The following is a 52970-nucleotide window of genomic DNA, read 5'->3' as shown; positions in this document are numbered from 1 at the left end:
ACTCAGGACGCTCCCCACGACCACCCCCGCCAGGATCAGGCGGGTGGTGGGAAAGCGCCGCCCCTCCCGCGCGAGGGCGAGCGTCAGCCCGACCGCCGCGAGGGACGCCGCAAGGGAGACGAGGGGAAGGACGGGACGCGACCACCCCGCCACGATCCCGACCGTCGCCCCCAGCGCCGCCCCGCTCGCCGCGCCGAGAAGGTAGGGGTCGGCGAGCGGGTTGCGGAAGACCCCCTGAAAGGCCCCGCCGCACACCGCCAGGCACGCGCCCACGATCACCGCCATCACCACGCGCGGCAATCGGAGCTGCCACACGATCACGTCGCTCCCGGCGAGTTCGGCGCCGCTCAGCCCGCGCCACAGGGCCCCAATCACCTCGCCGGGTGGGATATAGACGCTCCCCAGCCCCACCGCGAGCACGACGACCGCGAGGAGACCGGCCACGAGCGCGAAGGTGCCCCCGAAGACCCGGGGCCGGGCGGCGGGAAGGGCGGGCGCGCGGCCCTCTCGTTCAAGGCTCATCGCGCCCCGGTGGGCCAGAGAGGGGGTGGAGGGTCGGGGGTGGGAGCATGGGTCTCGTTCCTCCTCCCCGCGCGGCCAAAGCAGCACCGCCCCCGGTGAAGGGAGGCGGCGGAGGGGGCACGTCCAGGGCTCGACTGCAAGGATGCAAGGAACCCGGCGCTTTCCTCCAGTCCGCGAGAGGTCGGGGCACGGGCCGCTCCGGTCGGGGAGCTTCGGCCCGGACGGGGCGGGTGTTCGGACTCGGGACCCCCACAAGAGCACCCTTACCGTTGCGCGACAGTGCCGGAATTCCACCGGCTTCCCCCACGCCCGTCGCGGGCCACTATAGCCCCGGCCCGGCCTCCCTCACCGTGACCGGACGCCCCCCTCCACCGGCTCGGCGAGGGCGGCGATGCGCTCGCCGATCAGGGCGGTCAGGGCCTTGATGCCCCCGGTGGGCTCGATGGGTTCACCGAAGCGGACGATCCAGCGCCGGCCTACCCGGCTCAGACCCACGGGGAGCACGGGAGATTTGCCCTTGAGCGCGAGGAGGGCCACGCCGCCCTGCAACTCGCCCCCGCCGCGCGTGCCCTCGGGGAAGATGCCCAGGGTCCCGCCCCCCTGGAGGACGCGCAGGCTGGTCCGCACCGCCCCCAGGTCGTTCGCGCTGCGGTCCACCGGGAAGGACCCGCCCGCGCGGATGATTGGGCCGATGACCGGGACGAAGAGTTCTTTTTTCGCCATGAATTGCAGGTAACGGCCCGGCGGCAGGCTGCGCGCGATCAGGAAGGGGTCGAAGCCCGTGCGGTGGTTCCCGGCGACGATCAGCGGCGTGCCGGGCGGCGGGACGTTCTCGCGCCCGTGGACTTCGATGCTCTGACCCCGCAGGAAGATCGGCAGCGTCGTGACGGTCACCACGAGGCGGTACACGAGCGGATTGACCCTGGGGGCCCGGAGCGTTTCGGCGGGAGGCGCGGCGGAGGGGCGGGCGTCGCTCATGGGGCGAGCATACGCCGAGCGCCCGTCAGTAGGGATCGGCGTCCGGGTCGTCCCCGGGGGGATCGTCCGCCTCGTCGTCCTCGTCCACGTCCGGCTCGGTGGTCGCCCACTCCCCGGCCAGCACCGCCCGCACCGCCTCGATGCGTTCCCGGCAGGCGGCGTAGGCGGTCTTCGCCTCCTCCAGCAGCGGCAGCACCCGGTCGAGGTCGGCGTCCCCGCTCTCCAGCTCGGCGGCGATGCGGGAAAGCCGCGCGTAGGCCTCGCGGTAGGTGAGCGGCTGAGCGTCCGGCACCCCCCGAGCATAGCGTTCCGCCACCGAGCCGCTACCCTGGGCCATGACCGCTTCCGGAGCCCCCCACCTCCACTTCGACTTCTCGGCCCTCGCTCCTGCCGAGGTCTACAAGCTCGTCGCCGGGGTGGTCGTGCCGCGCCCCATCGCCTGGGTGAGCACCCTGGGAGGGGGCGGGCACGTCAACCTCGCCCCCTATTCCTTTTTCGGCCTGATGGGCTCGGACCCGGCGGTCGTGGCCTTCGGACCCGGCGACCGGGCGGACGGCACGCCGAAGGACACTGCCCTGAACATCGGGCGGGGCGGCGAGTTCACGGTCAACCTCGTGAGCGAGGGGCTCGCCCACGTGATGAACGCGACCGCCACCGACTTCCCGTATGAGCAGGGCGAGCCCGAGACGCTGGGGGTGGCCCTCGCCCCCGGGGTGCGCGTGCGGGTGCCGCGCGTGGCGCAGAGCCCGGCGAGCCTGGAGTGCCGGGAGGTACAGACGGTCCTGATCGGGCGCACCCGCGTCATCCTCGGCGAGGTGCTGGGGCTGCACCTGCGCGCGGACGCGGTGCAGAACCTGGAACGTCACCACGTCGAGACCGCCGCGCTCGATCTGGTGGGGCGGATGGGGGGGCGGGGGACGTACACCCGAACGCGCGACACCTTTTCCCTCGACCGCCTGACCTACGCCGCGTGGCGGGAGCGGCAGAAAGAGGCCGAGGTGCAGGCCGACGACTGACCCCGTACCCTGGGCCATGACCCTGCCCTTCCTCGTCCGCCCCGCCGTCCCCGCCGACGCGCCGGGCATCGCCCACGTCCACGTCACGAGCTGGCGGGAGACGTACACGGGCCTGATGCCGGAGGACTTCCTGACCCGGGCGACGGGCGAGGTGGCCCGCGAGCGCCGCGAAGGCTTCTGGACCCGCCACCTGGCCGCCGGGACGGGCGAGGTCGTCCTCGTCGCCGAGCGGGAGGGGGAGGTCGTCGCCTTCACCTCGGGGGGCCCCGCACGCGAGCACCCCGGCTTCGACGCGGAGCTGTACACGCTCTACGCGCTGAAGCTGGCGCAGGGGCGTGGCGTGGGCCGCGCGCTCGTCTCGGCCCTGGCGCGCGAGTTGCGGGAACGGGGCTTCCGGTCGCTGGCCCTGTGGGTGCTGGACCAAAACCCCACCCGGGCCTACTACGCCCACCTGGGCGGACGTGAGGCGGGCGAGAGGACCGAGACGCTGCCGAGCGGCGGCGAACTGCGCGAGGTGTGGATGGTGTGGGACGACCTCGCGCGGCTTACGATGGGGCCATGAGCGACCCCGCCCCCCGAGCGATGAGCGTGGAGGAGTACCTGCGAACGGAGGAGAAAAGCCCCTACAAGCGCGAGTACGTGGGGGGCTTCGTGTATCCGCTGCACGGGCAGGCGGGGGCAAGCCGCCCGCACGCGCTGATCAGCGGCAACGTCTTTGGCGTGCTGTACCTGGATGCCGTTCGCGCCGGATGCCGCCTCTATCAGAACGACATGAAACTGAGGACGGAAGGCAGCACGTCTTTTTTCTACCCCGACGTGATGCTCGTCTGTGACCAGGACAGCGGCGACAACGACGCCGAGACCTCCCCCTGCCTGCTTGTGGAAGTGCTCTCGCAAAGCACCGCCGCCCACGACCGCTTCGGGAAATATGGCGTCTACACCGCCATCCCCTCCCTCCAGACCTACCTGATCGTGGAGCAGAGGGAGCGGCGCGTGTACGCCTACAGTCGGCAGGACGGCGGGTGGGAGTTGCAGGACCTGAGCGGCAGCGGCAGCATCGACATTCCCTGCCTGGGCCGCCGCCTCACGCTGGACGAGATTTACCTGGGCGTGCTGTGAGGGACGCGGGAGGCAGTGCACGGGACGCGGTGAGGGCTTCTTCCTGCGTCCCCCTCACCGCCGCAGCTTCCTGGCCGCCTCGTCCGGGGTGATCTCGCCGCGTTCCAGGCTCGCCAGCACCTCGGCCTGGGGGTCGGCGGCTTCCGGCTCGTAGCCGATGGCGCGCAGCAGGGTATCGAAGCGGGCGCGCACGGTGGGGTAGCTCAGGCCCAGCACCCGCTCGACCTCCTTGAGGTTGCCGCGCACCCGGATGTACAGGCGCAGGAAATCGAGGTTCTCGGGCGTCAGGGTGGCGAACTCGTTGAGCTCGAACACGCCGCGCACGGTGACGCCGCTCGTGGGAAAACGCAGCTCCATGACGAGCGGGGCTTCCGTCTCGTCGGGAAAGGGCAGGGGCAGGGGGCGGGGCATGGGGTCACTCTACGCAGATGGCGGAAGGCCGAAGGTCTAAGGCGAACCCAAAAAGCCTTTTGCCATCTGCCTTCGGCCTTCCGCCTCACTTCAGGCTGAGCCTGACGCTGTTGCCCTCGCCGTCCTCGGCATTGATCAGGTCGCCGGGCGGGGGGTCGGCCTCAATCAGGAGTTGCAGCGCCTCGACGCTCAGGCCCGCGCGTTCCAGCGCCCGCAGGCCGTGGGCGGGGATCAGCTTGCCCAGGTGCGGCGCGAGGCTGACGGGGAGGTTGGCGGTGTACTCGTCGCCCTCCGAGGACTCGACCTGTACGCGCAGGATGCGGGCGGAGGGAGGGGTTGAGGCGCCGCGCCCGGCGCGGGGAGCGCCACCCCAGACAGTGCGGTCCAGGCCGTCTTCGACTCGTTCCATGATGGTGTCGATCCCTCCTGTCAGGCGGTCCACGAAGCCGTCCACGCCGCGCGGCAGCGGACCCGTTCGTACCCACTCTGCCGAACCCAGCGTGCCCGGGGCCCGGGGGGGCGGCGGCGGTTGAGGAACGTCGCGCACCCCGCGTAAAAGCAGCAGATGCTCGGCGACCTGACCCGTCTCCATCTCCTCGCGGGCGAGCAACGAGGCGACGAGTTCGCGGTCGGCCTCCGTCAGCGCGAGGCGGGGGCTTAGGGCGGCGAGCAGAGGCGCGGCGTCCTCCAGACTCAGGCGCCCCGCGCGCACGAGGTCGAGCAGACGTTTGACCTTCTCTTTCATCTCGCTTCCCCCCTCACGCCGTGTTGACCATAAGCTGCCCGGCGGTGACCCGGCAGGAGAGCGAGGCCGCCCCGTCGCCGACCTGCCCGGTGTGGCGCGCGTTCATGAAGCCGCCGCTCTTCGTGGTGGGGAAGCTCGCCATGAAGCCCCCGACCGTCACCTCGGCGTCCACGCGGACGCTGCTGCCGGGCAGGAGGGTGAGGCTGACGTTGCCCGCGTTCACCTCGACCCGGTGGTCCCCGCCCGTCAGGCAACCGGCCCAGCGCAGATTCCCGCCGTGCACGCTGGCATTCAGGGTGCGCGCGCCTTCCAGGCTCAGCCCGCCGCCGTGGATGTTCAGGTGGGTCGGGCCGCCCATCTCGGCGGCCTTGAGGTTGCCGCCGTGAACGTTCGCCGTCAGGCTCGCCGCGCGGCCCATGTGGACGTTTCCACCGTGCACGTCGGCGCGGGCCTCACCTGCCAGGTCGGGGAGTTGGAGGTTCCCCCCGTGGATTCGGGCCTGAACGTGTCGGGGCGTGAAGGGCAGGCTGAGGATGACCTTGACGGGGAGGCCGCCCGGCCAGCCCCCTTGAGGTCGGTGGGCGCGGGCCACCCGCCAGCCGCTCGGTGTGGCCGTGAGGATGACCTCGCCGCCCTCACGGTTGGCGCTGAGTTGTGGCCGAGGCACCGACCCATCGTGCAGCACGGTCAGGCTGTAGCCGTTCACCTCCAGGTCGAGGTCGGGCGGCGTCTCGCCTGGGGCCGCGTCCACGCCCGCGACCTCCTGAGCGGGAGCCACCCCCCGCTCCTCCCCCTCCAGCAGCCCCGCCGCCTCCTCGGGGGTGAGTTTGCCCTCGGCCACCAGACGCTCCACCTGCGCGCGGAAACTCTCGTTCGCGTGCTCATTCATGCGCCCCTCCTTTGAGAGAATAGAAACACCTGAGGCATAGAATGTCAAGTACCGCTTTCCATACTTAGAGCAGCAGGCCCTGATAGAGGCGAAATCAGAAGGGTCAATGGTCTCCTTTGCCGGAGGCGTGGTAAGCTAGGCTTTACATTCTCGAAAACCCGCCCGGTCTGAAGCGACGGGCCCGCTATCCTGCCTCCCATGACCCAACCCCTCCCCGACCTGACGCCCGCGCAACGCACCGAGGTGGAACTGGTGGCGCGCGGCAAGCAGGAGAAGTCCCGCGCGCTGCGTGAGCTGGGGCAACCCGAGACGCCCGAGGCCGCCCACGCGCTGCTGCTGCGCCTGGGGCTGTGGCCGGAGGCGCGGACGCCTTACGCCGACCGACTGGGGGCCGCGCTGACGCCCGTGACGCTGGAGGTGCCCGACTTCCCCGACGAGGAGCGGCTGGACCTCACCCACCTCGCCACCTTCGCCATCGACGACGAGGGCAACCGCGACCCGGACGACGCGGTGGGCATCGAGCCGCTGGAGGGGGGCCTGACCCGGCTGTGGGTCCACGTGGCGGACGTGGCGGCCCTCGTCCCGCCCGACAGCCCGCTCGACCTGGAGGCGCGGGCGCGGGGGGCGACCCTCTACCTCCCCGACCGGACGATTGGGATGCTGCCCGACGCCCTGGTCGAGAAGGCGGGCCTGGGCCTCTCGGAGACGAGCCCGGCCTTCTCGATCAGCCTCGACCTCGACGCGGACGGGAACGCGGACGCGGTGGACGTGCAACTGACTCGGGTGCGGGTCACCCGGCTGACGTACACCGAGGCGCAGGCGCGGCTGGAGGCGGGCGAGGAACCCTTCGCCACCCTCGCCCGGCTGGCCCGCGCGAGCCGGGAGCTGCGCGAGTCGGAAGGCGCCCTGAGCATCGACCTCCCCGAGGTGCGGGTGCGGGCGGACGAGGCGGGTGCCGCCGTGACGCCCCTCCCCAAGCCCGAGATGCGCGCCGTCGTGCAGGAGTGCATGACGCTGGCGGGGTGGGGGGCGGCGATCTACGCGGACGACCACGCCCTCCCCCTCCCCTTCGCCACCCAGGACGCGCCGACGCGGGACGTGCGGGGCGACTCCCTGAACGCCCACTGGGCGCGGCGCAAGACGCTGGCCCGCACCCGCTTCCAGCCCGCGCCGGGGCCCCATCACGGAATGGGCCTCGACCTCTATGCCCAGGCGACAAGCCCGATGCGGCGATATCTCGACCTCGTGGTTCACCAGCAACTCAGGGCGGCGCTGACGGGCGGCGAGCCCCTGGGCGGCAAGGAGGTCGCCGCCCGCGTCGCGCAGGCGAGCCTGAACGCGGACGCCACCCGGCAGGCCGAACGCCTCAGCCGCCGCCACCACACCCTGCGCTTCATCGCCGCGCAGCCGGGGCGCGAGTGGGAGGCGGTGGTGGTGGACCGCCGCGGCCCGCAGGCGACCCTGCTGATCCCGGACCTCGCCCTCGACCTGCCGCTGAGCACGCCCGCGCCCGTGGGTACGGCGCTCAAGGTGCGGCTGGGCGACGTGAATCTGCCCGCGCTGACGGTCCGGGTGCGCCCCGTCTGAGCCCCGGGGAGAGCGTGAGGTGGCTCCGAGGACGGCGGGAAATCGGATTCACCTTTCATTCATGTCGTCGGAGGCATGTTTAGACTTGGGATCATGAAAGCGTTGGCAACCGACATCGTGTCCCTCAGGATGAGCCATTGCCGGGCCGAACACGCAGCAGGGGGAGCGCAGTACCACCTCGCCGTGATGCACTACCGCGTGTGCCTGGAGGCCGCCGAGCGCCGCGAGGACTGCCGCGCCGTGGAGTTTTTCGCCCTCAAGCTCGCCGCCTGCTACGACGAGATGGGCCTGGGCGAGAAGGCGGCGGGGTTCCGCGCGCTCGCCTGCCCCGGCGACTCGTCGTTGCTGGGCTGAGCCTCGACCCCAGGGCCACCCGCGTCACCTTCCCCCCACCCGTGGGTGCGACAATGCGCGCCGTGAGCACGTCCCGCCCTGCCTCTCCCACCGCCGCGCACCTGACGCCCGCAGACCCCACGCCGCGCGAGTCGGGCTTGACCATGCCGCCCGAGTGGGCCCCCCACGCCGCCACCTGGATGAGCTGGCCGGGGGACGACGAGCTGTGGTTCGGCCACCTGGAGGGCGTGCGCGCCGAGTTCGCGGAACTGGTGCGCACGATTGCCCGCTTCGAGCCCGTCCACCTCCTCGTGCGCGACGAGGAGAGCGAAGGGGACGCGAGGCGGCGGCTGGGTGAGGACGTGGACGTGACCTTCCACCGCGTCCCCCTCGACGACGTGTGGATTCGGGACAACGGGCCGATCTTTGTGACGCGTGAGGACCGGGTGACGGGGGACGGGTCGGCGCAAGCTCCCTCACCCGCCGCTCAGCCACCTTCACTCTCCCTCATCAACTGGAAATTCAACGCCTGGGGCGGCAAGTTCCGCTGGGAGCAGGACGACGAGGTGCCGGAGCACGTCGCCGCCTTCCTCGGCCTGAGGCACTGGGACCGCCCCGAGGTGCTGGAGGGCGGCGGCCTGGAGGTCAACGGCGCGGGCGTGGGCCTGACCACCCGCTCGTGCCTCCTGACGCCCACGCGCAACCCGGGGCTGACCGAGCAGGGGTACGCGGCCCTGCTGCGGGGCACCCTCGGGGTGGAGAAGCTGCTGTGGCTCGACGCCGGGCTGGAGAACGACCACACCGACGGGCACATCGACACCATCACCCGCTTCACCGACGAGCGCACCATCGTGACGAGCGTGGCGGAGGACCCCTCGGACGCCAACCACCCCGTCATGGCGAAGAACCTCGCGGACCTGCGGGCGATGACGGACGCCCAGGGGCGGCCCTTCCGCATCGTGGAGCTGCCCCTCCCGGTGAGGCGGCTGGAGGGCGCGGAGGGTCGCCTGCCGCCCACCTACGCGAACTTCTACGTCGGGAACGGCTTCGTCGTCGTGCCTCAGTACGGGGACCCCAACGACGAGCGGGCGCTGGAGGTGCTGCGTCCCCTCTTCCCCGGGCGCGAGGTCATCGGGCTGAGCAGCCGCTCCATCATTGAGGGCGGCGGAAGCTTCCACTGCATGACCCAGCAGCAGCCGGTGGGGGAGCCGTGGACGGGCGGGTAATCGGGCTCGGGGACGGATACGAGGCGCGCAGGATCAGCCTGGAGGCGTACCGCGACGCCTGCAAGCGGCTGGAGGATCGCATCTTCGGCGGGAACTCGCTGTACGCTTTCGACCCGCCGAGGAAGGCGCCGCCCCCCCTGGGTGAGAGCTTCCAGTGGGGCGTCTACCACGGCGACGAGCTGATCGGCTGGCACCACGCCCACCAGAAAGACGAGCGGACGGTGGAGATGGCGGACACCGGGATTCTGCCGGAATATCAGGGGAAAGGGCTCTATACCCGGCTGCTGCCGCACCTCCTCGACGCCTTCCGCGAGGCGGGCTATCCCCTCGTGACCAGTCGCCACCGCGCGACCAACAACCGGGTGATCGTTCCCAAGCTGCGCGCCGGGTTCTTCCTCCAGGGGCTGAGCCTGTACGAGGGCGGGGTGAACGTGGCGCTGACGCTGAGCCTGGACGGTGGCTACCGGGAGGCGATGCACGTCCGCAGCGGCTTCCGGCAGGCGTCGGGCGAGGTGGCGCGGCGGCTGGGCCTCGGCGACGTGGCCGGGGGGGCGGCGGAGGGGCAGCCGGTGAGCGTGCCTCTTCCTGCCGGAACCGAGCCCGCCTTCGACCTTGGGGACGGATATACGGTCCACCCCGTCTCCAACGAGATTTACCGGGAAGTGTACGCGCAGTTGGAGCACGCGGCCTACGACACGGCGACCTTCGACTGGGGCGAGGTGCCGAGGCTGCCCCGGCCTGGTGTGCCGACCTTCGCGTGGCTGATCGCGCATGGCGGCGAGGTGGTGGGCTGGCACTCCGCCCGGGGGTGGGACGAGCGCACCCTCTATATGAGCAACACGGCCCTATTGCCGGGGCACCGGGGGCGCGGGCTGTACACCCGCCTGCTGCCGCCCCTACTCGGAACCTTCCGCGCCGAGGGCTACACCGTGGTCCGCAGCCACCACCACACCACCAACAGCGCCGTCCTCGTGCCCAAGCTGCGGACGGGCTTCGTGATCGCCGGGCTGGAGGTCAACCACCACGGGGTGATGGCCGTTCTGACCCACACTTTCGATCCCGTCTACCGCGAGTATCTCGACGTTCGCAGCGGCCTGCGCCGTCCCGCCGGGGAGGTGGCCCGCCGCCTCGGCCTGAGTCCACAGGAGCCGCAGCTCAAGGAGAAGAGCCATGTCTGACCCCGTGACCCTCGCCGTGATCCAGATGCACATGACCGACCGGCTGGAGGACAACGTGAGCCGCGCCGAGGCCCACGTCCGCGACGCCGCGCGGCAGGGAGCCCAGGTCGTGCTGCTGCCCGAACTCTTCGAGAACCTGTATTTCTGCCAGGTGGAGCGCGAGGACTACTTCGGGCTGGCGCACCCGCTGGAGGGCCACCCTTTCGTGGGACGCTTCCAGAACCTCGCCCGCGAACTCGGGGTGGTGCTGCCCCTCTCGTACTTCGAGCGGGCGGGGCAGGCGCACTACAACTCGCTCGTGTGCATCGACGCGGACGGCAGCGTGCTCGGCAACTACCGCAAGACCCACATCCCCGACGGCCCCGGCTACGAGGAGAAGTACTACTTCAACCCCGGCGACACCGGCTTCAAGGTGTGGCCCACCCGCTTCGGGCGCGTCGGCGTGGGCATCTGCTGGGACCAGTGGTACCCGGAAACCGCCCGGGTGATGATGCTCCAGGGGGCCGACTTCCTGCTCTACCCGACCGCCATCGGCTCGGAGCCTGCCGAGGTCGAGAGCCCGAATACCTACCAGATGTGGCAGCGGGCGATGGTGGGCCACGCGGTCAGCAACTCGACCTACGTGGGCTCATCCAACCGCATCGGCACCGAGCGCATCGGGGACGTGACCCAGACGTACTACGGGCACTCCTTCATCACCGACTACACGGGCGAGCTCGTGGCCGAGTTCGGCGAGGAGGAGGAAGGGGCGCTGACCCACCCCCTCCACCTCGCCGAGGCCCGGCGGTTCCGCGCGGGGATGGGCTTTTTCCGCGACCGCCGCCCCGACCTGTACGGCGCCCTCCTGACGAGCGACGGGGTGACGCGGCGGGGGTGAGGGCGTCAGGTGAGGGGACGGGAGCTTGTGGGTTCCCGCCCCCTCGCCCTTTTGTTAGCCTCGGGGCATGGACGACGCCGCGCCCGTGGAGTTCACCGCCGCCCGCGAGGAGACTTTTCGTGCGGCCTCGTCGGTGCTGGAGGGCTTCGCGCGCCTGAACGCGGCGAAGGGAGAGGCGGAGACGGCCTTTGCGGCCCTGCCCCGCCTCGTGCGGGGTTTTGCGGAGTCGGCGGTAAGTGCGGAAATCCTGCGGCAGACCGGGCAGGGCCTTCCCGCGTGGGCGGCCACCATCGAAGGGCTGACGGGCGAGGTGGCGGGGGCACGGGCGATCCTGGAGCGGGCGGAGGACGGTGCAACACTGGAACTCGCCGACCGCGAGAGGTTGCGGCGGGTGGCGGTCGAGGTCGAGCGGCAGCGTACCGGGCTCGGTCGCTTGCTGCGGTGTATGGAGGAGGCGCCGCCCAAGGTCGAGCGGGTGCCCCGGCAGTTCCTGCACGGCGAGCGGCGGCGGCTGGCGCTGGGCAACCTGCGGGCGCAGACGGAGGCGCTGCGGGCCGCGCTGGGGGCAATGCCAGCCTTGGAAGGCGGGTTGCGCCGGGTGGCCGGGGCGGGATAGGGCCATCCACGTCATCTGGCCGATGCGTCCCGCCGGCCCCTCCCCTACCCTGCGGCATGGACGAGATCGCGGCGTACTACGCGCAGGACCGGGAGCACGACCGCCTGACCCGCGGGAGCAACCGGCTGGAGTTCGAGCGGACGCGGGAACTCCTCGCGCGCTTCCTGCCGCCTCCGCCCGCCACGGTGCTCGACGTGGGCGGGGGCACCGGACCCTACGCCCGCCCGCTGCTGGAGGAGGGTCACGCGGTTCACCTGCTCGACGCGATGCCCGGGCACATCGAGCGGGTCCGGGCCGACCCCGCGCTGGCCGGGCTCGCCTCCGCCACGCTCGGGGACGCGCGGGCACTGCCCTTTCCGGACGGGAGCGCGGACGCCGTTTTGCTGCTCGGGCCGCTCTACCACCTGACGGGGGAGGGAGATCGGGTGCTCGCCCTCACCGAGGCGCGTCGGTGTCTGCGTCCGGGCGGGGTGGTCATCGCGGCGGCGATCAGCCGCACGGCGAGCACGGTGGACGGGCTCCTCGCGGGGATGGACGCCGACGAACGCTTCCGGGCAATGAGAAACGCGACACTGGAGGGAGGAGTCCATCAGCCCCCGGCCTCTGCCCCCGGCTGGTTCACCACCGCCTACTGCCACCGCCCCGAGGAGTTGCGGCGGGAGGTCGGGGCGGCGGGCTTTCAGGAAGTGGACCTCTACGCCGTGGAGGGGCTGGGGAACGTCGTGCCCGACTTCGACGCGCTGTGGGCGGACCCGGTACGGCGGGAACGGCTGCTCGACGTGATCCGCCGAACGGAGCGGGACCCCGCCCTTTTCGGCGTCAGCGCCCACCTCCTCGCCGTGGGTCACTCGCCCCCGCCGAACCCCGCGTAGCTCGCCCCCGTGAAGGTCAGGCCGTGGGCGGGCACGTTCGCCCCGGCGTCCGCGCGGCGGCGGCCCGCCAGGATGCCCGAGACCTCCTCCGGCCCGAGCTGGCCGCCCCCGACGAGGAGCAGCGTGCCGACCAGCCCGCGCACCATGTGGCGCAGGAAGCTCTCGCCCGCGACCTCGACCTCCCACACCCGCCCGCCCACGACCGGGGAGCCGGGCCGGACGCTCAGGGCGCGCACCTCCCGCACGGTCTGGCGGTCCTCCCGGGTGGCGAAGGCGGCGAAGTCGTGGGTGCCGATCAAATGGGAGGCGGCCCCGTTCATCGCCTCCACGTCGAGGGGGCCTGGGACGTGAAGCGCCCGACCCGCCCACAGCGGGTGACGCTGCGGCGAGACGAGGAGCCGGTACGTGTAGCGCCGCTCGGTGCAGGAGAACCGGGCGTGGAAGCCCTCCGGCGCGGGGAAAGCCTCTAGCACGGAGACGGTGGGCGGCAGGTGCGCGTTCAGGGCGCGGGCGAGCCGATCCGGGGGAAGGCGGAAGCCCACGGGCACGTCGAGGTGGGCGGGCATGGCGTCGGCGTGGACCCCGGCGTCGGTGCGCCCGGCGGCGACGGGGCGGGCGGCGCCCTCTCCCCCCACCCGCGCGCAGGCCGCGTGCAGCGTCTCCTGCACGCTGGGGGCGTTGTGCTGGGCCTGCCACCCGGCAAAGGCCGACCCGTCCCACGCCAACGTCAGCCGCAGGCGCGCGGAGCCCGGCGGGGGGGAGAAGGCGGGCCGCTCGCTCATGCGGGCAGGGTAGTGCCCTGTGAGGTTTGCCACGCGGCCCTGGGGGTGAAACCCACACGCGGCGCGAGATTCTTCACATGCAGTTCATGACCCCCCCGTTATGGTGGCGATTGTGAACTTCGTTCTCATCCGGCGCTCCTCCAGGCGTGAGGCGGCCCCGCGTGCCCACGTCCGGCGGGGTCTGGCCACCCTGACCCTGGTGGTCGCGGGTCTGGCGAGCGCCGCGACGACCTACCGGGTGAAACCCGGCGACAACCTGACGCTCATCGCGCGGCGGGCCGGAGTCAGCGTGGCCGCGCTGAGGGCCGCCAACCCGGGGCTGCGGGACGCGAACAACGTGCAGGCGGGCAAGACCCTGACCCTTCCTGGCCGCACCGTGCCGGAGAGCACCCACCGGGTCAAGAGCGGCGAGAACCTGACCGTCATCGCCCGCAGGTACGGCCTGAGTCTCGCGCAACTGCTGCGGGCCAACCCGGAGCTGGACGCCGGGCGGGCGCTGTGGACCGGGGCGAGGGTCCGTATTCCCGCCCGGAATGTGGCGGCGGGTCCCCCGGCTTCCCGCCCCGGCAACCGCACGCCCGGCGCGACGGTGCGTACGGCGTCCATCCGGGTCGACTCCACCGCGCCGGACACACCCACCAGAAACGGGTGGCGGTGGCCCGTGCCGGGGTACAAGGCGATCACGAGCGACTTCGGGCCGCGGGTGCTCGGCGGCGAGCGCGAGATGCACTACGGGGTGGACATCCTCGCGCCGCAGGGCACGCCCGTCCTCGCCGCGCGCCCTGGCCGGGTGATCGAGTCGCGGGCCGACTTCGAGCGCGGCTGGGGCTGGACGGTCGTGCTGGAGCACCAAGGCGGCTGGATCACCCGCTACGCGCACCTGAGTTCCACCCTCGTCCGCGCCGGGGAGCGGGTCGCCGCCGGGGAGCCCGTCGGGCGGGTGGGCAACACCGGGCGCTCCACGGGAACCCACCTCCACTTCGGCACCTACCTGCGCTGGGACCCCAAAGACCCCCTCACCCTCTACGAGTGAGCGCCGCGCCGCCCCTGCGCGTCCACTACGCCGAGGTCCGCGGCGAGGGGGCGCGGGAACAGATGGAAGCGTTCCTGGCCGCGCTTCCCGCCCTGCCGGGGTTCGTGGGTGCCGAACTGCTGGGGAGCCCGGGGCAGCCGGGCCTCGTCCTCGTGGCGAGCCGCTGGGCGGGGGAGGTCCCCGCGCTGCCCCTTCCGGCGGGGGCGCGGGGATGGGAGTTCGGGGTGCTGGACCGGCGGTGAAGGTCTGGAGGCTGCTCCTAGAATGGGGAAACCATGCGGCTTTTCCGGACCATCTCGCTCGTTCTCGCCCTGGGCGTCGCCCTCTCCTGCGGCGCGCACGCAGGTGGGGGCACGCCATCGCCCGTTCAGGTGACGTTGGGTGGGGGTGGCTGCACGCCACCCATCGGGACCGTCCTGTTCGGCTTCCGGCCCGACCCGGCGGCGTCCGCGCAGGTGCAGACCCTCTTCGCCGCCGATCAGGCCGCGCGGCGGGTGCCGCTCGAACGGATCGCCTGGGAGCGTGTCTCCCGTGAGGACGCCGAGCGGCGCGCGCAGGCCCTCGCCCTGCTGAGAGCTGGGCGACTGTCCACGGGCCAGGACCACCTGGCGGCGGCCTACCTTTTCCAGCACGGCGACTGCCCCGAGCACTACCGCCTGGCGAACCTGCTCGCCGAGCAGGCGATCCGGCGCGGCTCCCGCGAGGCCCGCTGGATCTTCGCCGCCACCTTCGACCGCTGGCAGCGCAGCCTGGGTCTTCCCCAGCGGTACGGCACCCAGTACCGGAGTGTGGGCACGGGCGGCGCGGACCCGGGCTGCAATTTCGAACTCGAACCCTACGACCCCGCCACCACCGACGAGGAGCGTGCTCGCTACGACGTGCCCCCGCTCGCCGAGGCGCTCCGGCGCGCCGAGGAGATCAACGCCCGGTGCCGGGCGGCGCGGCCCTGACCCCACCTCCACCCGCAGGTCGCGGGCCGTGCGCCTCGGCCTGACCGGCGCCACGCCGATCCTTACGGCCCGCACGGCGGCGCTCATCTCACCGTGGGGGGCCCCGCGCGACCCGCACCCCCGGGGCTCAGTAGCCGAGGCCCCCGCGCCGGAACTGAAACCCCGCCTTGGTGAAGACGACCATCACGGTCCGGCCCTCGGCCCTGAAGGACAGCTCAGAATTCTGGAAGGTGCCCGACGCGCTGACGCAGGTGGCCTGGAGGTTGTACGCGCGGCCCTTCTCGAAACGGGGCGCCTTGGCCGCGGCCCCGACCGGTTTGACCTCGCCGCTCGGCAGCACCGTGGCCTCGCTCCGCAGGCGGCTTCCCTCGAAGACCCTGACCCGCACCCCCTGACACGGTGAGGGGGCGTCGTTGACGGCCAGCAGGCCGTCGAGGCGCAGGGGCGTGGCCCCCACCCACCCCGAGGCCCCCAGCGTGCTCAGGAGGACGGCCACGCGCCCCCACTTGGAACCCTCAGGCGACCCGTTCATCCCGCCCACCCTAGGGGGAGCCTTCCTTCAGAGTTCTTACGGCGCCAGGGGGGGATTACTCCCCGCCCTCCGCCGCGTCCACCCGGCCCTGCGCCTTGGCCTCGGTGGCGCGCTCGGCGCGTTTGACTTCCGTCTCGCGGATTTCGCGCTGTTCGCTGTCATTTTCGAAGAGTTCGCGCCGGGCGCGCAGCTTGGCCTCGGGCTGCTGGAGGTCGCCGCCCGAGCCCCGGTGCACCCGCTGGAAGAACACCAGCGCCCCCCCCGCCAGGGCGAGCGACCCCGCGAAGTACAGCGTCTCCTGGGGGTCTTCCCAGCGGATGAAGTGCTCTAAAAAGGTCACGCCCAGGATCACGATGACGACCGAGACGACCTTTTGCTCCAGGTCGGACAGGCTCTCGACGCCCAGCGCCGAGGTGAGGTTGAGCGGCTTGATAAAGAGCGAATACAGCCCCACCCCGATCAGGTAGAACACGACCGCCTTGAGCATGGTGCCGACGACCTCCAGAAACTCGACCGCCAGCGTGCCCGACTGGCTGCCGATCCCCTCGGTGAAGGTGTCGCGCCACGTCTCGTAGATGGTCACCAGCGCGAGCAGCGTGCCCTGGAGAAAGAGGCTGAAGGCCACCAGCAGCACGGCGATCACGGCGATGAGCACCACGAAGCGGGTGCGCCCGATCAGCTCGCTGAAATACTCGCGCTTGGAAGATTCGCTGGACCGGGAGCGCGCGGGGCGGGTCGTCATGCCCTCCATCATGCCCGCCGTGCCGGGAGACGCACCGCACGTAAAGGCAACATTGAGGGAGAGGTGGAGTCGGGCGATTGCCCTGACGTCCCGCCCGGCCTCGCCCTACCGGGACTCCCCGACCCGCCCCTCCAACTGGGCCGCCGTGTCGGGGGCGCCCATCATCCGGGCCGCGTCGAGGGCGCTCATTCCCCGGGCGTCCCGCGCGTGGAGGTCGGCGCCGCGCGTCAGGAGGAGGTCCACCACGTCCGTGCGGTTGAACATGGCGCTCATCATCAGGGCCGTCTTGCCGTCCCCGCCCGCGCTCTCCACGTCGGCGCCGTGCGCGAGGAGCAGCTCGGCCATCCCCACGTCGCCCTTGAAGGCGGCGCCGAGCAGCGGCGTCTGCCCCTGGTCGTTGCGCAGTTCGGGGTCGGCGCCGTGTTCCAGCAGCAGGCGGGCGGCGTTCAGGTGGCCGTGATAACTGGCGAGCATGAGCAGGCTGTCGCCCCGCCCGTTGCACAGGTTGGGGGGCAGCCCGTGGTCGAGCAGGGGTGCGAGCGCCTCGGCGTCTCCCCGGCGCGCGAGGTCGAGCACGTCCTGGAGGAAGGAGAGCGTCTCGGGATCGAGCGCCGACACGGGCGAGGGGTTCTTCTCGGGATGGTCCTGCATGGGGGTCTCCTGGGGAAAGGGGCCGTTTGGCCGGTTGAGTACCTCATCGTGCCAGTCCACGTTCCTTTTCTGACCCGATGGGTTGATCCTGGTGAAGATAAAAGCCTGAACGACTGATTTGCCGTCACCCGTTCAAACTGAGCCACAGGTGGTCTTGCGCGTACACCCGTCCGCCGTGGTGCATCGCATCGGGCTCGGTGCCCCACACCCGGAAGCCGTGGCGCTCGTACAGGCGGCGGGCGGCGTGCTGCGTCTCCGTCACGGCGAGACGGAGGGAGGTCACGCCCGACCACGCGCGGGCCTGGGCAACGCCCGCCTCCACCAGCGCCGCACCCGCTCCCCGTCCCCGCGCCACGGGGAGGACGGACACGCCCACGATCTCCGTCCGGTGCGCGAGGGCCGGGCGCGTCTCCCGCAGGACGGTCAGGATGCCGACGAGCGACCCCTCAAGAAATGCACCGAAGTTGACGACCCCGGACGTGGGGTCGAGCCGCGCGGCGATCTCGGAGAGGGGCCGGGCCTCGTATTCCCCGGCGGTCGTGATGAAGGCGAGGGGATCGCCCCGCAGGCCAGCGAGGCGGACCTCCCGGTAGGCGGAAGCGTCTGCGGCGACGAGGACCCGGACAGTCAGGGCGGGACCCTCAGGCACGGGTGGGAGTGGCGAGACGGATCAGCTCGGCCTCGCCTGCGCGCTCCTGCGCGGCGTGGCGGTCGCGCCCGTTCAGGACGTGGCCGGACTCGCGCACCCGGCGGGGGAGGCCCAGGTCGAGGTCGGCGACGAGCCAGCCGGGCGTGTTCCACTCGCCCTGGGCGACGAGGCCGTCTTCGGGGAGCCCCAGGTCGGCGGGGGCGTAGAGGGCGGCCCGGCCACTCGCCTGTTCGACGGCGTAGGTCCAGTCGGCGTCGGCGATCAGGGGGGCGTGGAGGGCGTACATCTGATTTTCCAGGGCGCGGGCCATGCTTCCGACCCTCACGCGGGTGTAGCCCGAGCGGGCCGCCGTGAAGGAGGGCACGACGAGGAGTTCGGCGCCCCCCTCGGCGAGGCGGCGAGCGAGCGCCGGGAACTCGCTGTCGTAGCAGATGGCGACGCCGAAGCGCGTCACTGTTCCGTCCTCCAGCCCCAGCTCGAAGACGCGCACGCCCGCGCCGGGGTCGATGAACCACTCCTCCGCCTCGAAGCGGGTCATCAGCAGCTTGTCCTGCCACGCGTGCGAGCCGTCCGGCCCGAACACGAAGGCGCGGTTGACGAAGCCCCCGCCCTGCGCGACCGGGTAGCTCCCGGCCACGATGCTCACCCCGTGCGTCCGCGCCAGGCCGGAGTGCAGCGCCAGGAACTCGGGCAGGAGGGTCCCCAGGGCGGGCCGCATCCCGTGGATGTCGTGGTGCAGCCCCGGCGGCAGCAGGCTGACGAGTTCGAGGGAGGCGTACTCGGGGAAGACCAGAAGCCGGGCGCCCTGCCGCGCCGCGTCCTCCACCCAGGCCGTCACCTTCGCGGCGTAGGCTTCCCAGCCGGGGTGGAAGTCCACCGGGTACGCCGCCGCCGCCACACGCAGGACACTCATGGGGAGGAGTTTACCCGCTCCTGGCGCGGGGGAAAGGTAGTGGGGTGCGGCCTCTCCTCCCCCCTCACGCTTCGGTAAGGAGAGATGAAGCGCGGCAGGCTTTTCTCTGGACCGAGTGCGCTGTGTCGGTTGGCTTGGATGGGGCAGTGTCGTGGGTCACACGCCCCCTCACCCGTTGCTTCGCAACGCCCTCTCCCGCAAGGGGAGAGGGTCGAGAGCCTTCTCCCTCCCTGTTGTGATTCGATAGGTTGAACCTGGTCAAGAGAAAGGCCTGGAAGCGTGGCCCCGGGAGCGACGGGGGAGCCTGGGGTGGGATAGCCTGGGGCATGGCGACGGGCGGCGGATTCGAGGACCTGACGAGCGGCGAGGTCGAGCGGCAGGCTGACATGGAACGGCACTGGGACGAGCGATTGGACGAGGGGCAGCGGGCCACCGCCGAGCGCCTCCAGGCCACCGGGCTGACAGGCACCCTCCAGATCGGCGACGGCTTCAAGTTCCGCTGGCTGCGCGGCGACGACGTGCTCGCCGAGTCCGACTTCCACCCGCGCTTCCCCGAGGCCTTCGAGGAGGCCGTGGCTCGGCTCCCGGCCTCCGAACAGGCCTGACTCCGACCTCTAGACTGCCCCGCATGGGCGGACTCGTCTGGCTGGCCCTCGACGGCGTGGGGCACCCGTGTGACGCGCCGCCGGGCTCGGTGTGGGAGCAGAGCCTCCCCACGCTGCGCCCGTTCGTGGAGGCCGGGCACGCGCTCGACGCCACGCTCGGCGTGCGGGGGCTGCCGCAGTCGGGCACCGGGCAGACCTGCTGGCTCACGGGCCGGGACGCGGTGCGGCACATGGGCGAGCACTTCGGACCACATCCGGGGCCGACCCTGCAACGGCTGTTGCGAGAGGACGCCCTCCCCGTGCGGTTGACCCGGGCGGGCGCGCGGGTGGCGCTGGCGAACCACTACCCGCCCGGCTATTTCGCGGCGCAGGACCGCAGGCCCCGGCAGGGGTGCTTCCCCTTCTCCTTTCAGGCGGCGGGGGCGAGTCTCAACCCCCCCGGCGTGCCTGCCGTCCCCGCCACCCTGGGCCTGGGGTACGCCGAGCCCTGGCCGGAGATGACGCCGCCGGACGACCTGACCCGGCTGGGCGAGCGGCTGGCGCGCGCCTCGGCGGAGTACAGCCTGCTCGCCTGCGACCTGTGGTTCGGCGACTTCCTGGGGCACCGGGGCCGCACGCCGACGCCGCCCGGCGTGGAGCGGGCCGGGCGGGCCTACCTCGCGCGGGTGGACGCCCTCCTCGCCGGGCTGCTGGGGGCGGGCGCCCGGGTGGTCCTCACGAGCGACCACGGCAACCTGGAGGACCTGACGGTCAAGGCCCACACCCTCGCGCGGGTGCCCTTTGCGGCCTCCGGCGGGCTGCCGGACGGACTGGAGTCTCCCCTCGACATCGTGGACGGGGGGCGAATCCTTGCCGGGTGGTTCGGCCTGAAAGACGACCTCTCCGGGAACGAGCGGCTTTGAACCGCGCCACATCGGCGTCCGAAAGTTATCCACAGACTTATCCACAGGCCCTGTGGACAACCTGGAACTGCCCGGAGCCGCTATTCCCTGAAAAGAGGCTGAAAAGCTCGACTGGAACGGTGTTCTCGGGACACTATAAACCCGTGGAAAAGTTCCACGAAGTTATCCACAGGCGGGCGTCAACCTGTGGATAACCCGGGGGGTCAGGCGCCTTTCGCCCCCTGGACGAAGGCACGGACGCGCTCCGGGTCCTTGACGCCCGGGCGCGCCTCCAGGCGGCTCACGGCGTCTACCCCGGCGGGGCGCAGGGTGCGGATGGCCCCGGCGACGTTCTCCGGCCCCAGCCCTCCCGCGAGCCACGCCCCGGGGGGGAACACGCCCCGCAGGGCCGCCCAGTCGAGGGGCACCCCGCCGCCGGGCTCCGGGGCGTCGAGCATGGGGGTGACGCCGGGGAGAGTCTGCCCGCCCGCGTCCGCGAGCAGGTCGGCGGGGCGCAGGACGCGCAGCACGGGATGATACCGGGCCACCTCGCGCACGTAAAGGTCGGGGAGGTCCCCGTGGAGCTGCACCGCGCTCAGCCGGGCGGCCTCCGCCGTCCGCAATACCTCGTCGAGGCCCTGACCCAGGAAGACGCCGACGCGGGCGACCACCGGGCCCACGGCGAGCCCGGCCTCCCGCGCCACCTGCGCCGTCACCCGTCGCTTGCTGCCCGGCGCGAAGATGAAGCCCAGGGCGTCGGCCCCGGCCTCGGCGGCGAGGAGGGCGTCTCCCACCGTGGTCGTGCCGCAGACCTTGACGCGCACGGGTGCGGGGGGGGTCACGCCCGCTCCTCCAGCGCCGCCACGCGGGCTTCGAGCTCCCGGGTGCGGCGGACGAGGGCCACCAGGAGCAGGGCGTAGTGGTCGTAGAGCTTGGGGCGCTCCAGCCGCGCCTCGCCGGACATCCACTCGCTCAGGAGCCGCTCGGCCTCGCGCAGCACCTCCTCGTCGGGCACGTCGCGGAAGGGGCGCTCGCCGAGGATGGTGCGGGCGAAGTTGAGTTCGCGGTCGGTCATGGGGTCCATTCTGGCGCGTGGGGCACAGCCGGGCCAGCCGCCCGCCTCAGCCGCCCGGCACCCCCGCTTCCGCGAAGGTCCGCATCTCCCGCAAGGTGGCGGCGGCGGCCAGGAGGAGGGGGGCGGCCAGGACCCCGCCCGTCCCCTCGCCCAGCCGCAGCCCGAGGTCGAACATCGGTTTCAGGCCCAGGTGCGCGAGCTGGGGAGCGTGCCCGACCTCCGCGCACTCGCCCGCCGGGAAGAGGAAGTCGCGCAGGTGAGGGGCGAGCGCCACGCCGACGAGGGCGGCGGCCCCCTCCACGAAGCCGTCGAGGATCACCGCCCGCCTGAGGGCCGCCGTCTGGAGCATCACCCCCAGCATCGCCGCGATCTCGAAGCCGCCGAGGTCGGCGAGGACGCCCAGGGGATCGGCGGGGTCGCTCCCCTGCCGGGCCAGCGCCTCCCGCACCGCCCCCACCTTGCGTTCAAGCGTGGCGTCGTCCACCCCCGTGCCCCGGCCCGTGACACGCGCGGGGCCCTGGCCGAGCAGGCGGGCCGTCATCGCGGCGGCGGGCGTGGTGTTCCCGATGCCCATCTCGCCGGGGACGATCAGGTCGGCGCCTTCCTCCACCGCGCGCCGGGTGAGGGCGGCTCCGGCCAGGATCAGGGCGGTCGCCTCCTCCCGCGTCATCGCGGGTTCCACGCGCAGGTCCCGGGTGCCCCGCCGCACCGCCGCGCGCACGAGGGCCGGGTGGGCGGGCAGCTCGGCGTTCACCCCCGCGTCCATCACGTACACGCGCGCCCCCACCGCTCGGGCGATGGCGTTGACGGCGGCGCCGCCCGGCCCGGCGGGCGTGTCGGCGAGGAAGTTCGCCACCATCGCGGGCGTGACCTCGGGGGGGTAGGCACTCACCCCGCCCGCCGCCACACCGTGATCTCCCGCCGCGACGATCACCGCCACCCCGCGCGGGTGAGGCCGCTCCGTCCCGAACACGCCCGCGAGGCGCACCCCCAACTCCTCCAGGTCACCGAGGGCCCCGGCGGGCTTGGTGAGCTGGGCCTGCCGGACGCGGGCCGCCTCCATCGCGGCGGGGTCGGCGGGCCGGACGGCCTGGACGAGGGCGGCGAGTTCGGGAGGAAGGGGGGTGGGCATTCAAACTCCTTGAGAGGGAAAAGGGGCAAGTGGGGAGGGCTTGAGCCGCACGGGCAGGCCGCTCACGAGGAGCCACGCCTCGTCGCTCGCGGCGGCGGCGCGCTGGTTCACCCAGCCCAGCACGTCCCGGTAGCGGCGGGCGAGGGCATTGTCGGGCACGATGCCCAGCCCCACCTCGTTCGTCACGAGGACGGTCAGGCCCTCTCGTGCGCGGGCGGCGGCGAGCAGCCGGTCGGCGCGGGCGAGGATGGCGTCGTCGGATTCGTCCGACAGCACCAGGTTGCTCACCCACAGGCTCAGGCAGTCGAGGAGGACGGTGGGGGTAGAGGCGGCCTGGAGAGCACCGGGAACACCGAGCGGTTCTTCCACCGTCACCCAGCCGCCGGGCCGGTCCGCGCGGTGGCGGGCGATGCGGCCCTCCATCTCGGCGTCGAAAGCCTGCGCGGTGGCGAGGTAGGTGACGGCCTCCCCCGCGGCGGCGGCGCGGCGCTCGGCGAAGGTGCTCTTGCCGCTGCGCGCCCCCCCGGTGACGAAGACGATCACAGCAACCCCCTCACGAAGTCCCAGTCGAGGCTCGCCTTCACCCGGGCGGCGATGGCGTCCAGCCGGGCGTCGAGGCTGTCCTGGGCGGCGGGAGGGGTCAGGCCCGCCCAGCCCAGGAACCGTTCGAGATAGGCGGGATTTTCGAGCAGACCGTGGAGGTAGGTGCCGCGCACGTTGCCCTGCCGCCACAGCAGCCCCGGCGCGAGTTCCTGCACGCCCGGCCCCGAGACCGTCCGCCCGTGGTGAATCTCGTACCCCTCCAGCCTCAGCCCCGTCTCCGCGTCGGTGAGGGTGGTCAGCCGGGTGGTCTTCTCGGAGGCGAACTCGGTGTCAAGGTCGAGGAGACCCAGGCCGGGCACCTCCCCCCCGCCCTCCACCCCGTGTGGGTCGCCGACCGTGTGGCCGAGCATCTGGAGGCCGCCGCAGACGCCGAGGACGGGGATGCCCGAGAGCGCGGCGCGGGTCACGGCCCCCGCCAGTCCCGTCCCACGCAGCCACGCGAGGTCGGCGGCGGTGCTCTTGCTGCCCGGCAGGATGACCGCGCGAGCGCCCTCCAGTTCGGCGGGGGTGGACACCCAGCGGGCGAGCGGACCGAGTGGGGCGAACTCGTCGAGGTTGGACACGCGCGGCAAGCGGGCGATGGCGACGAAGCCGCCCTCCTCCCACGCCTGCGGGCCCTCCAGTGCCACCCCGTCCTCCTCGGGGAGGGGGAGGTCGAGCATGGGAATGACGCCGACGGTGGGCACGCCGGTCTGTTCCCGCAGCCACTCGGGGGCGGGGGCGAGCAGGCGGGGATCACCCCGGAAGCGGTTGAGGATGAAGCCGCGCAGCAGGGCGCGTTCCTCCGGCGTCAGGCAGTGCCAGGTGCCCAGGAGATGGGCGAAGGCCCCGCCCCGGTCGATGTCGCAGGCGAGGAGGACCGCCGCCCGCGCTTCGAGCGCCACCCGCATGTTCACGATGTCGCTGGAACGCAGGTTGACCTCGGCGGGGCTGCCCGCCCCCTCGATGACGACCACCTCGTACTCGGCGAGGAGGCTGTGGAGGGCCCCCTGCACATGCGGCCACAGGTGCGCCTTGCGTTCGCGCCAGCCCAGGGCGGTGAGGCTGGGGCTGGCGCGGCCCAGCAGGACGACTTGCGAGCGGGTGTCGGCTTCCGGCTTGAGGAGGACCGGGTTCATCCGCACGTCGGGCACGACCCGCGCCGCCCGCGCCTGGACGATCTGGGCGCGGCCCATCTCCAGCCCGGCGGGGGTCACGCCCGCGTTGTTGCTCATGTTCTGGGCCTTGAAGGGGGCGACCCGCAGCCCCTCATCCACGAGGGCTCGGCAGAGCGCGGCGGTGAGGTAACTCTTGCCCGCATTGCTCGTGCAGCCCTGGACCATGATCGCCCTACCCACCCTCGGCCTTCTTGCTCAGGTAATCTGCCCAGGTCACCGTGCCGCGCGGTGCCTCCGGCTCCACGAGGTCACCCCGCTGCATGGCGCGCAGAACCGGGTGAGGAAGCGGCAGGCGGAGGGGGAGCACCCGCCCCGCCCGCCCGCGTGCCGCAAGCCAGGCCCGCGCCATGTCGGGAATCCTCAGCACCTCCGGCCCGGCAAAGTCGAGGGTGCCCCGCTCTCCAGCGAGCACCCGCCGCGCGAGTTCGCGGGCCACGTCCTCCACCGCGGCGGATTGGAGCACACCGTCCGGGACGAGGAGCCGGGGCAGGCGGCTCGCCTGGGTCAGCAGTTCGTCGGCGAAGTGGTGAAACTGCGTCGCCCGGAAGATCAGGTGGGGCAGGCCGCTCGCCTTCACCAACTCCTCGCCGCGCACCTTGCCCGCGTAGTAGCCAAAGCCCCGGACCCGCCGCGCGCCGACGATGGAGACGTAGGCGAAGTGGGGACGCCCGGCGGCGCGGGCCGCTTCGAGCAGGTTCAGCGTGCCCCGCACGTCGCGCAGAGGATCACTCAGGTCGTGGGCGGCGTGAACGACTCCGCTCACCCCGGCCAGGGCCTGAGCCAGCCCGGTTGCGGCGACGTAATCGGCGACTGCGCACTCGGCGCCCTCCACACGTCGCCCGGGTAGTTGCCGGGTCAGCACCCGGACCCGCGCTCCACCTTCCAGGAGCGACCGGACGAGCGGGCGTCCCAGGGGGCCCGTGCCGCCCGTCACCAGGATCAGACGGTCAGCCATCTTCGCCTCCTTTCAGAACCTGCGCGAGGGTCCGCCGCAGCACCCCGTTCTCCCCCGGCAGGCGGGTGGACACGCGCAGACGGTCGGGCAGGCCGTAGCTCGCGCAGTCGCGGACCCTCACGCCCCGGTCGAGCAGGGCCGCCGCCACGCGGGAAGCGTCCCCCACCTCCAGGGTGAGGTACGGGGTGCCGTGGTGCTCGACCGGGCCGAAGGTCGAGAGGGCCGCCGCGAGGTCACGCGCCCCCCCGGCGACCTGCGGCAGCGTCTGCGCGAGGAAGCTCCCCCCCTCCGGCAGCGCGGCGAGGACGGCGGCGGTCGAGGCGGGGAGGTGCCACGCGGGGGCGAGGTTGTCGAGGCGGGCCGTCACCTCTGGGGGGGCGAGCGCGTAGGCGGGCCGCGCGCCGACGAGCCCGTGCGCCTTGCCCGGCGAGAGCACCCGGACCACGGCAGGGTGGGCGGGAGGAATGGGAGCGGCGGTGAAGGGCGCGTACGCCTCGTCCACGATCAGGAGCGCCCCGGCGGCGTGGCAGGCGTCGGCGAGGGCACACAGTTCCTGCGCCGTATGCGCGTGCCCGGTGGGGTTGTGGGGGTGCCCGACGTACACGAGCGCGACCCCGGGCGTGATCCCGGCGAGGGCCCGTTCCGGCGTCGTCACCTCCACCCTGCCCCGGACGAGGGCGGCGGCGCGGGCAAGTTCGCCGAAGGGGGCATGAACGCTCAGCAGCGTCCCGCCCGGCGGCAGGAAGGCGCGGGCGAGGCGGTGGAGCAGGTCGGAGGCCCCGACCGAGAGCGCCACCCCGTCCGCGTCCAGGCCGTGCCAGTCGCCGAGGCGGGCGCGCACGTCCGCGTAGCTCGGGTCGGGGTAGTGGGCGTGGTCGGCGCCCCGGATGGCCTCCACGAGGACGGGGTTGGGGCCGTACGGGTTCGCGTTCACGCTGAAGTCGAGCCCGGCGAAGGTCCGGGAGGTCGGGCCGCCGTGTGGGGCGCGGGGCAGGAGGGGCGGGAGGAGGTTGCTCACGCGCTCCTCCGGCGGGGAGTGGGAAGCAGCAGGGCCAGGGTGGCGAGCGCCACCGTCCAGCGGGCGAGGCGCAGGGCCCGGAGCACGTCCGCCGCTCCCGGCTCGCGCCCCCCCGCGTTCAACACGTACACCCCCCGCTTGTCGAGCCGCACCCCGAGCGCCCCCGCGAAGGCGCTCATGGGGTGACCGGCGTTCGGGCTGGGGGTGGCCGGGGCGTCCCGGCGCCACACCCGCCACGCGCCGGGGGCGTCCAGCCCCGCCGGGAGGGCCGCGAGCACCGCACCCAGGGCCGTCAGCCGGGCGGGCGCGAGATTGAGAAGGTCGTCGGCGCGGGCGGCCACCTTCCCCGCGTGTTCGAGCCCGGGCGTGCGGTACCCCCACATCGCGTCGGCGGTGTTCGCGTAGCGGTAGAGGGCGGCGAGGGGCAGCCCGCCCGCGCGGAACATCAGCAGCGGCGCGACCACGCTGTCCGAGAGGTTCTCCGCGAGGCTCTCGATGCACGCGCCCGCCACCTCCGCCCCGCTCAGTTCCCCCGTCTCCCGGCTGACGAGGTGCCACGCCAGAAGCCGCCGCGCCTCGGGGAGCCGCCCGGCAGCGAGGGCCGCGTGGACCTCCCCCACCGCCCCGAAGAGCGCCCGGCGCGCCAGAAGCGGCTTGAGGAAGGCGCCGCGCGTGACCCAGCCCCCCGGAGGGTGACCCGCGAGGACCCCGGCCCCGGTCGTGAGGGCCGCCCCGAGCGCCCACCACGCGCCCCCCTCGGCGAGCTGCCCTGCCGGGGACCCCGCCCGCCAACGGCCCCGCGCCCCCTTCAGGAAGTTCCCCATCCAGACCACCGGATGCACGCCCGCGGGCGGCTCTCCCAGCGCGTCCAGCGCCAGGGCGAGGAGGAGCGACGACCGCGCACCGCGTCCCGCGTCCCGCCCCTGCCTCACGAGCACGCCTCCACCAGCCGCCGCGCCAGCGCCTCGTCCGCCCCGTGGTGCAGGTGCAGGTAGCTGGCGAGGACGTTGCCGTGCGCGTAGCCTTCCTCCACCCTCTGCCCGGCCCCGTCCGTCCAGGCGTAGGCGGGCCGGGTGGGCGGGTGGGTCAGCACGCTGTGGTGGAACTCGTGCCCGCGCAGCGCCTGGCCCGCCGGGGCGAGCGGCGAGGGAACCAGCGTGGTCGCGTCCCGGTAGCCCAGGGTGAGGCGGGGGGCCATCCGGGTGCGGTAGGGGGTCACCCCGCACATCTCGAAGACCTGCCCCCCCGCGTCCTCCAGCGTCTCGGCGAGGTACATCAACCCGCCGCACTCGCCGATCACCGGGCGCCCGCCCGCCGCGAAGTCGCGCAGGGCCGCCCGCAGGGAGACGTTCGCCGCCAGCCCCGCCGCGTGCGCCTCCGGGTAGCCGCCCCCCAGCAGCACGCCGCCCACACCGGGGGGCAGCCCCGCGTCCCGCAGCGGGCTGAAGGGGACGAGCCGGGCCCCCGCCTCGCGCAGGGCGTCGAGCGCGTCCGGGTAGTAGAAGTGGAACGCCTCGTCGTGCGCGTAGGCGATCACGGCGCGGCGCGGCGCGGCAGGAACGGGCGGTGGGGGAACAGGCAGGGCGGGGGCCTGCGCCGCCTCCAGCAGGGCGTCCACCCTGAGATTCGCGGCGGCGCGCAGGGCGTCCCCCTCGTCCCAGCTCGCCTGCTCGGCGCTCAGCAGGCCCAGGTGCCGGGCGGGGAGGTGGAGGGCCTCGTCGCGCGCGACGAACCCCAGCACGGGCAGCCCGATCTGCGTCAGGGCCACCTCGCACAGCCGCGCGTGCCGCTCCCCCGCCACCCGGTTGAGGATCACGCCGACGATCCTGAGGCCAGGGCCGCCCCGTTCTCCTCCGAACGTCCGCAGGCCGTGGGCCACCGCCGCGACCGTCCTCGCGCTGCCGCCCGCGTCGATCACGAGCACCACCGGGGCGTCCAGCATCCGGGCGAGGTCGGCGGTCGAGTGCGCGTCGCTCGCCGGGTCGCGCCCGTCGTACAGGCCCATGACCCCCTCCAGCACGCAGATGTCCGCCCCCGACGCCGCCCGGGTGAACAGGGTCCGCAGCCGCTCCGGGGCGAGCAGGAAGGAGTCGAGGTTGCGCGCCGGGACCCCCGCCGCCCGCGTCAGGTGGGTGGGGTCGAGGTAGTCCGGCCCCAGCTTGAAGGGCTGCACCCTCAGGCCCCGGTGCCGCAGGGCCAGGCACAGCAGCGAGGCGACCGTCGTCTTCCCGCTGCCCGAGTGCGGCGCGGCGAGAACGAGCCGCCTCACGCGCAGGCTCCCGGAGTCCGGGTAGGCAGCCCGCCCCCCGGACCTCCGGCGGGCCGCGCCCCCCGCACCCCGGCGCCGTGCGGGTCGGTGGCAGGGCCGAGGCCGGGCGTCGTCCCCATCTCGCGCAAGGTCACCGGGGCCATCGGCTCACGGTCGCCCGGCGTGACGATCCGGGCCTCCTCCGGGACCGGCGGGCGCCCCACGTCCCCTCCCCCGACGAGCGCGGGGCCGGAGTGCCTGGAACCGGAACCGTCCGTCAATGTTCGATCCCCGCCTGGGCGCCGATGCCCGCCTCGTAGGCGTGCTTGACGGGCTGCATCTCGGTCACGGTGTCGGCCAGCTCCACAAGTTCCGGCAGCGCATCCCGCCCGGTGATCACGACGTGGAGCCCCGGGTCCCGCGCCCTCAGGGTCGCTTCCACGTCGGGCCAGGCGACCCAGCCGAACTTGAGGGGATAGGTGAACTCGTCGAGGACCACGAGGTCGTGCTCGCCGGAGAGGATGGCCCCTTTCGCCAGCTCCCAGCCGTGCGCCGCCAGGGCCGCCGAGTTCTCCAGGTCGCGCGATCTCCACGTGAAGCCGTCGCCCAGCCCCTCGTAGGGCAGGCCCAGCGCGTCGAGGGTGCGGTGCTCGCCGAACTTCGCGTTCTCGTGCTTGAGGAACTGGAAGAGGCGCACCCGCAGCCCCCGCCCGTGCGCCCGCAGCATCAGCCCGAGCGCGGCGGTCGTCTTGCCCTTGCCCTTGCCGGTGTTGACGATCAGCAGGCCCCGGCGCCCTTTCGAGAGGTCTTCCCGCTTGCGGTAGGTGTTCCGCGCCTCTTGCAGCTCGCGCATGGCGGCCTCGCGGCGGGCGGCGGTGTCGGGGTCGGTCATTTCAATGCCTCCGGGTGCAGCCAGCGGATCAGGGCGCGCAGGGCCTCGGGCAGGCGGGGACCCGGGCGAGAGAGGGCGTCGCGTTCCTCGGGGGTCGGGGTGTAGACGCGCCCGGTGCGCACGGCCTGGAGGTTCGCCCAGCCGGGCCGGGTGCGCGCCTGCGCCAGGGGCACGCCGATCATCACCTGCGGGTTCGCCTGCACGATGAGTTCCGGGTCGATCTTCGGGAAGTCGCCCAGCCGCGCGGGCACGATGGTCCGCCCCCCCGCCTTGGTGATCAAGGTGCCGATAAAGGAGTTCGGGCCCACCGAGTACGGCGCCGGGTCCACCTCGTAGTAGGTGCTCACCCTGGGCAAGCGGGCCACGCTCGCCTGGAGGGTGTTGAGCTCGCCGCGCATCCGCGTGATCAGGTTCAGGGCCGCCGCCTCGCGGTTCGTGAGCCGGCCCAGCACCCCGATCTTCTCGAACACGTCGCCAAAGGTCTGCGCGCTGCCGCCGTACACGGTCAGGCCCGCCTGCGCCAACTTCTCGGTCAGCCGCGAGCTGCTCGACTCGTCCGCGAGCACGAGGTCGGGCTTCAGGGCCAGGATCGCCTCGATGTCGGGCTGGAAGGCGCTGCCGACCTTGGGCAGCCGGTCGGTCACGGCCTTCGGGTGGTTGCTGAAACTGTCCACCGCGACGAGTTTGTTCCCCGCGCCGAGGGCGGCGAGCGTCTCGGTGTGGCTGGGCAGCATGGAGACGATGCGCCGGGGCTCACTCCTCAGCGTCACGCTGCGGCCCAGGTCGTCCCGGACGGTGAGGGGGTAGGAGGTGGCGAGCGCGGCGCCGGAGAGGAGAGCGGCGAGGGGGAACAGTCGGGAAAGGTGGCGCATGGGGGCAGGGGACTCCGGCGTGCGGGGCGGGCAGCGGGAGGGGCGCACGGCAAAAGCCCGCTCCAGCCGGGGGCCGGAGCGGGCATCACGGCGTGGGGAGCCGGGGGGGATGCGCGGTCTCGAAACGGGCCCTCTGACGGCGAGAGGTGCCCCACCAGCGCGGGGCGTCCCTGGGCGGCATTCGGGCTGACAGGACATGACACCTGCTTACCGCTGCGCGACAGCGCCGGACTCTCACCGGACTTCCCCGACACCAGGTGCGGGCAGGGTAACAGAGGCGGGGGGGGGGGAGGCAACCCGGCGGACAATCCGGGCCCTCAGTCGGGCGGGCGCAGGGCCGTCAACCACCAGTGCCCGCCCGCCCGCCGCAGGGTGGCGACCGTGCCGGGCGGTGTGGCGACGGCGCGCAGCCCGACCGTCAGTCGCAGGGCGGCCTGGAGCGGTCCGGCGTGCGTGAAGGCGACGACCTCGCCGGATTCGGGGAGGCCAGCGAGCCACGCCCGGACGCGGGCGTGGAAGACCCGGCCCGTCTCCCCTCCCGGCGGTCCGGCGTCCGAGTCGGGGTCCGCCAGCGCGTCGATCCAGGCCCGCGGCGCCTCCCCGAACGTCTCCTCCAACTCTCCCCAAGTCCGCCCCGCCATCACCCCGAAGTGGGCTTCCAGTAAGGCCGGGTCAGGCACGGCCTGATGGAAGCCAGCGAGCACGGCGGTCTCGCGGGCCCGGAGGCTGGGGGAGGTGAAGGCCGTCGCGGCCCTCGGCAGGCGCAACGAGCGGGCGAGGGCGCGGCCCTCCAGGGACAGCGGTGCGTCCTCCTCCTCCCCCGGGTAACGGCGCTCGGCGTTCGGCACGGTGGGCGCGTGGCGGACGAGGTGGAGCGTCAACACCCGCTCACCCCCGCCCCCACGCGAAGGCGCATAGGGCCGCGAGTTCCGCCGTCACGACAATGAGCCCGTAGGTGTCGCCGTTGAGCCCTCCGCCCAGCCGGGAGGCGGCGAACCGGGCGACGAGGAGCGCGGCGACGAGCGTGGCGAGCGCGGCCCCCCACGCGCCGGGGAGGATCAGGGCGGGCAGGGCGAGGAGCAGCGCGGCCCCCCACCGTCCCTCCCGCGAGCGCGCACCCAACGACTCCTGCCGCGCCGCCGGGTAGAGATTCATGGGGAAGAGCAAGACCGTCCGTGCCACGACCGCCGCGACGACCGGGGCGAAGGCCGGAATCGGCGCCGAGAGCAGGCTCCACAGGGTCAGCAAGGCAAGGACGCCCACGGCGAGGCCGAACGCCCCCACATGCACGTCTCGCAGGATTTCCAGCCGCCGCTCGGGGCTCTTCATGGCGAAGAGGGCGTCGGCGCTGTCCACCAGCCCGTCGAAGTGCAGCATCCCCGTCACCGCCAGCCACGCCCCCACCGCGAGGGCCGCCCGCACCCCGTCCGGCAGGGGCAGCGGCAGCCACAGCAAAAGGGCGACTACCCCGCCCACCGCGTACCCGGCCAGCGGGTAGTAGGCACTCGCCCGCGCGAAATCTCCCTCCCTCACCTCGCGGATATGCGGCAGGGGCAGCGTGGTCAAAAAGGTCAGCGCGAGGTGGGCCGCGTCGAGCTGACGCCGCCAGGAGGAGCGGGAATCGGTCATAGACGAATCACGAGGGGGATGGTGGCACAGGTGAACGGCGAGCAGACTGGTTGTTCTTGCTCCTCCCCCTTGAGGGGAGAGGCCGGGACTCGCAGAGCTGCGGAGCAGGGGGGGTGAACGGGCAGGGCATCCGAGAAAAATTGTCGTTGATCCCCTCGATCAGCCGCCGACCTTGGCTCCGATAGGCACGCTCCTCCCCTCACCCCCCCAACGTCGCCCGCCCCCGCACCCGCCTCGCCCTCACCGCCTGCCCCGCGAGCGCCACCGTGAACTGCACCCCCAGCACCCCCGCGATTACCCCTGTGATGCTCGCGTCGAGGGCCAGGGCGACGGTGTACCCCACCACGCTGGCCGTCAGCCCCGCCAGCAGGGTCAGCCCCAGGGCCTGCCGCAGACGGCGGGTGAGCAGCAGGGCGGTCGCGGGCGGCACGATCATGAAGGCGACGACGAGCACCGCCCCCACCGCGTCGAAGGCGGCGACGGTCGTCAGCGCGACGAGGGTGAGGAGCGCCCCGCCGATCAACGCGGGCGAGAAGCCCAGGGTGCGGCTCAGGCCCGGGTCGAAGGTGCTCAGCCGCAGTTCCTTGAACAGCAGCCCGACGAAGAGGGCGTTCACGAGGAGCATCCCGCCCATCAGCAGCCACGCGACCGGCAGGCCGAGCCACCCGGTCCGGAAGGGCGTGTACGCGATCTCCCCGTACAGCACGGCGTCGAGGTCGAGGTGGACGTTGCTGTAATTCAGGCTCACCGCGATCACCCCGGCGGCGAAGAGGGCCGGGAAGACCAGCCCCAGCGCCGCGTCCGCCTTCACCCGCCCGCTGCGCGTGAGGAGGGCAGTCAGCCCCACCGTGACGAGCCCGAAGAGTGAAGCCCCCACGAGCGCGGGCATGGTGGCGAGGCTCCCGCCCGTGACCCAGTACCCCGCCACGATGCCGGGCAGCGCCGAGTGGCTGATCGCGTCGCTCAGGAGCGCCTCCCGACGCAGCACCAGGAAGAGGCCCAGCAACCCGCACGCCCACGCCACGAACACGGCGGTCACCACGATCACGAGGTCGAAGTTGAGGGGGAGCGGTGCGGGAGTCATGCTTGCCCCCCCGAGTTCAATTCACGCAGAAGCCGGGCGCGCACCCGCCGCTGGCGCACGAGTTCGGCGAGCACCCCCCGGCGGGGCGCGGCGAGGAGGGACAGCACCGCGAGGGCGGTCGCGGCGAGCACCGTCACGGCCCCGGTCGGCAGGCTGCCCGCGCCGGAGGAGACGCCCAGGCTCAGCCCCGCCCCCAGTGCCCCGCTGAGCGCCCCGAAGGCCCCGGCGAGCCCCAGCATCCCCGAGAGGCTGCGCGTCCACTGCCGCGCGGCGACGGCGGGCGCGATCAGCATGGCGGCCATCAGGACCACCCCGACCGTCTGGAGGCCGATCATCACCGCGAGGACGGTCAGAGCCGTGGAGAGCGCGGTGAGCCCTGGCACCGGCCAGCCCTGCACCCGCGCGAAGTCGGGGTCGAAGAGGGTCACCTTCAGCTCCTTGTGGAGCAGGGCGGCGGTCCCCAGCGCCAGCGCCCCGAGGAGGGCGAAGCGGATCACGTCCCCCTGCGTGAGCGCCGCGGCCTGCCCGAAGAGGAACTTGTCGAGCCCCGCCTGCGCCGCGTTCCCGCTCTGGCCGATGGCGGTCAGCATGGCGATCCCGATGCCGAAAAAGGCGCTGAACGTCACCCCCAGGGCGGCGTCCTCCTTCAGGCGGCTGTATCTGAGGATGGCGAGCGCGAGCAACGAGGCGGCGAGCCCGCTGATCCCCCCACCCAGGAGCAGGCCCAGCGTGTCGCGCGTGCCCGTCAGGAGGAAGGCCGCGCAGATGCCCGGCAGCGCGGCGTGCGCCACGGTGTCCCCGATCAGGCTCTGGCGCCGCAGGACCGAGAAGGTGCCCAGCGTGCCCGCCACCAGCCCCAGCAGCGCCGAGCCGAGCAGGATGCTGCGCAGGGTGTAGTCGCTCAGCAGGTCGAGGGGAGTCACGGCCTCGCCCCCCCGACCCCTGGCGACCGGTCCCCGGCGAGGGCGGCGGCCAGCGCCCCGTGCCGCTCCCCGTACGCGGCGCGCAGGTGGGCGGGGGTAAAGGCGGCCTCGGTCGGCCCGCTGGCGACGAGTTCGACGTTCAGGAGGGCCACGTGGTCGAAGTAGTCACGCACCGTGTCGAGGTCGTGGTGGACGGCGACGACGGTGCGGCCCTCGCGCCGCAGCCCCCGCAGCACGTCCACGATGGCTTTTTCCGTCACCGCGTCCACCCCCGCGAAGGGCTCGTCCATGAAGGTGAGGTCGGCCCCCTGCGCCAGCGAACGGGCCAGGAACACCCGCTGCTGCTGCCCGCCCGACAGCTCGCTGATCTGCCGCCCGGCGAGGTCGGCCATCCCGACCCGCTCCAGGCAAGTCATGGCCGCCTCCCGCTCGCGGCGACCGGCGCGGCGCAGCCACCCGAGCCGCCCGTACAGGCCCATCGTCACCACGTCGAGGGCACTCGCCGGGAAGTCCCAGTCCACGCTCGTCCGCTGGGGCACGTAGGCGACCCGGGACCGCACCCGCGCGAGGGGCTGCCCGAAGAAGAGGGCGTCCCCGGAGAGGCGGGGCACCAGCCCGAGCGCCGCCTTGAGCAGCGTGCTCTTCCCCGCCCCGTTCGGCCCGATAATCGCGGTGAGGGACGCGGCGGGCACGTCGAAGGAGACGTTCCACACGGCGGGCCGCTCGCGGTAGGCGACGCTCAGGCCGCGCAGGGCGAGGGGCGGGGCGGGGTGGGCGGCGGTCAGGGGCGCGGCGGCCCCGAGGGTGACGGTCATTTCAAAGCCTCCACGATGGTTTCGATGTTGTGGCGCACCATGCCGACGTAGGTGCCCTCCGGCGTGCCGCGTTCCCCGGCGGCGTCGGCGTACAGCTCGCCGCCGATCTCCACGTCGTGCCCGCGTGCCCGCGCCGCCTCGCGCACGGCCTGCACGGCGCGGGGCGAGACGGTGGATTCCACGAACACGGCCTTCACGTTCCGCTCGGCGAGGAAGGTCGCCAGAGACCGGACGTTCTGCCCGCCCGCCTCCGCGACGGTGCTGATGCCCTGGAGGCCGCGCACCTCCACCCCGTAGCGGCGCGAGAGGTAGCCGAAGGCGTCGTGTGCGGTGACCAGGACCCGCTGCCTCGCGGGCACGGTGCGGAACTGCTCGGCGGTCCAGGCGTCCAGCTCGCGCAACTGGCCCAGGTAGCGGTTCAGGTTGGCCTCGTACACGGCCCGCCCGGCGGGGTCCACCCGGCTCAGCGCCTCCTCCGTCGCGCGGGCGGCGTCCGCCCAGAGGGTCGGGTCGAACCAGACGTGGGGGTCGTGCGCGCCGCTCAGGGTGAGCAGCCTGTCCTCCGGGATCACCTCGGAGACGGCCACGCTGGGCACGCGGGCGTTGAGCGAGTGGAGGATGTCCACCATCTTCCCCTCCAGGTGCAGCCCCCCGTACAGCACGAGGTCCGCATTCGCCAGCCGCCGCACGTCCCCGGCGGAGGCCTTGTAGAGGTGGGGATCGACCCCCGGCCCCATCAGCCCGGTCACCCGCACCCGGTCGCCCCCGATCTGCGAGGCGAGGTCGGTGATCATGTTGACGGTGGTGACGACGTGAACCCGCCCGTCCGCCGCGTCGCCCTCCCCTGGCGTGGTCGCGCAGGCCGTGAGGGTGAGGGCCAGCAGCGCGGCGGGAAGGAGGGCCTTCAAGCCCCCACCTCCCCCGCGTGGACCCCCACCTGCGCGGCGACCCCCAGGGCGAGGGTGAGGGAAGCGCCCCCCGGCAGCAGCAGGGTCAGGGTCCCCAGCGCGGCGTCCACCCGCTCGACCCGCACGGGAACGCCCGGCGTCAGGCCCGCCGTGACGAGGGCCCGGAGTTGCGACGGGTCTGCGTCGGGCACGCGGGCGACGGTGGCCGCCTCGCCGGGGGCGAGTTGGGTCAGGCGGCGTTCGGCGCGTTCGGGCAGCTCCCCGCTCAGGGTGGGGATGGGGTCGCCGTGCGGGTCGTGGGTAGGGTCGCCCAGCCAGGCGGCGATACGTGCCTCCAGCCGCTCGGACAGGGCGTGTTCCAGCCGCTCGGCCTCCTCGTGAACCTCGTCGAGGGGCACGCCGAGCGCGCGGTGGAGGAAGAGTTCGAGCAGGCGGTGGTGGCGCAGCACCTCCAGCGCCACCCGCTGTCCCTCGCCCGTGAGCTGCGCCCCCTGGTACGGCGCGTGCGCGACCAGGCCCTGTTCGGCGAGCTTGCGCAGCATCCCCGTCACGCTCGCGGGCGCCACCCCCAGCGCCTCCGCCAGAGCCTGGGTATTCACCCGACCATGCTGCCCGAGGAGATACAGGTGCTTGAGATAGTCCTCGGCGGAGGGAGAGAGTGCGTGAACCAACATGACCTTATTTTAGGATGACCTAAATTATGAATCAAGGGTCCGGCGGGTGGACACGGTGGGGGAGGATGACCGTCCTGCCAACACCAGGAACTCGCGTTCGTCTGGAAAGCACAAACCCCGCCGGAGCGGGGCTGAAGAGGCGGCTGTGAGACGTTCCCGGGCTGGTCAGGCGGCGAATTCGGCCCGGATCACCTGGAGGCGCCGCCCGCCTGCGAGCTGGGCCACTATCTCGCGGCGAAGCTGGTTCGCGCTCTCCAGCCCCAATTCCTCGATCAGCCGTACGAAATCGATCTCACGGTACGCCTGATCCTGGGGCTGGGCATGGGCGAAGTAGGCCACCAGTTCTTCGAGGGTCAGAGGAGACACACCCAAAGCTTGCACCCCAACTATTAAGCTTTCCTTACAAAACCTCTCAAACTTCGCGACCCGGCGTCGGGTGGGTGGGGCGGGAGCGGATGGACGGGTCCCGTCTCCCCGGCCCATCAGCCACGCAGTTCCCTCTCCCACGTCACCCACATGGGCCCGGCCACGTACCCCAACCGGGCGTTGACCCGCAACATGGGCAAGTTGAGGACGGTCCCGCCCGTTCCGGCCTGCGTGAACCCCTGCTGTCGTGCCCACGCGAGGGCGTGGACCTTGGCGAGGGTGGCGAGGCCGCGCGAGCGGTGAGCGGGGTGGGTCACGGTCTGCTCGCTCTCTACCTCCCGGCCCCTCAGTGACAGGCGGGTGCTGGCGACGACCTCGCCCCGGAAGCGAACGACGAAGGCGGCCTCCTCCCGCAGGATGGTTTCCCGCAGTTCCTCCCGGCTCAGCGGGTCAGGCGTCGTGGGGTTGCGCGGCGCGTCCCGCACACCCAGAACATGCAATCGGTGGAGGCCCTCCCAGTCCGCCTCCCCCGTCTCCGGACCCAGATGCCCGACCTCGTAGCCTTGCAGGTACAGCCTCTCCTCCAAAGGTCGAAAGCGCTCGGGGTCGAATCCGGTCAGGCTCATGTGCGCCCCCCACGACTGCCAGGCGTTGCGAAAGCCCGCCGCGTGGAAAAAGTCCATCGTCTCGGGCCAGTCCTCGCGCGTCACACCCAGGAGGCGGGTGAAGCCATGCGGCAAGGCGGCCAGGGCCATTAGGTAAAGCGCCGTGAAGGCCGAGCCGTCCCCCGCGGGGTCGAGTCGCAGCGCGCCCGGTGCGCCCGAGCCGAAGGGGCTGAGCCGCATCGTCGCCACGACCTCACCGCCACGCTCCGCCACGAGGCGCCCGGAATCCATCCCCCCGCGGAATTGCTCCGGCGTGTACGTCCAGTGCCCCCGCACGCCCTCGGTGACGAGCCGCGCGACGGCGGGGGCGTCGGCATTCTGGAAGGGGCGTATCGCCAAAGGCGTCTCTGTCGGGGCCGAGACAGGACTGTTCATGCGTTCATGGTGTGACGGCGGGGCCCTGCGACGCGAATCAGGAGCCTAGGCAAAATGGCGGAGGTCTGCATATGCGTGCCCTCGGCTTGTGGCCCCATCCGTGACAGCCGCCTCCACCGCCCATACAGACCAACTCATACTCAGGTCACATTCACGTATTGGCTTGACAGGATTACGCCACTGCCGTATTCTGCCCTCACCGGAATGGAAGCGCCGCTGGTGTGCTTGTTCACCGAACCGGAGGGAGCCGAGCGCCCCCACCCCTGTTTCAGACTGTGCCCTCGCCTGTGTCCGGTGGGGGCATGTGCTTTTGGGGAGATTTCTCTGGTCTCCGGGTGAAGACACACCGAACCGGACGCTTTCCCAGGGCGATTACACTGGCCGCATGACGGCTACCCAACAGCAGCAGAGTGTGGACCAGCTCAGCGTGAACACCATCCGCACGCTAGCCATCGACGCCGTGCAGCAGGCCAACAGCGGTCACCCGGGAGCGCCGCTGGGAGCCGCCCCGATGGGCTACGTGGTGTGGCAGCGCTTCCTGCGCCACAACCCCAAAAACCCCGAGTGGGCCGGGCGCGACCGCTTCGTGCTGTCGGCGGGGCACGCCTCCATGCTGATCTACTCGCTGCTGCACCTCACCGGGTACGACATGCCGCTCGACGACATCAAGAACTTCCGCCAGTGGGGCAGCAAGACCCCCGGCCACCCCGAGTTCTTCCACACCAAGGGCCTCGACGCGACCACCGGCCCGCTCGGCCAGGGCGCGGCGATGACGGTCGGGATGGCGATGGCGGAAGCCCACCTCGCCGCCCGCTACAACCGCGAGGGCTTCCCGGTCTTCGACAACTACGTGTACTCCATCCTGGGTGACGGCGACCTCCAGGAGGGCGTGAATCACGAGTCGGCGGCGCTGGCCGGGCACCTCCGCTTGGGCAAGTTGATCTGGCTGCACGACGACAACTCGGTGCAGCTCGATACCGCGACCGACAAGGCCGAGTCGGAGGACACCGCCGAGCGGTACCGCGCCTACGGCTGGGAGGTCTTGCGCGTCGAGGACGGCAACAACCTGGACGAGATCGAGGCGGCGATCCGGCAGGCGCAGGGGAACAAAGACCAGCCCACCCTGATTCAGGTCCGAACCATCATCGGGTTCGGCAGCCCCCGTGCGGGCACGAGCAAGGCGCACGGCGAGCCGCTGGGTGCGGACGGCGTGGCGGCGACGAAGGCGGCCCTGGGCTGGGATTACCCGCCCTTCACGGTGCCGGACGAGGTGCGCGCCCATATGGACGCGACCGAGCGCGGGGCGCGGCAGGAGGCCGAGTGGCAGGCCATGTTCGACCGCTACGGGGAGGCGCACCCCGACCTCGCCGCCGAGGTGATGGCCCTCCTCAAGCGTGAGTTGCCCCAGAACCTCGCTGACGCCCTCCCCAACTTCGAGGTGGGCGGCAAGGGCATCGCCACCCGGAACGCGAGCGGGGAGGTCATCAACGCGCTCGCGGGGGTCGTGCCCGGCCTGATGGGCGGCAGCGCGGACCTCAGCGGCAGCACGAAGACCACGATCAAGGACGGCGGCGAGCTGCTGCCCGGCCACTATGAGGGCCGCAACGTCTACTTCGGCGTGCGCGAGTTCGGCATGGCCGCCGCCGCCAACGGTCTGGCGCTGTACGGTGGCCCGCGTCCGATGGTAGGCACCTTCCTCGTCTTCGCCGACTACCTCAAGCCCGCCTTCCGCCTCTCGGCGATCCAGATGCAGCCCGTCACCTACGTCCTGACGCACGACTCCATCGGCCTGGGCGAGGACGGCCCCACCCACCAGCCCATCGAGCAGCTCGCCATGCTGCGCGCCACACCCAATGCCCGCGTCATCCGCCCCGCCGACGCGAACGAGACCGCCGCCGCGTGGCTGATGGCGCTGGAGCACGGCACCGGGCCCACGGCGCTGGCGCTCTCCCGCCAGGACCTCCCCGTGCTGCCCCGAAATCACGCGGGCGTGAGGAAGGGCGCCTACGTGGTGCGCGACGCCGAGGGCGCGCAGGTCATCCTGATCGCCAGCGGCTCGGAGGTCGGCCTCGCCCTGGACGCCGCCGAGGCGCTGAGCGGGGAGGGCATCCCCGCCCGCGTCGTCTCGATGCCCTGCATGGAGGTCTTCCGCGAGCAGGACGCGAGCTACCGCGACTCGGTGCTGACCCCTGGCGTGAAGCGCGTCGCCATCGAGGCCGCCAGCAAGCAGCCCTGGTACGAGTGGACGGGCTCGGACGGCGCCGTGATCGGAATGGAAGGCTTCGGCGCCTCCGCCCCCGCCAAGGTGCTGTTCGAGAAATTCGGCTTCAGCGTGCCGAACGTGGTCAAGGTGGTGAAGGGGATTCTGTAGGCGGTCGGTCTTGAGCGATCAGCAGAACAGTGGCGTCCACTTCCGTGAAGGGGTGGGCGCTTTTCTGGGAGCTGAGTTCTTCCTCCTCTGCTGCACAGCTCTGCGAGTTCCCCCTCCTGGGGGACTGGTACAGCTCGCACCGCGAGACTCGCAGAGCTGCTTGCAGAGGCTGGGAGGGGGGAACGCCAACGCCCTCCCCATGCCCTTCACTTTCAAAAAGAAGGGCGCCGAAGCCTCCGCCCCAGCGCCGCCCCTTCCTCTAGACCTTACGCCTCGGTCCCCAGATTGTCCTTCGCCCACTGATAGAACTCGGGCTTGTAGAATTCCAGCCGAATCTTCTTGTACTCCTTCGTCGAATACAGGATGGCGTGGTCGAGGCCGGGGGCGACCTCACGCTCGATGGCGGCGATCTTGCCGAACGCCTCCTCCTTGCTGCGCCCGTGGACCATCGTGAAGATCGTGTAGGGCCACTCGGGGTAGGTGGGACGCAGGTAGCAGTGCGAGACCGCCTTGAACTCGGCCATGCGGCGGCCCGTCTCGGCGACCTCCTCGTGCGGCACGGCCCACACGCCCATCGCGTTGAAGGTGAAGCCCGCCTTCTGGTGGCGGAAGACGGCGGAGACGCGGCGCAGGGCCCCCGCCTCCTTCATCTTCTGGGCGTGGGCGGCCACCTCGTCGATGCTCAGGCCCAGGGCGGCGCAGGCGTCCGCGTAGGGCTCCTCGGTCACTGGCAGGTCCTTCTGGAACTCCAGCACGAAGGCGCGGTCGAGGTCGGTCACCTGATAGCCGATGTTGCGGTCCGCGTTCGTGTACTGCGGGGCGGCCTTGGCGTTCCAGTCCTCCTTGCCGCTCATGTCGAACTCGACCCCGATCTTGAAGAGGTGCAGGGTAGGCATCAGCCGGGTCACCCGGGCGCCGCTCAGCTCGTGCAGCTTCTGGACGTGCGCCTCCAAGTCGCTCTCGGGCGGCACGGCGATGGTGTACCAGAGGTTGAAGCTGTGGTTGCGCTTGTAGTTGTGGCTGACGCCGGGGTGCCCGTTGACGATCTCGGCTCCCGCGTCGAGCTGATCCTCGTCGTGCACGGCGGCCACCAGGCTCGACTTGTACCCCAGCGTGCGGGTGTCGAAGATGGCGCTCACCTGCCGCAGCACGCCCTCCGCCTTCACCTCGCGCAGAATATCGAGCGCCTCGGCCTCCGTCAGCCCGACCTCCTCGGCAATGACGCGGTAGGGGCGCCGCACGATGGGAATATCGCGCTGGATGCGGTTGAGCAATTGCTCGCGCGGCGTCACCTGCGCGGGCGTGGGGGCGGGGGCAGTCATGCGCCCAGAATACGTCCGCGCCGGGCGGCAGAACGTCCCCGAACGACCGGTCGGGAGGCGCGCTGGGCGGAGAAAAGTGGGCACGCTGACCCTCTCCCGGATGGTCCACAATGCGGGCATGGTCACCGCAATCGTGATGGTCCAGGCCGAGCGTCAGCGTATTCAGGAAACCGCCGAGGCGCTGGCGAGCGTGCCCAGCGTGCGCGAGGTGTACTCGGTGACGGGCGAGTGGGACATCGTGGCGATCTTGCGCCTCGCCCGCTACGAGGACCTCGATGACGTGGTGACGGGGCACCTCCGAAAGGTGGACGGCATCACCCGCACCCAGACGATGCTCGCCTTCCGCACCTACAGCGAGGCCCTGCTCGACCAGGGCTTCGGCGTGGGGCTGGACGAGGGGGAAGGGGGAGGGTCATGACACGGGCATGGAAGGCCGCCTGAGCGGGGGTAGACTCTCAGAACAGGATCGGCGAAATCGGCGGCGATGGGAGGCAGGGTGACGGCAGCGAGGCAGACGACGGCGGGAACGGAAGACGAGTTCGTGACCCTCGATCTGGTGAGTCCGGTGGGGGCCATTCAGCGGGCGCTGGTCCTGGAGAGCGAGGCCCTCCCGGCTGTCCTCGCGGTGAAGGCGGCGGCGCCCGCTCTCCGGGAGCTGGGGCTGCGTCACCTCACGATCTCGGTTGGGCCGGGTGGCGGCCTGGTTCTGACGTGCCGGATTGATCCGAGCAAGGACGACGAGTATCTCCCCAAGCGTGATCTGGGTGTAGCATTGATGGTCGCCGCCCACACCGCCGGGGGATGGGTGGACGACCTCATCTTCCAGACGACAGATGCCCAGTAAAGCTAGGCACGAAGCGCAGGCTCAGCACAACAGGCGCATCCTCGACGGGCTCCCCGAGGATGCGCTCGACTGGCGAATCACCCTGATGACGTACACCGTCCTGCACGTGATCCGGGCACACATCAGCGACGTTCGACCCGGCTACCAGAACACCGACTTCAACTACGAGAGTATCCCGCGCACCCTTCAACGCGAAGTCCCCACGCCGCTTGTCGAGGTCGCCAGCGCCTTCGTGATCCTGAAAAGGCTCAGCCAAGCGGCTCGCTACGAGTGCAGGGACGAGCGGTGGCTGGTGCGGAAGCTTCCGGAAGCGCGGGCCGCCTACGACGACCTCCTGGAACGGATGCGCGTCCTGGGCATCTCTATCTGACTGTTCCTCACCGCCGCCCCGCCCGCCACAGCAGCACCAACCCCGCCAGCACCGCGATCAGGTCGGGCGCGTAGGCGGCCACGGACGGCGGCAGGGCCCCGTTCTCCCCCATCACCCGGAAGACGCTCCAGGTGGCGTAATAGGCGAAGCTCAGGAGCAGCGCCCACACCAGCCCCATATTGAGCCCGCTGCGGAAGGTGTACACGGCGAGGCTCACGGCGAAGAAGGCCAGCGCCAGCGCGGCGAGCGGTTCGGCGAAGCGGCGGTGCAGGGCGGTGAAGTCCTTGGGGGCGCGCACGCTCTGTTCCCGGTAGGTGCTTGTCCGCTCGATCAGTTGCGAGATCGGCAGGTAGATGGGGTCGAGCGCCGCGCTCCCGCCCTCGAAGCTCGCCTGCACGTCCTGCACGGGCAGGGTGCCCCGCGCGAAGGTCAGCACCGTGACGGGCCGCGCGTCCTGAAAGGTCTCCCGCCGCCCGTCCTCCAGCTCCAAGACGTTGCTGCCGGGCAGAAGCCGCCCGCGCCGCGCCGTGATCACCTCGCGGGGGGGAAGGCCCGATTGCATGGTCACGATCCGCAGATCGCGCAGCTCACCGCCCGGGAGCGCCCGCCCCACGCTGATCGCCCGGCCCAGGGCGTCGCGCAGCACCAGGCCGCTTCCGCTCGGCCCCGTCTCCCCCAACCCGATCACCCGGGGATTGTCGAGCACGATCTCGCGCTGCACGGCCTGCACGCGCACCTTGGCGCGGGTGACGAAGACCTCGCTCAGGGCGAAGGAGAGCACCGTCACCCCCGCGGCGAGGAGCAGCACAGGACGGAAGAGCCGCGAGGCCGGGACGCCCCCCGCGAGCGCGGCCTTGATCTCCGAGTCGGCGGCGAGGCGCGAGAGGGCGAGCAGGGTGGCGAACATCAGGGCGATGGGCAGCGCGGTGGCGACCGCCTCGGGCACGTTGAGGGCCACGAGCCGCGCGACGAGCAGCGGGTTCGCTCCCTTGGCGAGCAGCGGCGCGATGGCCGCCTCCAGGAGGCTGAGCAGCACGAGCACGATCACGGCGGCGAGCGCCCCGACGAGCGTGGGGAGAATCTCGGCGAGGACGTAGCGCTCGAACCTCTTCAGGGGAAATCTCACCGCAGCCTCCAGGCGCTCAGGGCGGCGAACAGCAAGAAGACGAGGTTGGGCAGCCACGCCGCGAGAGTCGGCGCCACCGCCCCCGCCCGCGCGAGTTGCGGCACGGTCGTCCACAGCACGTAGAACACCACGATGAAGACGAGCACCGCCGCGAAGGCCGCCGCCCGGTTGCGGATCAGGAGCCCCAGCGCCCCCGCCGCGAGCGCGAAGACCACGGGCGTCAGGGGATCGGCCACCCGCGCGGCGAGCTGGAAGGTGTCGTCGCGCCGCTGGGCGGGGCTGAGGTTCGCCGACCCCAGCCGCTCGCGCAGCCTCGGCGTGCTGACCTTGTTCGCGGGGGGCTGGGGCGGGCTCAGGGTGTCGCGCTGCGGGAAGACGAGGGGCCCCCTGACCTGCCGGGGGTCCTCGCCGGGGCGGGTGATCCAGGCGTCCGTCACCGTCCAGGTGCGCCCCGCCGTGTCCCAGGTCCCCGACTGGGCGGTGACCGTCTCCTCGCCGCGCTGCACGAGCACGCCGTCGAGCTGAGCCACCGGGCCGCCGGAGTCGTTGCGGACCCGGCCCGCGTAGAAAAGCGCCCCGGGCGGCGCGTAGGGGTAGTTGTCCTGGGTGGGGGGCGGCGGGGTGGTGCCGTAGATGCCGTACCACGCCCGGTCCCAGCGGTCGAGCCCGGCGGGCACCACGTACCCGGCATTCACGAACGCGACCAGCCCCACCAGCACGAAGGGCAACGCGAGCGGCCACACCAGCCCCAGGGGACGCCCGCCCGCCGCGAACATCGCCTTGAGTTCGCTGTCGCCCTGAAGCCGTCCGAAGGCGAGCAGCACCGCGAAGGGCACCGCCAGCACGAGTGCGCGGTTGAGGATGGTGGGCGCGAAGGCCCCGAAGGCGGTCAGCGCCTCCAGCGGGGTCGCGTCGTAGCCGAGGAGCAGGCCCACCGTGGTGCTGAGGATGTCGGCGAGCTGGAGGACGAGGAACAGGGCCAGTCCCGCCGCGTACCACCGCAACACCTCGCGCAGCACGGAGCGGATCAGGATGGCGGACACGGGCGGCATTCTAGGGGAAGTTCCCTGAGGGCAACTGAGGAGTCGACCACGGGGCGGGGGCGACGAAAAAGAGGCCCCACCGTCCTCGTGGTGGAGCCTCTTCTCAGTCGAGCCTCAGCCTGCCTTGGGCGTCATCGGGTGGTCCCACAGGTGCCGCTCGCGGCGGGCGACCTCCTCGTGCAGGCGCAAGATCGCCTCGTTGCCCTGGGCGCCGCGCTCGGCGATGGCGCGGGCGGTGGCGGTGTCGAGGTAGGCCAGCCGCAGCAGTTCCTCGCTGCGCAGGCCGTCGCGGGTGTGGCGCACGCCGCGCTCCCGGCGGATGGTGGCCGAGTCGGTGCCCAGCACGCTGCGGTTGCTGATCGAGCCGAGCTGGCCGTAGACGCGGCCCTCGCCGCCGTGACGCGCGACCGTGCTCATCAGGGTGCGGCGGGCTTCCGTGCTCTCCAGCCGGGCCGTGAGCCAGCGCCGGGCCTCGGGGTTCGCGTTGCGCTCGGCGATCTCGGCGGCCAGCCGCACGTCGCCGGTCAGCGCGCGGGCGAGCAGCGTCTGCGCCCGCTTGCGCCAGCGCCGCGCCTCGGGGGTGCCCAGCGCGAAGGAGAGCTGCGCAAACTCGGCGGCGCTGAGGGTCGCCTCGGGCCCCACCCCGAAGTCGCGCTCGGGGCTGGTCAGGTCGTGTTCTTCCGAAAAAGCCGTCCAGTCGGCAGGCATGGGGACGCCCAGGGTCGAGAGGGCCGCCCCAGCGTGCAGCAACCCGTCCGCGCTGGCGGGCAGGCGCTGCGTACCGAATTCCAGGGTGATGGGAGCCGTCTTCATGCGTATATCTTAGCACGGATTATGTTTTTGACGTAACAAGCTCGGCTTTGTCCGAGACGGAACGGAACGCTGTAAGTCGTGTGGGAGGGGCTTTTGAAGTTTGTCTTGTCATTCGGGACACCACGTTTTGCGGGCGAATTCTGTAGAAAGACCCCTCCAGAGAGGCCGTTTCTCCGTTGGGGACACGGCTGCCGACAGGGCCGGGCCCGCCTTACACTGCGCCTCAAGCCACAACCCACGCCCCACCCTTCACAGGAGGACGCGCCCATGACCGACCGCATCCCCACCCCCCAGAGCGTCCTCTCTCGCCTGCGCTACGACCCCCAGGCGGACATTGACCGCGCCCGCACGGACCCCGACGGCTTCTGGCTGAGTGAAGCGCAGGGCTACGAGTGGACGCGCGAGCCCACCACGGGCCTGACCTGGAACCACCCCGAGCACGGGTGGTTCACGGACGGCGAGACGAACATCACCCTGAATGCCCTCGACCGCCACGCGCGGGGAGAGGCGCGGACGCGGGCGGCCCTCGTCTGGGTCTCGGAGACCGAGGAGGCGCAGGTCCTCACCTACGGGATGCTGCACGAGCGGGTCGAGCGGGCGGCGGCGGGGCTGCGTTCTCTCGGCGTCGGGGTGGGTGACCGGGTGGTGATCTACATGCCGCTGACACCGGAAGGCTGCGTCGCCATGCTCGCCTGCGCGCGGATCGGGGCCGTCCACAGCGTCGTGTACGCGGGGCTGGGCGTGGGTGCGCTGCGGGACCGCATCACGGATGCCGGGGCGCGGGTCGTGATCACCGCCGACGTGGGCCACCGCCGGGGCAAGCTCGTGGACCTCTACGCCATCGCCGCCGAGGCCGTGGCCGATCTGGCGGGGGTCGAGCATCTGGTGCTGTGGGAGCGCATCAAGACCTTCTCGCGCGAACACGACGTGCGGACGGTGGCGTGGGAATCCCTTTTCACCCACGGTCGGGCGCCCGCCGTCCCGGTGCCCGCCGAGCATCCCCTCTTCGTGCTGTACACGAGCGGCAGCACCGGCAAACCCAAGGGTGTCGTCCACGCGCACGGCGGGTACATGGTGGGCGTGGCGTACCACCTGAGGGCTCTTTTCGACGTGCACCCCGGCGACGTGTTCATGTGCACGAGCGACATCGGCTGGGTGGTCGGGCACAGCTACATCGTCTATGGGCCGCTCGTGGCGGGGGCGACGGTCCTCTTCCGCGAGGGGGCGCCCGACTTCCCCGACCCCGGCGTGCTGTGGCGCACGGTCGAGCGCTACGGGGTGGACGTGCTCTTCACCGCGCCGACCGCCCTGCGCCTGTTCATGAAGCTGGGAGAAGGGGTGCTCAAGCCCTACGACCTCTCCTCGCTGCGGGTGATCGCCTGCGCGGGCGAGCCGCTGAACCCGGAGGCGTGGCGCTGGGCACAGGAGCAGGTCGGCGGCGGGCTGGGAGAGGGCGCGCACGGGGTCGTGATCGACAACTGGTGGCAGACCGAACTCGGCGGCCCGACGCTGGGCACCCACCCGCGCTGGCCCGCCCGCCCCGGCTACGCGGGGAGGCCCCTGGCGGGCGTGGAGGCCGACGTGGTGGACGAGGACGGGCAGCCCGTGCCGGACGGCACGCAGGGACACCTGGTGATCCGCCGCCCCTTTCCCTCCATGTTGCGCGGGCTGCACGGGAACCCCGAGAAGTACGCCTCGCTGTGGAACGCCAACCCCGCCGGGTATCTCAGCGGCGACCTCGCCCTGCGGGACGAGCACGGCTACATCAGCATCCTGGGGAGGGCGGACGACGTGCTCAGCGTGGCGGGACACCGCATCGGCTCGGCGGACGTGGAGGACGCGCTGGTGTCCCACCCCGCCGTGGCGGAGGCGGCGGTGATCGGCGTCCCCGACGAGCTGAAGGGCGAGAGCATCGTCGCGCACGTCATCCTGCGGGCCGGGCACGAGGACAGCCCCGGGCTGTGCGCGAGCATCACCGAGCACGTCCGGCGCGAACTCGGGCCCATCGCCGCGCCGGGGGCCGTGCATGTGGTCCCCAGCCTCCCGAAGACCCGCAGCGGCAAGATCATGCGGCGCCTTCTGCGGGCCCAGGCCCTCGGTCAGGACCCCGGCGACCTGACGACGCTGGAGGGCTAGGACGGCGCCGGAGCAGTGGCAGGCCAGGGAGGCAAGGGCCGTCCCCCTGAAGAGTGCGGCATCCCATGGCTGGAGGCGAGACTCCCCGCCAAATCCCGCAGGAAGACCGAAAGCCGGGGCTCACAGCGGGGCGCGGGGCGGCCCCTACACTCACCCCTATGCCCGCCGAACCCCACAGGCAGCGAGAGAAGGCGTGTGCCCGCTGCGGCCAGCCCTCGCCCGTCATGTACCGCGTGGTGCGCCGCGAGGAGGAAGGCTGGGTCTTCCTGTGTCCGCCCTGCCGCCGCACCGAGGCCGAGGACAATCCCGAATACCGCTACGGCGGCACCTGGAAGGCTGCCAAGGGCCGCGGCGGGTCGGCGTGACGGCAGGCAGTGAAGTGAGCAATAAAAAATCCGCCTCTCGGGCGGGGATAGAAAAAAGATAGCGCGGTATGCAGGCGGTGTCAAATCTTGCAGCCCGGTGGTAGAAGGAACCCGTGCAGACCCGAAGTCTCGGCTTTCCCGACGTGTTGCGGGCGCGTCTGGATCAACGCCTCGCCCCCCACGTCGCGCCGCTGAACGGCTGGGTGGACGTTCTCAGTGCCGAGCGGTGGACTCCCTCCCTCGACCCGGCGGACGGCGGGGTGGGGGCACGGGTCCTGCTGCTGCTCGAATCGCCCGGCCCCACGGCGAGTCTCACGGGCTTCGTCTCGCTCGACAACCCGAACGCGACCGCCGAGAATCTGACCTGCCTCCTGCATCTGGCGGGCTTGCCGCGCAGGCAGGTCGCCGTGTGGAACGCCGTGCCCTGGCAGATGAGCGCGGGCGGGGTCGTCGCCCCGGTGCGTGCCCAGTACGCCGAGGCCGCGCCGCTCACCCGGCACCTGCTCTCCCTGCTGCCGGAGTTGCGGGCGGTGGTGCTCGTCGGTCGGCACGCGCAATCGGCGTGGCCGCACGTCGGCTCTCCTCTTCCCACCTTCGCCTGCCCCCACCCCAGCCCCCAGAATTTCCACACCCGCCGGGACGAGGCGGGAAAGGCCCTGCTCGCGCTGCTGGACGCCCGGCGCGCCGCGCGCACTCCGGCAACAGGGCAATAAAAAAGCCGCCTTTCTGGCGGTGATGGAACTAAGGTATCGCGGAAGACAGCCGCCGTCAAACCTATGCGCCCGGCCCGTCGGGAGGTGGGGCGGCGAGCAACGGCCCGGTGGCACGCAGGATCGCCAGCAGGGGCACGACGCGGGCGCCGGGCACCCCGTAGCGGCCCCGGCCCTGCGGGGTCAGCCACCCGGCGGCCTGCAACTCGCGCAGGTGGTGGTAGAGCTTCCCGGCCCCGGCGAGGTCCGGCTGGGCCTGGAGGTCCGCCGTGGTGCGCTGCCCGTGCAAGACGGCGCGCAGCAGCGCGAGCCGCAGGGGATGGCCCAGGGCGGCGAGGGCGGGCGCGGCCTCCCCCCAGTCGGCGGCGAGGAGATCGGGGGCGAGCGCCGTCTCCTGCCAGCCGTACCGCTCGCCCGTGGGCAACTCGACGTGACCGGAGAAGAGCACCGCCCCCTGCGGATACCGGCCCGTCAGGGTATCGAGCGCCCAGAAGTCCTGGGCTGCGGTGGGCGGCGCGGCGGACCCTTCTCGCCCGGCCTCCAACGCCCGCACCCGCTCCTCCAGGGCGCGCAGGCGGGCTTCGAGGTCGGGGGCGTCGTTCACCGGGATGAGTTTACCGGCTCCGCAGGGCACCGAGCAGGCGCCGCGCCTCGCCCGGGAGGAGGGCGACCGAGAGCATGGCCCCTTCGAGGCTCTGCGTCAGCCGGCCCGCCTCGTTCGGCGGAATGCGGCGCAGGAACACGCTGACGACGAGCCGCTCCCCGGCCCGCGGGCCCACCTTGGGCGCGAAGGCAAAGGTATTGGTGAGCACGCCCGTCAGGCTCCCCCCCTTGGCGTACAGGGCCGTGAACGCCTGCGCGTTGTCCGGATTCACGCGCAGCGGCCAGCCCAGGTGGCGCCGCATGACCTCCAACTCGGTCTTGCCCAGGCCCGTTCCCGTCAGCACGCGCGCCATCAGCCCCGCGGAGTCGTTCGCGGTACCGCGCGGGTCGGTCGCGTCGGCCAGCCTCGCCTGCTCGGCGGCGGAGGGCCACGTCGGCAGGCGGGTCAGGTCCCCGCGCGCCTGCGCGTCCCGGCTCAGGTCGTTCGCCTTCGCCCAGTCCCGCGCGACCCGGGTCGCCAGGGGTTGCCCCGCGTAGACGTTCAGGGCGTCCGGCGCGGCCCAGTGGCCGACCATGCCGAGAATCGGTCCGAAGTCCTCCTGCCCGCTCAGCCCCAGCGCGCGAGCCGTCCCCGGAATGGCCCCCGGTCCCAGCCGCGAGAGGATCAGGTCGGCGGCGGCATTGTCGCTCGTCTCGATCATGAAACGGGCGAGGGTGTCGAGGGGCACCGTCCGTGAGCCGTCCCGCGCCCGCCCGTGCGCGTCGGCGGGGATGCCCAGCGCCTTCAGGCTCGCCGGGTGGGCGCCGCCGTCGATGCCGGGGACGTAGTACGCCTCCCACTCCGAGAGGCGCACGGGCGCCCCCGGGTCCAGCCGCCCGGCCTCCACCGCCCGCGCGTAGGCGGCGAGCAGCACGACCTTGCGCGTGCTGGCGAGCGGCATGGGCCGCTCCGCGTTCCACGCGAGCCGGTGCCGGGCCGGGTCGGGCGCGCCGTCCGCGCGAACGGCGTAGGTCACCACGGCCACGTCCCCCGGCTGCCTGCGGGCGAACTCCAGCAGCGGGGCCAGGGGGTCGCCTCCCTGCGCGCGGGCACACCCGGGGAGGAGGACCAGGGCCAGCAGAGGGAGCTTGCGCATGTCTTACAATATTTTGTAATTCTGTAAAACACAAGGGGCGGTGCGGTCGCACAGGCGCGGGCGTCTAAAACCCGGACTTCGCGGCAACCCGAATGGCGGGGAGGAACTCCCTCCCACCCCCGGGTCAGCCCTTGTCCCCGACGTGGATGGCCGCGATGCCGAAGGTCAGCAGGCGGTAACGGGTGCGGAAGCCCGTGGCGTGCATCAGCCCCGCCAGCCGTTCGGGGTCGGGGAAGGCGAGCACACTCTCGGGGAGGTAGGTGTACGCGCCCGCGTTGCCGCTGATCAGCGCCCCGACGCGCGGCAGGACGTGGCGAAAATAGACGCGGAAGGCCGAGCCGAAGAGGCCGGGGCGGGGCGGCGGGAATTCCAGCAGGACGAGGCGGCCCCCCGGGGCGAGGACCCGCCACATCTCGGCGAGGCCTTGCCCGTAGTCGGCGAAGTTGCGGAAGCCGAAGGCGCAGGTCACCGCGTCGAAGCTGCCGTCCGGGTAGGGGAGGTTCAGGGCGTCGCCCTCCTCCAGCCCGATCGTGAGCCCCCGCGCCCGTGCCTTCGCGCGCCCGATCTCCAGCATCTGCGGCACGAAGTCGCTCCCGACGACCTCGGCCTCCGGTGCCCGCACCTTGAGTTCGAGGGCGAAGTCCGCCGTCCCCGTCGCCACGTCGAGGAGGCGCCGAGGGCTCAGGCCGAGCGCCTCGCGGGCCGCCTCACGCCGCCAGCCGCGGTCCACGCCGAGGCTGAGCACGCGGTTGAGGAGGTCGTAGCGGGGGGCGATGGAGGCGAACATCGCCTGCACCTCGCGGCCCTTGTCGCGCGGCCCGCCGTGCCGGTTGCCCACGGGCGGGGTGGAGGGGGAAGAGGTCATGGCAGCGATGATAGGCGGGCGGGGCCGGGACACGTCACCGCAGCCGCAAGAGCCCCGCCGCCGTGGGAGAGAAGCCGCAGCCCGCGTAAAAGGCCGCCAGGTGGGGCCCGAAGTCCACGTGGAGCCAGTGCGCCCCGCCCGCCCGCGCCGCGTCCGCCGCCGTCCTCACGAACCGCGTGCCGACGCCGCGCCGCCGCGCGTCCGGGTGAACGGTCGTGTCGAGGAGAAAGGCGTGGACGCCCCCATCCCAGGCGACGTTCACGAAGCCGACGAGCCTCCCGCCCTCGTGCGCCGTCACCCAGGTCAGGCTGCGGGCGAGGACGGCGGGCCACCCCCTCCCGTCGCCCGGTTCTCCCCACGCGGCCCCCCGCAGGCGGCCCAGGGCGGCGGGGTCCACCTCGGCCCGGACGCGGTAGTCGGTCGGCGGCATGGGGGCAATGTCAGGCCCCGGGACAGGTCCCGGGGCGGTGAGAGAAAAGTGTAAGCGGGTGGTCCCTACACTCCGTTCAGGTCTGCCATGACGAATGCCGTGTACAACCTGACTGTGCGCACCCTGTCCGGCATCGTGTCCGAGCGGGCCGCCGAGACGATGCTGCGGGCGGCGCTGCGCGAGCAGGGGCTCGCCCCCGAGGGGGTCAGCGCCCGGGACATGCGGCGCGTGCTCGAAGGCCCGCTGCTGGGCAGGCTCTCCGGCGTGCTGCCCGCCGCGCAGGCCCGCGCCGAACTCGGGGCCCTCGCCCAGCAGCTCGCCCGGCAGGGCGCGCCCGCCCCCGCCGCCCCCGAGGGGGCCCCGGTCGCCGCCGCCTGGGACGAGCCGACGCTCACGGTGGCCGACCCCACCCGCTGGGACGACGGCCCCTCCCTGAGCGCCGACGACTTCGAGTTCGACGACCCCGACTACACCACGCCCCCCGGCGGTCGGACGTACGCGCTGGACGACCCCGCCGACCAGGACGCCCTGATCACGCACCTCGCCCGGATGGCGGGGGTGCAGGGGGTGCTCGTGTGCCGCTCGACGGGCGAGGTGCTGCGCGAGCGCTCGCTCTCCGGCGCGGCGAACCTGGGGGGCGTGATCGCGGCGACCGCCCTGCTCTTCCAGAAACGCGCCCTGCGGCTGATGTCCGCCGACCTCGGCGGGCGCACGGTCTGTATGCGGCCCCTGGGCGGCCACTGCGTGGCGGTCGTGGCCGGGCCGCAGGTCAACGTCGGGCGACTGCTCGCCGAATTGCAGCACCTCCGGGAGGCCCCGTGAACAGTTGCCCACCGCGTTCCCCCCAACCCCATTCCCCTCAGCCCCGTTCCCTGCGCCACGTCGCCGGAACCCTCGCCCTCCTCACCGCCCTCGCGGCGGGCCCGGCGGGCGCCCAGGACCTCGGGGCCTACCGCACCCTCGCACAGAGCCTGGACGCCGCCTCGCAGGTGCGGCCCGCCAGCGCCGAGCGCGCCCTGGGCCAGCTCGACCGCGCGGACACGGCCTACGCTCAGCTCGCGCCCACCCTGCGTAACCGCCAGCTCGCGGGCGGGCTGCAAGACACCCTGGGCCGCGCCCGGGGCGCCCTGGCCCGCACCCCCGCCGAGTTGCAGGCCCAGGTCCTGCTCGCCCGCGGCCTGATGCGCAAAGCCCTCTCCGACCAGACCCTCACCCTCCTCGCGGAGGCTCCCGGGGGCAGCGCCGCGCAGGTCCGGCTCCTGGGGCGCGAGTTCGGGCTGGGCGGCGCCGCGCAGGCCGCCCTCGCCGCGGACGCGGGGGCCGGGCGCCCCGAGCGGG

64 protein-coding genes, 1 pseudogene and 2 riboswitches (1 of these 67 running past the window's edge) are annotated in these 52970 nt (G+C 72.4%); of the genes and pseudogenes, 24 read left to right on the top strand and 41 right to left on the bottom strand.

Translation table 11 applies throughout. The features are described 5' to 3' along the window. The 3 genes from A7B18_RS13600 to xseB all read right to left on the bottom strand — a co-directional run. Positions 1-522, bottom strand: partial view of a FecCD family ABC transporter permease gene (locus A7B18_RS13600; RefSeq protein WP_102127240.1) — the 5' portion only. The gene continues 504 nt to the left of window position 1, outside the view; the window shows 522 of its 1026 coding nt (coding positions 1-522); the start codon lies at positions 520-522; the stop codon falls past the left edge of the window. A gap of 208 nt (positions 523-730) precedes the next feature. Beyond that, positions 731-850: riboswitch (cobalamin riboswitch) on the bottom strand. 17 nt (positions 851-867) lie between these two features. Next, positions 868-1500, bottom strand: a complete 633-nt coding sequence (locus tag A7B18_RS13595) for a lysophospholipid acyltransferase family protein (RefSeq protein WP_102127239.1) — start codon at positions 1498-1500, stop codon at positions 868-870. 25 nt (positions 1501-1525) lie between these two features. Continuing rightward, positions 1526-1837 carry an exodeoxyribonuclease VII small subunit gene (xseB, locus tag A7B18_RS13590; protein ID WP_102127238.1) on the bottom strand — a complete coding sequence of 104 codons (312 nt, stop codon included), beginning with the start codon at positions 1835-1837 and terminating at the stop codon, positions 1526-1528. On the opposite strand from xseB, the gene A7B18_RS13585 reads away from it, so the two are divergent. The 3 genes from A7B18_RS13585 to A7B18_RS13575 are packed head-to-tail and all read left to right on the top strand — an operon-like array spanning position 1836 to position 3635. Next, positions 1836-2516, top strand: coding sequence for a flavin reductase family protein (locus A7B18_RS13585; protein ID WP_102127237.1), 681 nt, complete (start codon positions 1836-1838; stop codon positions 2514-2516). The genes xseB and A7B18_RS13585 overlap by 2 nt on opposite strands. 16 nt (positions 2517-2532) lie before the next feature. Further along, on the top strand, positions 2533-3078 hold the full coding sequence (locus A7B18_RS13580; protein WP_102127236.1) for a GNAT family N-acetyltransferase: 546 nt from the start codon (positions 2533-2535) through the stop codon (positions 3076-3078). Then, positions 3075-3635, top strand: a complete 561-nt coding sequence (locus A7B18_RS13575) for a Uma2 family endonuclease (protein WP_102127235.1) — start codon at positions 3075-3077, stop codon at positions 3633-3635. The genes A7B18_RS13580 and A7B18_RS13575 overlap by 4 nt, the downstream gene beginning before the upstream one ends. 54 nt (positions 3636-3689) lie before the next feature. On the opposite strand, the gene A7B18_RS13570 is transcribed toward A7B18_RS13575, so the two are convergent. From A7B18_RS13570 to A7B18_RS13560, 3 genes are all read right to left on the bottom strand, one after another. Further along, entirely contained in the window at positions 3690-4046 is a 357-nt protein-coding gene (locus tag A7B18_RS13570; RefSeq protein WP_102127234.1) for a DUF2089 domain-containing protein, read from the bottom strand. A gap of 85 nt (positions 4047-4131) precedes the next feature. Then, positions 4132-4791 (bottom strand): hypothetical protein, encoded by a 660-nt coding sequence (locus A7B18_RS13565; RefSeq protein WP_102127233.1) that lies wholly within the window; start codon positions 4789-4791, stop codon positions 4132-4134. Between the two features lie 13 nt (positions 4792-4804). Continuing rightward, a complete protein-coding gene (locus A7B18_RS13560; RefSeq protein WP_102127232.1) occupies positions 4805-5680 on the bottom strand; it encodes a DUF4097 family beta strand repeat-containing protein in 876 nt (291 codons plus the stop codon). 198 nt (positions 5681-5878) lie between these two features. Here A7B18_RS13560 and A7B18_RS13555 point away from each other — a divergent pair, with 198 nt between their 5' ends. From A7B18_RS13555 to A7B18_RS13525, 7 genes are all read left to right on the top strand, one after another. After that, positions 5879-7267, top strand: coding sequence for a ribonuclease R family protein (locus tag A7B18_RS13555; RefSeq protein ID WP_102127231.1), 1389 nt, complete (start codon positions 5879-5881; stop codon positions 7265-7267). A 93-nt stretch (positions 7268-7360) separates the two neighbouring features. After that, positions 7361-7621, top strand: coding sequence for a hypothetical protein (locus tag A7B18_RS13550; RefSeq protein ID WP_102127266.1), 261 nt, complete (start codon positions 7361-7363; stop codon positions 7619-7621). 53 nt (positions 7622-7674) lie between these two features. Next, positions 7675-8826, top strand: coding sequence for an agmatine deiminase family protein (locus tag A7B18_RS13545; protein WP_102127230.1), 1152 nt, complete (start codon positions 7675-7677; stop codon positions 8824-8826). After that, a complete protein-coding gene (locus A7B18_RS13540) occupies positions 8811-10004 on the top strand; it encodes a GNAT family N-acetyltransferase (protein ID WP_102127229.1) in 1194 nt (397 codons plus the stop codon). The genes A7B18_RS13545 and A7B18_RS13540 overlap by 16 nt, the downstream gene beginning before the upstream one ends. Then, positions 9997-10881 (top strand): N-carbamoylputrescine amidase, encoded by an 885-nt coding sequence (aguB, locus tag A7B18_RS13535; protein WP_102127228.1) that lies wholly within the window; start codon positions 9997-9999, stop codon positions 10879-10881. Before A7B18_RS13540 ends, aguB begins: the two co-directional genes overlap by 8 nt. A gap of 67 nt (positions 10882-10948) precedes the next feature. Beyond that, complete coding sequence (locus tag A7B18_RS13530) at positions 10949-11497, top strand: hypothetical protein (RefSeq protein WP_102127227.1); 549 nt, start codon at positions 10949-10951, stop codon at positions 11495-11497. Between the two features lie 56 nt (positions 11498-11553). Next, positions 11554-12369, top strand: a complete 816-nt coding sequence (locus A7B18_RS13525; RefSeq protein WP_102127226.1) for a class I SAM-dependent methyltransferase — start codon at positions 11554-11556, stop codon at positions 12367-12369. Here the strand turns inward: A7B18_RS13525 and truA are convergent. Then, on the bottom strand, positions 12342-13151 hold the full coding sequence (truA, locus tag A7B18_RS13520; RefSeq protein ID WP_102127225.1) for a tRNA pseudouridine(38-40) synthase TruA: 810 nt from the start codon (positions 13149-13151) through the stop codon (positions 12342-12344). The genes A7B18_RS13525 and truA overlap by 28 nt on opposite strands. Positions 13152-13263: 112 nt before the next feature. On the opposite strand from truA, the gene A7B18_RS13515 reads away from it, so the two are divergent. The 3 genes from A7B18_RS13515 to A7B18_RS13505 are packed head-to-tail and all read left to right on the top strand — an operon-like array spanning position 13264 to position 15134. Next, the gene (locus A7B18_RS13515) at positions 13264-14184 is read left to right on the top strand and encodes a peptidoglycan DD-metalloendopeptidase family protein (RefSeq protein ID WP_245872881.1); all 921 of its coding nucleotides are present in this window, start codon (positions 13264-13266) and stop codon (positions 14182-14184) included. Further along, a complete protein-coding gene (locus tag A7B18_RS13510; protein ID WP_245872880.1) occupies positions 14181-14426 on the top strand; it encodes an antibiotic biosynthesis monooxygenase family protein in 246 nt (81 codons plus the stop codon). The genes A7B18_RS13515 and A7B18_RS13510 overlap by 4 nt, the downstream gene beginning before the upstream one ends. 33 nt (positions 14427-14459) lie before the next feature. Next, entirely contained in the window at positions 14460-15134 is a 675-nt protein-coding gene (locus tag A7B18_RS13505) for a hypothetical protein (protein WP_102127223.1), read from the top strand. A gap of 127 nt (positions 15135-15261) precedes the next feature. On the opposite strand, the gene A7B18_RS13500 is transcribed toward A7B18_RS13505, so the two are convergent. The 5 genes from A7B18_RS13500 to A7B18_RS13480 all read right to left on the bottom strand — a co-directional run bounded on the left by A7B18_RS13500 (position 15262) and on the right by A7B18_RS13480 (position 18621). Next, a complete protein-coding gene (locus A7B18_RS13500; RefSeq protein ID WP_245872879.1) occupies positions 15262-15666 on the bottom strand; it encodes a hypothetical protein in 405 nt (134 codons plus the stop codon). Positions 15667-15721: 55 nt separating this feature from the next. After that, positions 15722-16408 carry a YqhA family protein gene (locus A7B18_RS13495; protein ID WP_102127222.1) on the bottom strand — a complete coding sequence of 229 codons (687 nt, stop codon included), beginning with the start codon at positions 16406-16408 and terminating at the stop codon, positions 15722-15724. A gap of 105 nt (positions 16409-16513) precedes the next feature. Then, on the bottom strand, positions 16514-17059 hold the full coding sequence (locus A7B18_RS13490) for an ankyrin repeat domain-containing protein (protein ID WP_102127221.1): 546 nt from the start codon (positions 17057-17059) through the stop codon (positions 16514-16516). Positions 17060-17183: 124 nt separating this feature from the next. Beyond that, positions 17184-17708, bottom strand: coding sequence for a GNAT family N-acetyltransferase (locus tag A7B18_RS13485; RefSeq protein WP_102127220.1), 525 nt, complete (start codon positions 17706-17708; stop codon positions 17184-17186). After that, positions 17701-18621: a carbon-nitrogen hydrolase family protein gene (locus A7B18_RS13480; RefSeq protein ID WP_102127219.1), complete on the bottom strand. Its 921-nt coding sequence runs from the start codon at positions 18619-18621 to the stop codon at positions 17701-17703. Before A7B18_RS13480 ends, A7B18_RS13485 begins: the two co-directional genes overlap by 8 nt. A 326-nt stretch (positions 18622-18947) precedes the next feature. Here A7B18_RS13480 and A7B18_RS13475 point away from each other — a divergent pair, with 326 nt between their 5' ends. Both A7B18_RS13475 and A7B18_RS13470 read left to right on the top strand, forming a co-directional pair. Then, positions 18948-19226: a hypothetical protein gene (locus A7B18_RS13475; protein WP_102127218.1), complete on the top strand. Its 279-nt coding sequence runs from the start codon at positions 18948-18950 to the stop codon at positions 19224-19226. A 23-nt stretch (positions 19227-19249) separates the two neighbouring features. After that, positions 19250-20128, top strand: a complete 879-nt coding sequence (locus A7B18_RS13470) for a metalloenzyme domain protein (protein ID WP_102127217.1) — start codon at positions 19250-19252, stop codon at positions 20126-20128. 203 nt (positions 20129-20331) lie between these two features. Here A7B18_RS13470 and A7B18_RS13465 read toward each other — a convergent pair whose 3' ends face one another. The 21 genes from A7B18_RS13465 to A7B18_RS13370 all read right to left on the bottom strand — a co-directional run bounded on the left by A7B18_RS13465 (position 20332) and on the right by A7B18_RS13370 (position 37462). Beyond that, positions 20332-20949: a phosphoribosylanthranilate isomerase gene (locus tag A7B18_RS13465; RefSeq protein WP_102127216.1), complete on the bottom strand. Its 618-nt coding sequence runs from the start codon at positions 20947-20949 to the stop codon at positions 20332-20334. Continuing rightward, a complete protein-coding gene (locus A7B18_RS13460; RefSeq protein ID WP_102127215.1) occupies positions 20946-21182 on the bottom strand; it encodes a hypothetical protein in 237 nt (78 codons plus the stop codon). Before A7B18_RS13460 ends, A7B18_RS13465 begins: the two co-directional genes overlap by 4 nt. A gap of 46 nt (positions 21183-21228) precedes the next feature. Beyond that, the gene (cobT, locus tag A7B18_RS13455) at positions 21229-22314 is read right to left on the bottom strand and encodes a nicotinate-nucleotide--dimethylbenzimidazole phosphoribosyltransferase (protein ID WP_102127214.1); all 1086 of its coding nucleotides are present in this window, start codon (positions 22312-22314) and stop codon (positions 21229-21231) included. Continuing rightward, positions 22315-22857, bottom strand: coding sequence for a bifunctional adenosylcobinamide kinase/adenosylcobinamide-phosphate guanylyltransferase (gene cobU / locus A7B18_RS13450; RefSeq protein ID WP_102127213.1), 543 nt, complete (start codon positions 22855-22857; stop codon positions 22315-22317). It abuts the gene before it with no gap. Continuing rightward, entirely contained in the window at positions 22854-24239 is a 1386-nt protein-coding gene (locus A7B18_RS13445) for a cobyric acid synthase (RefSeq protein ID WP_102127212.1), read from the bottom strand. Before A7B18_RS13445 ends, cobU begins: the two co-directional genes overlap by 4 nt. Before the next feature lie 7 nt (positions 24240-24246). Further along, complete coding sequence (locus A7B18_RS13440; RefSeq protein WP_102127211.1) at positions 24247-25029, bottom strand: SDR family oxidoreductase; 783 nt, start codon at positions 25027-25029, stop codon at positions 24247-24249. After that, entirely contained in the window at positions 25022-26047 is a 1026-nt protein-coding gene (locus A7B18_RS13435) for a pyridoxal phosphate-dependent aminotransferase (RefSeq protein ID WP_102127210.1), read from the bottom strand. The genes A7B18_RS13440 and A7B18_RS13435 overlap by 8 nt, the downstream gene beginning before the upstream one ends. Then, positions 26044-26985, bottom strand: coding sequence for a CobD/CbiB family cobalamin biosynthesis protein (locus tag A7B18_RS13430; RefSeq protein WP_245872878.1), 942 nt, complete (start codon positions 26983-26985; stop codon positions 26044-26046). The genes A7B18_RS13435 and A7B18_RS13430 overlap by 4 nt, the downstream gene beginning before the upstream one ends. After that, on the bottom strand, positions 26976-28316 hold the full coding sequence (locus A7B18_RS13425) for a cobyrinic acid a,c-diamide synthase CobB (RefSeq protein ID WP_102127209.1): 1341 nt from the start codon (positions 28314-28316) through the stop codon (positions 26976-26978). The genes A7B18_RS13430 and A7B18_RS13425 overlap by 10 nt, the downstream gene beginning before the upstream one ends. Beyond that, positions 28313-28519 carry a hypothetical protein gene (locus A7B18_RS21470; RefSeq protein WP_146009541.1) on the bottom strand — a complete coding sequence of 69 codons (207 nt, stop codon included), beginning with the start codon at positions 28517-28519 and terminating at the stop codon, positions 28313-28315. Before A7B18_RS21470 ends, A7B18_RS13425 begins: the two co-directional genes overlap by 4 nt. Positions 28520-28572: 53 nt before the next feature. Further along, entirely contained in the window at positions 28573-29187 is a 615-nt protein-coding gene (gene cobO / locus A7B18_RS13420; protein ID WP_102127208.1) for a cob(I)yrinic acid a,c-diamide adenosyltransferase, read from the bottom strand. After that, entirely contained in the window at positions 29184-30059 is an 876-nt protein-coding gene (locus tag A7B18_RS13415; RefSeq protein ID WP_102127207.1) for an ABC transporter substrate-binding protein, read from the bottom strand. The genes cobO and A7B18_RS13415 overlap by 4 nt, the downstream gene beginning before the upstream one ends. A gap of 155 nt (positions 30060-30214) precedes the next feature. Further along, positions 30215-30332, bottom strand: a riboswitch (cobalamin riboswitch). 44 nt (positions 30333-30376) lie between these two features. Next, a complete protein-coding gene (locus A7B18_RS13410; RefSeq protein WP_102127206.1) occupies positions 30377-30943 on the bottom strand; it encodes a histidine phosphatase family protein in 567 nt (188 codons plus the stop codon). 4 nt (positions 30944-30947) lie between these two features. Beyond that, positions 30948-31688, bottom strand: a complete 741-nt coding sequence (locus A7B18_RS13405) for an adenosylcobinamide-GDP ribazoletransferase (RefSeq protein ID WP_102127205.1) — start codon at positions 31686-31688, stop codon at positions 30948-30950. Positions 31689-31887: 199 nt separating this feature from the next. Next, positions 31888-32772 carry a metal ABC transporter permease gene (locus A7B18_RS13400; protein WP_102127204.1) on the bottom strand — a complete coding sequence of 295 codons (885 nt, stop codon included), beginning with the start codon at positions 32770-32772 and terminating at the stop codon, positions 31888-31890. Next, complete coding sequence (locus tag A7B18_RS13395) at positions 32769-33695, bottom strand: metal ABC transporter permease (protein ID WP_102127203.1); 927 nt, start codon at positions 33693-33695, stop codon at positions 32769-32771. The genes A7B18_RS13400 and A7B18_RS13395 overlap by 4 nt, the downstream gene beginning before the upstream one ends. Beyond that, complete coding sequence (locus A7B18_RS13390; RefSeq protein WP_102127202.1) at positions 33692-34510, bottom strand: metal ABC transporter ATP-binding protein; 819 nt, start codon at positions 34508-34510, stop codon at positions 33692-33694. Before A7B18_RS13390 ends, A7B18_RS13395 begins: the two co-directional genes overlap by 4 nt. Then, entirely contained in the window at positions 34507-35418 is a 912-nt protein-coding gene (locus A7B18_RS13385; RefSeq protein ID WP_102127201.1) for a metal ABC transporter solute-binding protein, Zn/Mn family, read from the bottom strand. Before A7B18_RS13385 ends, A7B18_RS13390 begins: the two co-directional genes overlap by 4 nt. Beyond that, positions 35415-36092: a metal-dependent transcriptional regulator gene (locus tag A7B18_RS13380; RefSeq protein ID WP_180970157.1), complete on the bottom strand. Its 678-nt coding sequence runs from the start codon at positions 36090-36092 to the stop codon at positions 35415-35417. Before A7B18_RS13380 ends, A7B18_RS13385 begins: the two co-directional genes overlap by 4 nt. 165 nt (positions 36093-36257) lie before the next feature. Further along, positions 36258-36458 carry a hypothetical protein gene (locus tag A7B18_RS13375; protein WP_102127200.1) on the bottom strand — a complete coding sequence of 67 codons (201 nt, stop codon included), beginning with the start codon at positions 36456-36458 and terminating at the stop codon, positions 36258-36260. 116 nt (positions 36459-36574) lie between these two features. Further along, the gene (locus A7B18_RS13370) at positions 36575-37462 is read right to left on the bottom strand and encodes a GNAT family N-acetyltransferase (RefSeq protein WP_245872877.1); all 888 of its coding nucleotides are present in this window, start codon (positions 37460-37462) and stop codon (positions 36575-36577) included. A 421-nt stretch (positions 37463-37883) separates the two neighbouring features. On the opposite strand from A7B18_RS13370, the gene tkt reads away from it, so the two are divergent. Next, positions 37884-39869: a transketolase gene (gene tkt, locus A7B18_RS13365; RefSeq protein ID WP_102127198.1), complete on the top strand. Its 1986-nt coding sequence runs from the start codon at positions 37884-37886 to the stop codon at positions 39867-39869. Between the two features lie 266 nt (positions 39870-40135). On the opposite strand, the gene ahbA is transcribed toward tkt, so the two are convergent. Then, positions 40136-41191: a siroheme decarboxylase subunit alpha gene (gene ahbA, locus A7B18_RS13360; protein ID WP_102127197.1), complete on the bottom strand. Its 1056-nt coding sequence runs from the start codon at positions 41189-41191 to the stop codon at positions 40136-40138. Positions 41192-41309: 118 nt separating this feature from the next. Between ahbA and A7B18_RS13355 the strand changes: the two genes are divergently transcribed. From A7B18_RS13355 to A7B18_RS13345, 3 genes are all read left to right on the top strand, one after another. Beyond that, positions 41310-41609: an Lrp/AsnC family transcriptional regulator gene (locus tag A7B18_RS13355; RefSeq protein ID WP_102127261.1), complete on the top strand. Its 300-nt coding sequence runs from the start codon at positions 41310-41312 to the stop codon at positions 41607-41609. Positions 41610-41687: 78 nt separating this feature from the next. Next, positions 41688-42035 carry a hypothetical protein gene (locus tag A7B18_RS13350; RefSeq protein WP_102127196.1) on the top strand — a complete coding sequence of 116 codons (348 nt, stop codon included), beginning with the start codon at positions 41688-41690 and terminating at the stop codon, positions 42033-42035. Continuing rightward, positions 42025-42405, top strand: a complete 381-nt coding sequence (locus tag A7B18_RS13345) for a hypothetical protein (RefSeq protein WP_102127195.1) — start codon at positions 42025-42027, stop codon at positions 42403-42405. Before A7B18_RS13350 ends, A7B18_RS13345 begins: the two co-directional genes overlap by 11 nt. Positions 42406-42412: 7 nt before the next feature. Here the strand turns inward: A7B18_RS13345 and A7B18_RS13340 are convergent, their stop codons facing one another. The 3 genes from A7B18_RS13340 to ddrC form a co-directional block, all read right to left on the bottom strand. After that, positions 42413-43519, bottom strand: a complete 1107-nt coding sequence (locus tag A7B18_RS13340) for an LptF/LptG family permease (RefSeq protein WP_102127260.1) — start codon at positions 43517-43519, stop codon at positions 42413-42415. A gap of 8 nt (positions 43520-43527) precedes the next feature. Then, positions 43528-44583 carry an LptF/LptG family permease gene (locus A7B18_RS13335; protein ID WP_102127194.1) on the bottom strand — a complete coding sequence of 352 codons (1056 nt, stop codon included), beginning with the start codon at positions 44581-44583 and terminating at the stop codon, positions 43528-43530. Positions 44584-44688: 105 nt separating this feature from the next. Continuing rightward, complete coding sequence (ddrC, locus tag A7B18_RS13330; RefSeq protein ID WP_102127193.1) at positions 44689-45387, bottom strand: DNA damage response protein DdrC; 699 nt, start codon at positions 45385-45387, stop codon at positions 44689-44691. Positions 45388-45654: 267 nt separating this feature from the next. Here ddrC and A7B18_RS13325 point away from each other — a divergent pair, with 267 nt between their 5' ends. The 3 genes from A7B18_RS13325 to A7B18_RS13315 all read left to right on the top strand — a co-directional run bounded on the left by A7B18_RS13325 (position 45655) and on the right by A7B18_RS13315 (position 48601). Next, positions 45655-47523 (top strand): acetate--CoA ligase, encoded by a 1869-nt coding sequence (locus tag A7B18_RS13325; protein ID WP_102127192.1) that lies wholly within the window; start codon positions 45655-45657, stop codon positions 47521-47523. A gap of 158 nt (positions 47524-47681) precedes the next feature. Then, positions 47682-47888 carry a hypothetical protein gene (locus A7B18_RS13320; RefSeq protein ID WP_102127191.1) on the top strand — a complete coding sequence of 69 codons (207 nt, stop codon included), beginning with the start codon at positions 47682-47684 and terminating at the stop codon, positions 47886-47888. Between the two features lie 113 nt (positions 47889-48001). Further along, a complete protein-coding gene (locus A7B18_RS13315; RefSeq protein ID WP_102127190.1) occupies positions 48002-48601 on the top strand; it encodes a uracil-DNA glycosylase in 600 nt (199 codons plus the stop codon). Between the two features lie 61 nt (positions 48602-48662). Here A7B18_RS13315 and A7B18_RS13310 read toward each other — a convergent pair whose 3' ends face one another. From A7B18_RS13310 to A7B18_RS13295, 4 genes are all read right to left on the bottom strand, one after another. Continuing rightward, positions 48663-49202, bottom strand: coding sequence for a helix-turn-helix domain-containing protein (locus A7B18_RS13310; protein WP_102127189.1), 540 nt, complete (start codon positions 49200-49202; stop codon positions 48663-48665). Between the two features lie 10 nt (positions 49203-49212). Then, the gene (locus A7B18_RS13305; protein ID WP_102127188.1) at positions 49213-50337 is read right to left on the bottom strand and encodes a serine hydrolase; all 1125 of its coding nucleotides are present in this window, start codon (positions 50335-50337) and stop codon (positions 49213-49215) included. Positions 50338-50461: 124 nt separating this feature from the next. Next, positions 50462-51202: a bifunctional demethylmenaquinone methyltransferase/2-methoxy-6-polyprenyl-1,4-benzoquinol methylase UbiE gene (ubiE, locus tag A7B18_RS13300; RefSeq protein ID WP_102127187.1), complete on the bottom strand. Its 741-nt coding sequence runs from the start codon at positions 51200-51202 to the stop codon at positions 50462-50464. Between the two features lie 34 nt (positions 51203-51236). Beyond that, positions 51237-51632 (bottom strand): GNAT family N-acetyltransferase, encoded by a 396-nt coding sequence (locus A7B18_RS13295; RefSeq protein WP_102127186.1) that lies wholly within the window; start codon positions 51630-51632, stop codon positions 51237-51239. A gap of 87 nt (positions 51633-51719) precedes the next feature. On the opposite strand from A7B18_RS13295, the gene A7B18_RS13290 reads away from it, so the two are divergent. Continuing rightward, positions 51720-52454 carry a roadblock/LC7 domain-containing protein gene (locus A7B18_RS13290; RefSeq protein WP_102127185.1) on the top strand — a complete coding sequence of 245 codons (735 nt, stop codon included), beginning with the start codon at positions 51720-51722 and terminating at the stop codon, positions 52452-52454. Next, a pseudogene (locus A7B18_RS13285) lies at positions 52451-52970 on the top strand (hypothetical protein); the annotation flags it as partial. The gene A7B18_RS13290 and the pseudogene A7B18_RS13285, both read left to right, overlap by 4 nt.

It is taken from the genome of Deinococcus planocerae, from assembly GCF_002869765.1.
GTDB lineage: Bacteria > Deinococcota > Deinococci > Deinococcales > Deinococcaceae > Deinococcus > Deinococcus planocerae.
This window is presented reverse-complemented; position numbering and strand designations above follow the sequence as displayed.

Bases quoted from the DNA above. Each gene is read 5' to 3' on its own strand.
- A7B18_RS13480 (WP_102127219.1), bottom strand. From the start codon at position 18,621: ATGAGTGTCCTGCGTGTGGCGGCGGCGGCGTACCCGGTGGACTTCCAC.
- A7B18_RS13355 (WP_102127261.1), top strand. From the start codon at position 41,310: ATGGTCACCGCAATCGTGATGGTCCAGGCCGAGCGTCAGCGTATTCAG.
- A7B18_RS13305 (WP_102127188.1), bottom strand. From the start codon at position 50,337: ATGCGCAAGCTCCCTCTGCTGGCCCTGGTCCTCCTCCCCGGGTGTGCC.
- A7B18_RS13290 (WP_102127185.1), top strand. From the start codon at position 51,720: ATGACGAATGCCGTGTACAACCTGACTGTGCGCACCCTGTCCGGCATC.
- A7B18_RS13585 (WP_102127237.1), top strand. From the start codon at position 1,836: ATGACCGCTTCCGGAGCCCCCCACCTCCACTTCGACTTCTCGGCCCTC.
- A7B18_RS13555 (WP_102127231.1), top strand. From the start codon at position 5,879: ATGACCCAACCCCTCCCCGACCTGACGCCCGCGCAACGCACCGAGGTG.
- A7B18_RS13565 (WP_102127233.1), bottom strand. From the start codon at position 4,791: ATGAAAGAGAAGGTCAAACGTCTGCTCGACCTCGTGCGCGCGGGGCGC.
- A7B18_RS13560 (WP_102127232.1), bottom strand. From the start codon at position 5,680: ATGAATGAGCACGCGAACGAGAGTTTCCGCGCGCAGGTGGAGCGTCTG.
- A7B18_RS13495 (WP_102127222.1), bottom strand. From the start codon at position 16,408: ATGACGACCCGCCCCGCGCGCTCCCGGTCCAGCGAATCTTCCAAGCGC.
- A7B18_RS13595 (WP_102127239.1), bottom strand. From the start codon at position 1,500: ATGAGCGACGCCCGCCCCTCCGCCGCGCCTCCCGCCGAAACGCTCCGG.
- truA (WP_102127225.1), bottom strand. From the start codon at position 13,151: ATGAGCGAGCGGCCCGCCTTCTCCCCCCCGCCGGGCTCCGCGCGCCTG.
- A7B18_RS13380 (WP_180970157.1), bottom strand. From the start codon at position 36,092: ATGTTGGTTCACGCACTCTCTCCCTCCGCCGAGGACTATCTCAAGCAC.
- cobO (WP_102127208.1), bottom strand. From the start codon at position 29,187: ATGACCGACCCCGACACCGCCGCCCGCCGCGAGGCCGCCATGCGCGAG.
- A7B18_RS13470 (WP_102127217.1), top strand. From the start codon at position 19,250: ATGGGCGGACTCGTCTGGCTGGCCCTCGACGGCGTGGGGCACCCGTGT.
- ahbA (WP_102127197.1), bottom strand. From the start codon at position 41,191: ATGACTGCCCCCGCCCCCACGCCCGCGCAGGTGACGCCGCGCGAGCAA.
- A7B18_RS13525 (WP_102127226.1), top strand. From the start codon at position 11,554: ATGGACGAGATCGCGGCGTACTACGCGCAGGACCGGGAGCACGACCGC.
- A7B18_RS13545 (WP_102127230.1), top strand. From the start codon at position 7,675: ATGCGCGCCGTGAGCACGTCCCGCCCTGCCTCTCCCACCGCCGCGCAC.
- A7B18_RS13335 (WP_102127194.1), bottom strand. From the start codon at position 44,583: ATGCCGCCCGTGTCCGCCATCCTGATCCGCTCCGTGCTGCGCGAGGTG.
- A7B18_RS13400 (WP_102127204.1), bottom strand. From the start codon at position 32,772: ATGACTCCCGCACCGCTCCCCCTCAACTTCGACCTCGTGATCGTGGTG.
- ubiE (WP_102127187.1), bottom strand. From the start codon at position 51,202: ATGACCTCTTCCCCCTCCACCCCGCCCGTGGGCAACCGGCACGGCGGG.
- A7B18_RS13320 (WP_102127191.1), top strand. From the start codon at position 47,682: ATGCCCGCCGAACCCCACAGGCAGCGAGAGAAGGCGTGTGCCCGCTGC.
- A7B18_RS13575 (WP_102127235.1), top strand. From the start codon at position 3,075: ATGAGCGACCCCGCCCCCCGAGCGATGAGCGTGGAGGAGTACCTGCGA.
- A7B18_RS13580 (WP_102127236.1), top strand. From the start codon at position 2,533: ATGACCCTGCCCTTCCTCGTCCGCCCCGCCGTCCCCGCCGACGCGCCG.
- A7B18_RS13390 (WP_102127202.1), bottom strand. From the start codon at position 34,510: ATGACCGTCACCCTCGGGGCCGCCGCGCCCCTGACCGCCGCCCACCCC.
- A7B18_RS13550 (WP_102127266.1), top strand. From the start codon at position 7,361: ATGAAAGCGTTGGCAACCGACATCGTGTCCCTCAGGATGAGCCATTGC.
- aguB (WP_102127228.1), top strand. From the start codon at position 9,997: ATGTCTGACCCCGTGACCCTCGCCGTGATCCAGATGCACATGACCGAC.
- A7B18_RS13345 (WP_102127195.1), top strand. From the start codon at position 42,025: ATGCCCAGTAAAGCTAGGCACGAAGCGCAGGCTCAGCACAACAGGCGC.
- A7B18_RS13415 (WP_102127207.1), bottom strand. From the start codon at position 30,059: ATGCGCCACCTTTCCCGACTGTTCCCCCTCGCCGCTCTCCTCTCCGGC.
- A7B18_RS13325 (WP_102127192.1), top strand. From the start codon at position 45,655: ATGACCGACCGCATCCCCACCCCCCAGAGCGTCCTCTCTCGCCTGCGC.
- A7B18_RS13500 (WP_245872879.1), bottom strand. From the start codon at position 15,666: ATGAACGGGTCGCCTGAGGGTTCCAAGTGGGGGCGCGTGGCCGTCCTC.
- A7B18_RS13295 (WP_102127186.1), bottom strand. From the start codon at position 51,632: ATGCCGCCGACCGACTACCGCGTCCGGGCCGAGGTGGACCCCGCCGCC.
- tkt (WP_102127198.1), top strand. From the start codon at position 37,884: ATGACGGCTACCCAACAGCAGCAGAGTGTGGACCAGCTCAGCGTGAAC.
- A7B18_RS13440 (WP_102127211.1), bottom strand. From the start codon at position 25,029: ATGGCTGACCGTCTGATCCTGGTGACGGGCGGCACGGGCCCCCTGGGA.
- xseB (WP_102127238.1), bottom strand. From the start codon at position 1,837: ATGGCCCAGGGTAGCGGCTCGGTGGCGGAACGCTATGCTCGGGGGGTG.
- A7B18_RS13445 (WP_102127212.1), bottom strand. From the start codon at position 24,239: ATGGTCCAGGGCTGCACGAGCAATGCGGGCAAGAGTTACCTCACCGCC.
- A7B18_RS13490 (WP_102127221.1), bottom strand. From the start codon at position 17,059: ATGCAGGACCATCCCGAGAAGAACCCCTCGCCCGTGTCGGCGCTCGAT.
- A7B18_RS13530 (WP_102127227.1), top strand. From the start codon at position 10,949: ATGGACGACGCCGCGCCCGTGGAGTTCACCGCCGCCCGCGAGGAGACT.
- A7B18_RS13570 (WP_102127234.1), bottom strand. From the start codon at position 4,046: ATGCCCCGCCCCCTGCCCCTGCCCTTTCCCGACGAGACGGAAGCCCCG.
- cobT (WP_102127214.1), bottom strand. From the start codon at position 22,314: ATGCCCACCCCCCTTCCTCCCGAACTCGCCGCCCTCGTCCAGGCCGTC.
- A7B18_RS13475 (WP_102127218.1), top strand. From the start codon at position 18,948: ATGGCGACGGGCGGCGGATTCGAGGACCTGACGAGCGGCGAGGTCGAG.
- A7B18_RS13460 (WP_102127215.1), bottom strand. From the start codon at position 21,182: ATGACCGACCGCGAACTCAACTTCGCCCGCACCATCCTCGGCGAGCGC.
- A7B18_RS13505 (WP_102127223.1), top strand. From the start codon at position 14,460: ATGCGGCTTTTCCGGACCATCTCGCTCGTTCTCGCCCTGGGCGTCGCC.
- ddrC (WP_102127193.1), bottom strand. From the start codon at position 45,387: ATGAAGACGGCTCCCATCACCCTGGAATTCGGTACGCAGCGCCTGCCC.
- A7B18_RS13405 (WP_102127205.1), bottom strand. From the start codon at position 31,688: ATGACCGATTCCCGCTCCTCCTGGCGGCGTCAGCTCGACGCGGCCCAC.